Here is a 55,934-nt window from a genome sequence, read left to right as displayed (position 1 = left end):
GTAATAGCCGATCAATTTTGTGCCGTCGGCACTTTGATAGGGGATTTCCTGGGTCTTGATGGCGGCCTGGCCGAGACCGCTCAAGGTCAGCAAAAGGACAGCGAGGAACATGCGCATGGTTGAATCTCCTGTTCAAATTCATCGAACCGCTTGGGGTGAGATGATTCAGCTTAGGTTCAGATTGCGTTCAGGGGGAGTTCAGGGCGAGGTCGGTAACCTTGCCCTACCCAAAAAGCGAACAGCGCATGAGGAAACTCCCTATGACTGGCTTCAAGAAACTGCTCCTGGCTTTCACTGTGCTGGGCGCCAGTGCCGCCGCCCACGCGGCTGACGATCATTTGGCCAGTCGTGTTTTTGCACAGACCGGCGACAAGGACAAAAAGTCCCGGGTCTTGAGCCGCTCGACCGTCAATGCCGTGGTGAGTAACGACAGTGATTGGGGCGCGAGCCTGGCGCAGCAAAATGGCCAGTCCGGTTATCACGCCGGTTACACCAACGTGTCGGTCTCGCACAATGGCATTAAACTGCGCCAGGAAGACCTCGTGGGCCGCTCTGTTCTGTCCCTTGCGACGGACATCAGCACACAGTCATGAAACAAGTCATCGAGGCTCGGTTATCTCCCTCAGGAGAGGTTGATTTGCCCTGGAGAGCGTTATGAAACTGCTGGTCGTCGAAGATGAGGCGCTGTTGCGCCATCACCTGCAAACCCGCCTGACGGAAAGCGGCCATGTCGTCGAAAGCGTGGCCAATGCCGAAGAAGCCTTGTATCAAGCCGGGCAGTTCAATTTCGATCTGGCGGTGATCGACCTTGGTCTGCCGGGCATGGGCGGGCTCGATCTGATTCGTCAGTTGCGTTCCGGCGGCAAGGCGTTCCCGATCCTGATTCTCACCGCCCGGGGCAACTGGCAGGACAAGGTCGAGGGCCTTGCCGCCGGAGCCGATGACTATGTGGTCAAGCCGTTCCAGTTCGAAGAGCTCGACGCAAGGCTCAATGCCTTGTTGCGCCGCTCCAGCGGTTTTACCCAATCGACCATCGTCGCCGGCCCTTTGAAGCTTGATCTCAATCGCAAGCAGGCGTCCCTCGATGAGCAACCGCTGGCGTTGACCGCTTACGAGTACCGCATCCTCGAATACCTGATGCGCCATCATCAGCAAGTGGTGGCCAAGGACCGGTTGATGGAGCAGCTTTACCCGGATGACGATGAGCGAGATCCGAATGTGATCGAGGTGCTGGTCGGCCGACTGCGCCGCAAGCTCGAAGGGCCGGCGGGCTTCAAGCCGATCGATACCGTGCGTGGCCTCGGCTACCTGTTCAGTGAGCGCTGCACTTGATTCGTTCTCTTCGCGTTCGCTTGATGCTCGCCGCAACATTGCTGGCGGTGTTGTTCATGCTGGCGTTGCTGCCGGCGATGCAAGGCGCGTTCAGTCTCGCCTTGCAGGACTCCATCGAACAGCGCCTGGCGTCTGATGTCACGACGCTGATCTCTGCCGCCCGAGTCGAGAGCAACCGTTTGCAGATGCCGGCGCAATTGCCCGACGAGCGTTTCAACCTCACTGACAGCCGTTTGCTCGGTTACATCTATGACCGCGAAGGACGGCTGGTCTGGCGGTCGAAGGCCACGCAGGAAGAACACATTAACTACAAACCGCGCTACGACGGGCGCGGCAACGAATTCGCGAGAATCAGCGAGGCCAACGGCGAGGAGTTTTTCGTCTATGACGTCGAGGTCAAACTGCTGGGGGGCAAGAGTGCGGCGTTCAGTATCGTTGCCCTGCAGCCGGTTCGCGAATACGAAGTCACCCTCGCAGGTCTGCGGGAAAATCTCTATCTAGGCTTCGGGGCAGCGTTGCTGGTATTGCTGGCCTTGCTCTGGTTCGGCCTGACCTGGGGGCTGAAAGCCTTGCGCCGGTTGAGTCAGGAGCTGGACCAGATCGAAGGCGGCACCCGCGAAAGTCTGAGCGAAGAGCATCCCCGGGAACTGTTGCGTCTGACCGGTTCGCTCAATCGCTTGCTGCACAGCGAGCGCGAACAGCGCAGCCGTTACCGTGATTCCCTGGATGATCTGGCACACAGCCTGAAAACGCCGCTGGCGGTGTTGCAAGGCGTCAGCGAAGACATGGCGCAACGCCCGGAAGATCGCGATCAGGCATGGGTGCTGCAAACCCAGATCGAACGCATGAGCCAGCAGATCAGCTATCAATTGCAGCGCGCCAGCCTGCGCAAAAGCGGTCTGGTGCGGCATCAGGTGCGCCTGCGACCTGTGCTGCAAAGCCTGTGCGACACGCTGGACAAGGTTTACCGCGACAAACGCGTGCGGGTCACCTTCGATCTGCCGGACGAGTGTTTCGTGCCGATCGAGCAGGGTGCCTTGCTGGAAATGCTCGGTAACTTGCTGGAGAACGCCTACCGCCTGTGCCTGGGCGAGGTGCGCATCAGCCTGCGGGAAAACCTCGGTGGCATCGAATTGTGCGTCGAGGACGACGGCCCTGGCGTGCCTATGGATCAGCGCGCGCGGATTCTCGAGCGTGGCGAACGGCTGGATCGGCAGCACCCGGGCCAGGGTATTGGCCTGGCGGTGGTCAAGGACATCATCGAGAGCTACAGCGCCCGATTGACCCTGGGCGATTCACCCTTGGGCGGCGCGGCGTTCCGGATACATTTTCCGTTGGTTTGACCGGGAGATTGATACTGCACTTTCGGGCCCCATCGCGGGCAAGCCCACAGGTTTTGTGAACGCCACAGATCACTGTGGGACCGGGTTTGCCCGCGAAGAGGCTGCTGAGCACACCGAAAAAGTCGAGTCTGAAACTCAGTTTTCCTGCGCCCGATAAGCCCCCGGCGTCACCCCAGTCCACTTCTTGAACGCCCGGTGAAACGCCGAAGGCTCGGAAAACCCCAGTTGCTCCGCAATCTGTTGCAATGACAGGTCCGCGCGGCTCAAGTGATAAATCGCGATATCCCGGCGCAACTGATCTTTCAACTCCTGAAAACTGGTGCCTTCCTCACGCAGGTGTCGACGCAGCGTTTGCGCACTGATGTGCAGGTGCGCGGCAACGGCGTCGAGGTCCGGCCAGCGGGCACTGTCGCGGCTGAGCAAGCGGCGCAACTGGCTGCTCAGGCTGTTGCCGTCGTCCGGGCGTGACAGCAGATCGGCCGGCGAGTGTTCGAGGAAATGCTTGAGGGTGCGTTCGTCCTGCAGCAGCGGCATGTTCAGGTAGCGGCTATGGAACAACAGGCTGCTCTGGGGCGCGGAAAACGTCAAAGGACAAGAGAACAACAAGTCGTACTCGGCGCCGTGTTCCGGTCGCGGGTAACTGAATGCGGCCTGTTCCAGGCGAATACGCTGGCCGATCAGCCAACTGCCGAAACGATGCCAGATCACCAGCAGGCTCTCGCTGAGAAAATGGTCCGGGTCCCAGAGCTGCGAATCGTCCAGGCTCAGGCGGATCATCTCGTCTTCGCGCGTCAGGGTCAGGCGCGGGGCGTCGGGGAATAGACTATAAAATAATAAACCGCGGTTCAGCGCCTTCTCCAGATTACGGCAGTGGATCACCGCATGGCACATCATGGCGAAGCTGCCCGGCTTGCTGGGGCCGCGTCCAAAGCCCAGGTACTCGTCGTCCAGTGCCAGCCACAGTCCCTGAATCAGTCGGGTGAACTGCTCCGGTGCAATGCGCGCCCGCGGCTCGTCGAGCAATTCGGGGCTGATCCCCAACTGTTGCAACAGGCTCGAATAGTCCAGGCCACGGCGTTGCGCGCCACCGAGGACGGCGCGGGCGAAGTGACTGGCGATGGTGCGTTCGCGCATAGCGGCTAAATCCGTCCATTGAGCGGCGGATGGTAGCTGCGGTGCCAAACGATGGACAAGGCGGATATCCGCCAAATTGCAGGACGTGATCTGTTTGGAGGGCGGAAATCCGCCAGTGCGCTCAACGGTTCAACGATACGGCGCGACCTGCAACCCCTGATATCAAAAGGCTTGTGGATGTTTTACCGCAGGTGGCACGGGCTTTGCGATACAAGCGACAGATGCCTGCCGTCGCGCAGCTCGAAAAAACAAATCCCTCCAGTGCAGGAGGGTTCGCAATTGAGGTGTCGCCGGCCATCGATGGATGTTGGCAGCGCGTACTCTTGAGGAACTTTGCAATGACGACTCGTCAGCCACTGTATAAATCCCTGTATTTCCAGGTGATCGTTGCAATTGTCATCGGTATTTTGCTCGGTCACTACTATCCACAGCTCGGTGTGGCCGTAAAGCCGCTGGGTGACGGGTTCATCAAACTGATCAAGATGATCATCGCCCCGATCATCTTCTGCACCGTCGTCAGTGGTATCGCTGGCATGCAGGACATGAAATCGGTCGGCAAGACCGGTGGTTACGCGCTGCTGTACTTCGAAATCGTTTCGACCATCGCTTTGCTGGTCGGCCTGGTGGTCGTCAATATCGTGCAGCCCGGCAACGGCATGCACATCGACGTCAGCACTCTGGATGCTTCCAAGGTCGCTACGTATATTGCGGCCGGTGCTGATCAAAGCGTCGTTGGCTTCCTCCTCAACGTGATCCCGTCCACCATCGTCGGCGCATTCGCCACGGGCGACATCCTGCAAGTCTTGATGTTCTCGGTGATCTTCGGTTTCGCCCTGCATCGCCTGGGCGCCTACGGCCGGCCGATCCTGGACTTCATCGATCGCTTCGCCCACGTCATGTTCAACATCATCAACATGATCATGAAGCTCGCGCCAATCGGTGCCTTCGGTGCCATGGCGTTCACCATCGGTGCCTATGGTGTCGGCTCGCTGGTGCAACTGGGCCAGTTGATGGCGTGCTTCTACATCACTTGCCTGCTGTTCATCCTGATCGTGCTGGGTGGTATTGCTCGCATGCACGGTTTCAGCGTTCTGAAAATGATCCGCTACATCCGTGAAGAACTGCTGATCGTACTGGGTACTTCCTCTTCGGAATCGGTACTGCCACGCATGCTGATCAAGATGGAGCGTCTGGGCGCGCAGAAATCCGTGGTAGGCCTGGTGATCCCGACCGGTTACTCGTTCAACCTCGACGGTACGGCGATCTACCTGACCATGGCGGCCGTGTTCATTGCCCAGGCCACTGACACCCCCATGGACCTCACGCACCAGATCACCCTGCTGGTGGTATTGCTGCTGTCCTCCAAAGGTGCCGCCGGTGTGACCGGTTCGGGCTTCATCGTACTGGCAGCCACGCTGTCCGCTGTCGGCCACTTGCCGGTTGCCGGCCTGGCGCTGATCCTCGGCATCGACCGCTTCATGTCCGAAGCCCGTGCCCTGACCAACCTGATTGGTAACGCCGTGGCGACCATCGTGGTGGCCAAGTGGGTCAAGGAACTGGACACCGACGTACTGCAATCCGAGCTGGCTTCTGGCGGTCGCGGCATTGCCGACGAGCCTAAAGACGACGTTCTGGGCCACGCCGACGAGGTCGCCCCGGCTAACGCCAAATAAACCTGCTGCAATGAAAAACCCGCTTCGGCGGGTTTTTTTCTGCCTGCGACCTGAGCGCAACGGTCAGCGTCACTGGCACATAAGGTTATTGCCCCTGAGCGTCCGGCTGCCTAGTCTGGGAGCATCATTCAGGGAGAACATCCATGCTCGGTCCACTGGCATCACTCAAGGTTCTGGATTTCTCGACATTGCTGCCGGGGCCGTTCGCCTCGTTGTTACTGGCGGATATGGGCGCGCACGTGCTGCGCATCGAATCGCCGAGCCGCATGGACCTGCTGCGCGTGCTGCCACCCCATGACCAGGGCGTGTCAGCCAGCCACGCCTATCTCAATCGCAATAAACGCAGCCTGGCGCTGGACCTCAAGCAGCCTGAGGCGCTGGAGGTCATCAAGCAGCTTCTTGAGGACTACGACATTGTGCTGGAGCAGTTTCGCCCCGGTGTCATGGAACGTTTGGGGCTGGGCTATGAAGCCCTGAAGGCCATCAATCCCAAACTCATTTATGTGTCGATCACCGGTTACGGCCAGACCGGCCCTTACCGGGAACGTGCCGGCCATGACATCAATTACCTGGCGCTGGCCGGGCTGGCCAGCTACACCGGCCGTGCCGACAGCGGGCCGCTGCCCTTGGGGCCGCAAGTGGCGGATGTCGCCGGCGGTTCGTTGCACGGGGTAATCGGATTGCTCGCCGCAGTGATCGCCCGCCAGCAAACCGGGCAGGGGCAACACCTGGATGTGAGCATGACCGACTGCGCCTTCAGCCTTAATGCCATGGCGGGCGCCGGGTACCTGGCCTGCGGTGTCGAGCCGGGCCGGGAAGACCAGATGCTCAATGGCGGTAGCTTTTACGACTATTACCGTTCGCGGGATGGCCGCTGGTTGTCGGTGGGCAGCCTCGAACCGGCGTTCATGAAGCAGTTATGTGTAGCGCTTGGGCTGGAGGAGCTGGCGAACCTCGGCCTGTCCCCGCAACCGTCGCAGCAGAGGAAACTCAAGGACGCGCTGACAGTGGAGTTCGAGAAACATGACTTCGCCGAGTTGTGTGCATTGTTTGCGGAACTGGATGCGTGCGTGGAGCCGGTTTTGAGCGTCGGGGAAGCGCTGCGTCATCCGCAGTTGCAGGCACGGGATTTGGTCACGCAAGTGCCGAGGGGCGATGGTTCGAGCCAGGCGCAGATGGCGTGTCCGTTGAAGTTTTCAGAAGGATTGCCGGCGCCCCGGCACATTGGCGCGGCGTTGGGCGAGCATACGGATCAGGTGTTGGGGGAGTTGGGATTTAGTGTTGAGCGGATTGAAGAGCTGCGGCGGGCCAAGGTGATTCTCTAGTGCCTGTGCCGGCCTCATCGCCAGCAGGGCTGGCTCCCACACTGGATGTGCGTCGCACCGTAAATCCCCTGTAGGAGCCAGCCCTGCTGGCGATGAGGACGGTACAGCCAGCAGAAAGATCCGCCTATTCGACCCGCATTTCCCCACTGAACACCAAGGTGTTGCGACACCGCCGACACAAATACCGCCGCCCCTGGCGCACCAGGCCATGGCGCTGCGCCGAGAACGGGAAATCGCTGTCGGCGCACGGGCACTTGTAGATGTAGCGGGTGACGCTGCGGCGCTTGACGTCGTAGGTGTGGCAGCGATTTGGCGGCAGTTCGTATACGCCGCGCATGATCAATTGCCACTCTTCGCCATGGGGCTGAATGCGGTCGCCGAACAGTTGATGAGCGATCAGGTGGGCAACTTCGTGGGCCACTGTCTGCTTGAGGAAGTCCTCGGTGTTTTCCCGGTACAACTGCAGGTTGAAACGCAGCAGGTTCTCGTGCAAATGCGCGACACCGGCTTTTTGCCCGCGCAGCTTGAGGCTCACCACGGGGCGTTTGAAAGGTCGTTTGAAAAAGGATTCGGCTTGTTGGAAACAGTCTTCGACGCGGGTATTGAGTTGCTCGGGCATGCTTGATGGATCTCCAGAGACGTTGAGTATGCCGCAACCCTCGGGCCTTGCGAATCGTTTGAGCGCCGAATGGTCGTTGCGTTTCTTCTGGCAGGAGGCATCAAAAGGCCGCCTTGCGGCGGCCTGTGTCGGCAGATCTGATTTTTGGAGAGTGTGTTGCTAATTCGTATAGACCGGCCCCACGCCAAGTCCCCAGACAATGACAGTGAACGCCATGATAGCCACCAGCACGACCAGGCCTACGGCGAGCACCGAACTGGAAAACAGAAAGCCCTCGTCAGTTGGAATGTTCATGAACGTCGGTAGCCCGACATACAACAGATAGACCGTGTAGCAGATCGCCGCAGTGCCGACGATCATCCCCAGCCACATATGCGGGTACAGCGCCGCCAAGCCGCCGATGAACAGCGGCGTCGCGGTGTAGGTCGCGAAGGCTACGCAGCGTGCCAGGCTGGGATTGGCGTCATAGGTGCGGGCCATCCAGTGAATGAACGCGCCCATGACCGCGACGCCACCGAGCATCGCCAGGTACGACATGATCGTCATCCAGAGCGCACTTTCCATCGTCAACATCACTGGCGGCCGGTTACCGATCACCCAGCCGACCTGCGTGGTGCCGATAAACGCCGACACAGCAGGGATGGCCGCCAGAATCAGGGTGTGGGTCAGGTACATGTGGCTGATGCTTTCCTCCTGGTCGCCACGGATTTCTTTCCATTCTTGGTCAGGGTGGGTGAAGAGCCCCACTACGTGATGGATCATGCCAGTCACTCCTCTTTTATACCGTCGCCCCCCAGTGGAGCGCCTACGGGCCAATACGGCCAAGTAAGTAAAAGGTCTGGAATACGAATGCGACCTTATGTCGCAGTATAGGAAGGAGTTAACCGCACAAGGAGAGGGGGCTTAGAGCAAATTGCGCTGTAAAGCCTGCGCTTAATCGCAGTTGCATCTGTAGAACGGCAGGCGATCCGTCAGGACGCTTCGCCCGGGATAGGTTTTTGCGTAAAATGCCCGCCTTTCGTCACACCTCACGGATTTCGCGTCATGGGCACTCTTACGGTCAACCAGAACAAACTGCAAAAGCGCCTTCGCCGCCAGGCCGGTGAGGCTGTTGCCGATTTCAACATGATTGAAGACGGCGACAAGGTCATGGTCTGCCTGTCCGGCGGCAAGGACAGCTACACCATGCTCGATGTGCTGATGCACTTGCAGAAGGTCGCGCCGATCAAGTTCGAGATCGTGGCCGTGAACATGGACCAGAAACAACCGGGTTTCCCTGAGCACGTGCTGCCGGCTTACCTCAAAGAGCTGGGAATCGAGTATCACATCGTCGAAAAAGACACTTACTCGGTGGTCAAGGAACTGATTCCCGAAGGGAAAACCACTTGCTCGCTGTGCTCGCGCCTGCGTCGCGGCACGCTGTACACGTTCGCTGACGAGATCGGCGCGACCAAAATGGCCTTGGGTCATCACCGCGACGACATCGTCGAGACGTTCTTCCTCAACATGTTCTTCAACGGTTCGCTCAAGGCCATGCCACCCAAGTTGCGCGCCGATGACGGACGCAACGTGGTGATCCGCCCGTTGGCCTACTGCAACGAAAAGGACATCCAGGCTTATTCGGACTTCAAGCAGTTCCCGATCATCCCGTGCAACCTCTGCGGTTCCCAGGAAAACCTGCAACGTCAGGTGGTCAAGGAAATGCTCCAGGACTGGGAGCGCAAGACCCCAGGCCGTACCGAGAGCATTTTCCGCAGCTTGCAGAACGTGATCCCGTCGCAACTGGCGGACCGCAACCTGTTCGACTTCACCAGCCTCAAGATCGACGAAACGGCGGCTTCGCGCTTCGTCAACGTGGTTAACCTTTAATCACCTTGATGTGGGAGCCAGCCTGCTGGCGATAGCGGTGGGTCAGGCAAATCATTGTCGGCTGACACTCCCTCATCGCCAGCAGGCTGGCTCCCACATGGGTTTATTCATCTAATCCTCAGGAGAGGGCATGCGCGACTACAAGTGGCTGAATGAATTCTGCCTGAACCGTTTTGGTTCGGCGGCTGAACTGCAAGCCCATCTGCCCGTTCCCAAGACCCCGGCGCAATTGCGCAAGATCAGCGATGACCGCTACCTCTCGACCATGGCATTGCGCGTATTCCGTGCCGGGCTCAAGCACAGCCTGGTGGACGCCAAGTGGCCGGCCTTCGAAGAAGTGTTCTTCAAGTTCGACCCGGAAAAAGTCGTGCTGATGAGCGCCGAGCATCTGGAACGCCTGATGCAGGACGCGCGGATTATCCGCCACCTGGGCAAATTGAAGAGTGTGCCGCGCAATGCGCAGTTCGTGCTGGACGTGGCCATTGAGAAGGGCAGCTTCGGTGCGATGATCGCCGATTGGCCGGTGACTGATATCGTCGGCTTGTGGACGATGCTGAAAAAGCGCGGCCATCAATTGGGCGGCCTGTCTGCGCCGCGTTTCCTGCGCATGGTCGGCAAGGATACCTTTGTGCCGAGTTACGATGTGGTCGCGGCGTTGAACGCACAGAACATCATCGACAAGGTGCCAACCAGCCTGCGCGACCTGGCGCTGGTGCAGGATGTGTTCAACCAATGGCATGAAGAAAGCGGCGGACGGCCGATGAGTCAGATTTCGATGATGCTGGCCTACACCGTCAATCATTGAGACCGAGTCGGTCGAGCGCGACCCCGGCCTATCGCTGGCAAGCCAGCTCCCACAGTGATTGGAGTTGTCCACACATTTTGTGTTCAAACCCAATACCTGTGGGAGTTGCTCACAGAATTTGTGTTCAAACCCAATACCTGTGGGAGTTGCTCACAGAATTTGTGTTCAAACCCAATACCTGTGGGAGTTGCCCACAGAATTTGTGTTCAAACCCAATACCTGTGGGAGTTGCTCACAGAATTTGTGTTCAAACCCAATACCTGTGGGAGTTGCTCACAGAATTTGTGTTCAAGCCCAATACCTGTGGGAGCTGGCTTGCCAGCGATGAGGCCCGATCAGGCGACGGATATCTCGCCTTCGCCAGCCAACTTGCGGTTCAACTGATACCGCCACCGCACATACAACAGCGCTGAACAGAACACCGCCAGGCTCGCGGCCATCTCCAGCACGCCGAACATCTGCCGGTTCGGGTCATACGCGGCCAACGCGCCTTTGATGAAATACAGGTTCACCACAAAGCACATCCATGAATGCCCGCGGGCGTTGCCGACAATCATCCCCGGCGCGAGCAACAGCAACGGCACCAGCTCGATCAGCAGAATCACCCATGGCCGTGCACCGTGCAGATCGGCAACCATCAAGTAGTAAACGCAGAGCAATCCCACCAGACCAAAAAAGCACAGCAGACTGATGACGCGCATCGCCTTGACGCGCGGTTCGAGCCATTCGATGGCGGGCAGGACCTTCGGCTTCTTGGCCACCTTCAACCCTCCAGTTTCTGCGCAGTCTTGGCCAGGCGCATGCCCAGTGCACGGCACAGCGCCACTTCATGAGCGTCCAGACCGCTTTTGCCATCGGCTCCGGCGTGATGACTGGCGCCGTACGGCGTGCCGCCACCCTGGGTTTCCAGCAACGCCGATTCGCTGTAGGGCAGGCCGGTGATCAACATGCCATGGTGCAGCAATGGCAGCATCATCGACAGCAGGGTGGTTTCCTGGCCACCGTGCAGGCTCGCCGTGGACGTGAACACGCCGGCCGGTTTGCCCACCAGCGCGCCGGTCAGCCACAGGTTGCTGGTGCCGTCGAGGAAGTACTTGAGCGGCGCCGCCATGTTGCCGAAACGAGTCGGACTGCCCAGTGCCAGGCCAGCGCAGTTTTTAAGGTCGTCGAGGCTGGCATAGAGCGCGCCTTCGTCGGGAATGTCCGGCGCCACGGCTTCGCATTCCGTGGAAATCGCCGGCACTGTGCGCAACCGCGCTTCTAGGCCAGCCTGCTCGACACCGCGGGCAATTTGCCGGGCCATTTCATTGGTCGAACCGCTGCGGCTGTAGTACAGCACCAGAATGTACGGCGCACTCATGGCAACAGTTCCAGAATCTGCTCCGGTGGACGACCGATGACGGCTTTATCGCCGACTTCGAGAATCGGACGTTCCATCAGTTTCGGGTGGGCGGCGATGGCTGCGATCAATTGCGCTTCGCTCAGGCTGCCGTCCGCGAGGCCGAGGGTCTTGTATTCGTCCTCGCCGGTGCGCAGCAGTTGCCGGGCACTAATGCCGAGTTTGCCCAGCAGACCCTGGATTTGCGCGGCGTCGAGCGGGGTTTCCAGATAGCGCACCACGGTCGGCGTCAGGCCACGGGCTTCGAGCAGTTCGAGCGCACCGCGGGATTTCGAGCAGCGCGGGTTGTGATAAAGCGTCAGATCGGTCATGAGCGGGTCGCATCTTGCGTAAGGTGGCGGCTATTCTAACTGTGCAGCGCGTAATCCAGAACCTTGGGAGGCGATGGGTCGCAGGCGCATTCAATTTTTGACAAGGAACACGACATGACAAGGCGACTGGCAGCAGCATTGACGATCATTGGGGCGTTGCTGTTGGGGGGCTGCGGAAACGACTACGGGATTGACCAGAATGGACAGAAAGTCGCCGCCGAGCGTCTGGATGGCAAATGGCTGGTGCTCAATTACTGGGCTGAATGGTGCGGGCCGTGCCGTACCGAGATCCCGGAGCTGAACGCCTTGGCCGATCAGCTCCAGAGCAAGAAGATCGGTGTGTTCGGGGTCAACTTCGATAATGTGCAGGGCGAAGAGTTGAAAAGCGCCAGTGAGAAGCTTGGAATCAAATTTACCGTGCTGGCCCAGGACCCTTCAGAAGTGTTCGAACTGCCACGCAGTGAGGCATTACCGGTGACCTATATCATCGATAACAAAGGCAAGGTGCGTGAGCAATTGATGGGAGAGCAGACAGCGGCGGGGGTGATGGCGAAGCTGGAGGCGTTGCAGGCGCAGAATTGAATCGAGGGATGATGATCGTTCCCCCGCTCTGCGTGGGAACGCCGCCTGTGACGCGGAGCGTCACTTGATCATTCCCACGCAGAGCGCGGGAATGATCAAGGGAGGAGGGGGCATCAACCTTCCTCAAGCCACCAGCGCAGCGGCTTGCCTTCGGCCGGCCAGAAACGCATCTGATCGATTGACGATACGTCCCAGCGTTGCACGTTTTCCAGCGCCTGAAGGAAGCGTTTTTCCTGCTCCATCAGCGCCGGCGCGCAGAGTTTGCGGGTGCTGCCGATTTTGCCGAAGCTCAGCTTGTTGCCTTCCAGGGTGTATGGCGCGAACCAGTGGTTGCAGCCACCATTGCCGTAGGCGCGACCATCTTCGCCGAGCGTGATGGTCAGGTGGCTGTAGTCCATCAACGGACGTTCGCCGATCCACTCCAGAATGTAGCTGCGGTTTTGTTGCAATTGCACCGGATCGGCAGCACAGCCCATCAGGCTTGCACCGACCAGCGCGGCCAGGGCGAGGTGTTTCATCACGCAGGCTCCTGGCACTTCGGGCACAGGTGCTTTTCGCCAACGGTGGTCCAGCCCAGCTCGGCAATCCGCGCAGTGGCGGCTGGCTTTTCGGCCTTGTTGCCCAACTTGGCGTCGACCGCGAACTCGAAGCTCAGCTCTTTTGCACAGCTGTCGCAGTTCACCTGCCAGGTGTGGATCGCCAGTTCGCCGAACACCGGGCCACTGGCTACCGCAACCCATTGCCCGGGTGGATTGATCAAGTGGCGAACCGTTTCGACGGTCAGGCGCATGGACAAGTCCTTGGCGCCCTTGAGGGTCACTACCAACACGTCGTTATTGCGAATCGAGCCGCCGTTGCCGGTGACTTGATAGCGCCCCGGCACCAGGGCGCGGCATTCGGTGAGGGTGTGTTGCGGGTTCATCAGGCTGTAGCGGAAATCGTGTTCGACCATGGGTCCTCCAAATATGCGCGATATGCTAGCACGGGCATTCGCGTTGCATGGTGCGGGCACATGACCTTCGATCAGGTTCAGTCACCTGTGACCAGGTTTTGCGCAGTGCCGGCGTTCCAGGTCGCAATGTTGTCGAGGGTGGTCGCGGCAATCGCGCCAAGGGCTTCGCGGGTCAGGAACGCCTGATGCGCGGTAATGATGACGTTAGGGAACGTCAGCAATCGCGCCAGAACATCGTCCTGCAACGGCAGGTCGGAACGATCCTCGAAGAACAGCTGCGCTTCCTCTTCATACACATCCAGCCCCAGATAACCCAATTGCCCGCTCTTGAGGGCGTCGATCAGCGCCGGGGTGTCCACCAGGCCACCGCGACCGGTATTGATCAACATCGCCCCCGGTTGCATGTGCGCCAAAGACTCGCGGTTGATCAGATGCTTGCTCTGTTCATTGAGCGGGCAGTGCAGGCTGATGATCTGCGATTCGGCCAGCAGTTGCGGCAAGCCCAGGTATCGGGCACCGAGTGCTTCGACCTGGGGATTGGGGTACGGGTCGTAAGCCAGCAACCGGCAGCCGAAACCGTTCATGATTTTTGCGAATGTAGCGCCGATCTGCCCGGTACCGACCACGCCGACGGTCTTGCCCACCAGGTCGAAACCGGTCAGCCCGTGCAGGCTGAAGTCGCCTTCGCGGGTACGGTTGTAGGCTCGGTGCAAACGACGGTTGAGCGCCAGGATCAGCGCCACTGCATGCTCGGCCACCGCATGGGGCGAGTAGGCCGGGACGCGCACCACCGCCAGCCCGAGGCGTTTCGCCGCTGCAAGGTCGACATGGTTGTAACCGGCCGAACGCAGGGCAATCAGGCGTGTGCCGCCCGCCGCGAGGCGTTCGAGCACCTGTGCACTGAGATCATCATTGATGAAGGCACAGACGACCTCGTGATGTTCGGCCAGCGCCACTGTATCAACGCTCAGCCGCGCCGCCTGAAAGTGCAGCTCGATACCGGGCGGCAGATCCGCGGCGAGAAAACTCTCGCGGTCGTAGTTCTGGCTGCTGAATAAAATCGTGCGCATGTGTTCTCCCTGAAGACTCAGCGTTTTCAAGATCAAAAGATCGTCGCCTGCGGCAGCTCCTACATTAGTCCTTCCCGCTACCAGCGTCTTTGCGCCAGGTCAGGCATTGATGCGCGCCTGGGCGGCCAGGCGATTGATTGCCCGGTCGAGTTCTTCGAGGGCGCTGTAGGCTTTCGGGTCCTGTTGCTTGAGCAGGGTTTCGCTGCGTTGGCAGGCGGCGCGCAGTTGCGGCACGCCGCAGTAACGGGTTGCGCCGTGCAGGCGATGGACACGTTCGATCAGCGCGTTGTGATCGCGGCTTTCCTGGGCCTGGCGGATCGCTTCACGGTCGGCTTCCAGCGACGCCAGCAACATCGCCAGCATGTCTGCCGCCAGATCGGCCTTGCCCGCGGCCAGACGCAAGCCTTCTTCGTGATCGAGCACTTGCAACTCAAAGGCACCGTTGTGGCTGTCGCTGGCGCGCTCCGGGCTATGGTTGCGCAGCGCCAGGCCACTCCATTTCAGCACCACCTGCGCCAGTTGCCGCTCACTGATCGGTTTGGTCAGGTAGTCGTCCATGCCGCTTTGCAACAAGGCGCGTTTTTCATTGGCCATGGCATGGGCGGTGAGCGCCACGATCGGCAGCGGTGTGCAATGCCGCTCGCTCTCCCACTGGCGGATCGCCTCGGTACTTTGCCGTCCGTCCATTCCCGGCATCTGCACGTCCATCAGCACCAGGTCGAAGGTCTCGTTTTGCACCGCTTTGACGGCTGCGTAGCCGCTTTCCACGGCGAGCACCTTGGCGCCCATGTCTTCGAGCAACGTCTGCACCAGCAGCAGATTGGCCGGGTTGTCGTCAACGCACAGCACTTTAGGCGCGCGACTGGAAACCGGTTCGCCGGGTTCGCTGCGAATCTGGCGCGGGTTGACCAGGTCGGACAGTGCGCGTCGTAACTTGCGGGTGCAGGCCGGTTTGGCCTGGAGCTGGCTGTGAGGGTTGGGCACCGAGAGGTGGAACAGCGTCTGCTCCGTGGTCGGGCAGAGCACCAGCACTTTGCAACCAAGGTGTTCGAGGTCCCAGATGTATTGATTAAGGCGCTCGGGCGGCATGTCATTGCTGGTGACGCCCAGCACCGCCAGGTCGATGGCCTGATCGGTCTGATGGACGCCAGTCACGCCATTGGTCAAGCTTTCCAGCGTGTTGAACGGCGTGACCGCGAGACCGCAATCTTCCAGTTGATGCTGCAGCGCCTGACGGGCCAGGTCATGGTTTTCCAGCACCGCCACACGACGACCCGACAGCGGCGGGCCGGGCAGGTCTTCGGCATCGTCGCGGGTTTTGGGCAGGCTCAGGCTGATCCAGAACTCCGAACCTTCGCCCGGTGTACTGTCTACACCGATCTCGCCGCCCATTTGTTCGATCAGTCGCTTGGAAATCACCAGCCCCAGCCCCGTGCCGCCCGGTTGCCGGGACAGTGAGTTATCGGCCTGACTGAAAGCCTGGAACAGCGCGCGTACGTCCTGGCTCGACAGGCCGATGCCAGTGTCCTGAATACTGATGCGCAGTTGCACACTGTCATCGTGTTCTTCTTCGAGCATGGCCCGGGCGACGATGGTGCCTTCGCGGGTGAACTTGATGGCGTTGCTGACCAGGTTGGTGAGGATCTGCTTGAGCCGCAGCGGGTCGCCGACCAGCGACAAAGGCGTGTCGCGATACACCAGGCTCACCAGCTCAAGTTGTTTGGCGTGGGCAGCGGGGGCAAGGATGGTCAGGGTGTCCTGCAGCAGATCGCGCAAGTTGAACGGAATATGGTCGAGCACCAGTTTGCCGGCCTCGATTTTCGAAAAGTCGAGGATCTCGTTGATGATCCCCAACAGGCTGTCGGCGGACTTTTCGATGGTGCCCAGATAATCGAGCTGGCGCGGGGTCAACTCGCTTTTCTGCAGCAAATGGGTAAAACCGAGAATACCGTTGAGCGGCGTGCGGATTTCGTGGCTCATGTTGGCCAGGAATTCGGATTTGATCCGGCTCGCCTCCAGTGCCTCCTTGCGCGCCAGGTCGAGTTCGATGTTCTGGATCTCGATGGTTTCGAGGTTCTGGCGAACATCTTCGGTGGCCTGGTCGATGCTGTGCTGCAATTCTTCCTGGGCATTTTGCAGGGTGCCAGCCATGCGGTTGATGCCCGATGCCAGTTCGTCCAGTTCATGACTGCCAAGGGGTGGCAGCCGGGTTTCCAGATGACCGTCCTTGAGTTGGGCTACGGCCTGCTTGATCTGGGTCAGCGGCCGGTTGATGGTGCGGCCCATGCGCAAGGCAAGCAACGCCGCGCCACCCAGGCCGGCGGCGATCATCATCAGGCTGGCGAACAGGCTGCGGTAACCGCGCAGCAACATGCCATTGTGCGACAGTTCGAGCTCGACCCAGCCCAACAGGCGATCGGCCTCATCGGGTATCACATCGCCTGCCAGATTACGATGCTTGCCGAACACCGGCAGCAGATAACGCGTCGCATCGCTGCCACTGCGCCGCAACATTTGCGAACCATCGCCCAGCGGCGCCTGGTTGAGCATGGTCGGTCCCGCATGGGCCAGTAACGTGCGGTCAGGTGCGAGGAAAGTTACGGCACGCACGTCCGGCTGCTCGAGGGATTGCGTAGCGATGCGTTCGAGCAGCTCGTTGTTTTTATGGCCCATGGCCGGCGCTACCAGCGGCGCCAGTTGCTCGGCGATCATTTCGCCACGTTGCATGAGTTGGGTTTGCAAGTCCGATTGCTGCATCCAGGTGAAATAACCACCCAGGACCAGCGCCATGAGGCTGGTCGGCAATAGAGTCAGCAACAGCACGCGGCCTTTGATTCCCAGTTTCTTGAGCACGCATCTCTCCTGCATCCAGCTATCGATAGTCCTGCACTCGCGTGTGGCATGCACCACCTGCGCAGTGTAGCGATTTGCTGGCGGGCAATCTTCGTAAAATTGATGTCGTCGTTCGTCGGCCAGTTCGGGCCTTTTCAACGGTTGCGCAAAGTGTCGGGTTGCCTCAGGCGAAGCAATCTTCAATAATTATCAACTGAGAATTATTTGCAGATACTCATGACTCCCATCGCCTCTGGTCATCCGCGCATCCTTTCCATCGAAGACGATCTCGTGCTCGGTGCTTATGTCCATGAGCATCTGGGCCGCAGCGGCTTTCAGGTGACCTGGTGCCAGAACGGCCAGGAAGGCCTCGCCGCTGCCCGCGAGCAAGCCTTCGACGTGGTGTTGATGGACATTCTGTTGCCCGGACTGGACGGGTTGTCAGTGCTGACGCAATTGCGCCAGAGTCACTCCACCCCGGTGTTGCTGATGTCGGCGCTGGGGGCCGAAGCGGATCGCATCAGTGGCTTTAGCCTGGGGGCTGATGATTACCTGACCAAGCCGTTCAGCATGGTCGAGTTGCGGGTACGCATCGAAGCGATCCTGCGCCGCGTCGCCCTCGACCGTCGGCCGACGCCGGCAGCGATTGCGCCGCCGCGGGACAGCTTGCATTTCGACGATGAACAGTCCGAGGTTTTTTACGGCGAGCGAGCCGCCGGCCTGACCCGCAGCGAATACCGCTTGCTGGAAACCCTGAATCGCAATGACGATGAAGTGTTGAGCAAAGCCTTCCTTTATCAACATGTCCTGCAACGCGGTTACTCTGCCCATGACCGCAGTCTGGACATGCACATCAGCCAGATCCGCCGCAAGCTCAAGGCCATCGGCTATACCGAACGCGAAGTGCGGACGGTCTGGGGCAAGGGCTACATTCTGAGCGCCAGTGATGAAATGTAATGTGCCGGGCCGGCACTCGCTATTCTGGAAGCTTGCCTGTTTGCTGGTCGCATTCTGTTTGCTGATGATCTGGTTGAGCTGGTCCTGGGGTCGTTATATGGAACAGCGCAATCAGTTCCTCTCCGATGATGCCCGCAGAACCCTGACGCACTACGCCGCCGAAGCCGAACAAGCCTGGCAGTTGCGCCAGAACGCCGGCATCGATGACTGGTTGCAGGCGATGCATCAGCGGGAAAAAGGCTGGGTCGGTGTCATCGGCGGTGATTTGCAGTCTTTGAGCAACCAGTCACTTTCGGACAAGGAAATCGAGCGCCTGACCTTCCTGCGCGGATTGGATTGGCCGATCCACAAAAAAGGCCGGCCGTGGATGCGGGTACCGTTCCCTGGCGACCCGTCCACCGGGAGCCTGGTAATCGAGTTGCCCGAACGCTTTCTGCCGGGACAATATCGGGTGTTCTGGCGGGTGATCACCAACGGTGTGATTCCGGGCTTGTTCACATTGCTGTTATGCGTCGGGCTGTATCGCCTGTTGGTGGTACCACTCAATCACTTGCGTGCTCAGGCCAATGCCTGGCGGGCCGACCAATTGAGTGTGCGGCTGTCGAGCCGCACGACCAATCGTACCGATGAGCTGGGTGAACTGGGCAGAGCGTTCGATCATATGTCCGAACGTCTGCAAAGCACGGTTGCGTTGCAACAGCAATTGCTGCGCGACCTGTCCCACGAATTGCGCACACCACTGAGTCGCCTGCGGGTAGCCAGTGAAAGCGAGCAGGGCCTGGAGTCGTTACGCGAACGTATTGGTCGTGAAGTCGACGGCATGCAGCGATTGGTGGAAGACACGCTGCAACTGGCCTGGCTCGACACCGAACGCACCCGATTGCCTGATGAAGCGATCCAGGTCCAGGCATTGTGGGAAATGCTCACCGAAAACGCCTGCTATGAAAGCTGCTGGCCGAACGGGCAGTTGCTGTGTTCGGTGGACGCTTCCTGCTGGGTTCGCGGCCATCTCGATACGTTGGCCCAAGCGCTGGAAAACATGTTGCGCAATGCTATTCGTCATTCACCCAAGGGCGGCATCGTCCTCCTTGGTGGCCGGCGTGACGGCGAGTACTGGCATCTGTGGCTGGAGGACCAGGGTGGCGGCGTGGCGCAAGCAGATCTGGAACGGATCTTCCTGCCTTTCACCCGCCTCGATGGCTCGCGGCCCGGGGACGGCGGGTTTGGTCTGGGCCTTAGCATCGCGAGGAATGCGGTGCAGCGACAGGGCGGGCAGCTGTGGGCCGAGAATACGGGTAGCGGGTTGCGGATGAACATGCGGCTGATCGCGGATGAAAGCCAAGTCAGTGATAGCGCTTGCGCCAGCAAGACTGCGCCTGCACTGGCGTCCCTTCAAACCCAGTAAGTGCGAGCTGCAAGGTCAGCCAAGCCCTCAACATCTGCTCACGCCGGAGCGTTCCGGCATTGTTGAACGACATTTCCGAAAGGGTATCAGCGGCATTTTCATACTTCCTTGACCGATTAAGCTCTGGCCTTCAATCAACCTCAAGGAACAGAACATGACTGCACCGGACGTAACCAGCGGCACATCAGATGATCGTTTCAGCGAAGTGCTCGCGCTGATCCACGGTGCCAGACAGCAGGCCATTCGAGCGGTCAATACGCAACTGATCGAGTTGTACTGGCAGGTCGGTGCTCATATCAGTCGCAAGCTGGAACGGGCCGAGTGGGGCGATTCCGTGGTCGGTCAATTGGCTGAGCATCTGGCAAGGACGCAACCGGGGTTGCGCGGGTTTACCCGGTCCAATCTGTTTCGCATGCGCCAATTCTATGAGATTTACCACGCTGAAGAGAAAGTCGCGCCACTGGTGCGACAATTATCCTGGTCGCATAACGTGATGATCTTTGGCCAAAGCAAACGCCCTGAAGAACGCGAGTTCTACCTGCGCATGGCGATTCAGGAGAAGTGGTCGAAGCGGGAACTGGAGCGCCAGTTCAAGGCAGCATTATTTGAGCGCAGTGTTACTCAGCCGGCAAAAATCTCAACAGCACTGAAACAAACCCACCCCTCGGCGCTGGAGATTTTCCGTGACGCCTACATGCTCGAATTTCTCGACCTGCCCGGCGCCCATGCCGAGACCGATTTGCATCAGGGGCTGCTGGCGCGTCTCAAGGAGTTCCTGATCGAACTGGGCCGTGATTTCTGTTTTGTCGGCTCCCAATACCCGCTGCAAGTTGGCGGGCGGGATTTCGCCCTGGACCTCTTGTTCTTCCACCGGGGACTTAACTGCCTGGTAGCCATTGAACTCAAGGTCGGTCGTTTTGAGCCGGAGTATCTGGGCAAGCTGAACTTCTACCTGGAAGCACTGGACCGCGACGAACGAAAGCCTCATGAGAACCCTGCCATTGGAGTCCTGCTTTGTGCCAGCAAGGAAGACGAGGTGGTTGAATATGCGCTCAACCGCAGCCTGTCGCCTGCGCTTATCGCTGAGTATCAGGTACAACTGCCGGACAAACTGCTGTTGCAAGCCAAGCTGCACGAGTTCTACGCATTGAATGTCGGGCAAGCGGATGAGGACTGAGCCAGGGCTTATTCCTGTTAGCCATAAGCACCACACTTTGCGTGATATGGCCTTCGAACGTTTGCCGGTATGATAGGCGCCCCCGCAGTCTGGATTGCGAATACGCCATGACCTTGCAGTACCCAACCATCGCCGATTGCGTCGGCAACACTCCGCTGGTTCGTTTGCAGCGCCTGCCTGGCGCCACCAGCAACACCCTTTTGCTCAAGCTTGAAGGGAATAACCCGGCGGGTTCGGTCAAGGACCGTCCGGCGCTGTCGATGATCACCCGCGCCGAATTGCGTGGGCAGATCCATGCCGGCGATACGCTGATCGAAGCGACTTCGGGTAACACCGGTATTGCGTTGGCCATGGCCGCCGCGATCAAGGGTTACAAGATGATCCTGATCATGCCGGACAACTCCAGCGCTGAACGCAAGGCTGCCATGACCGCTTATGGCGCCGAGTTGATTCTGGTCAGCCAGGAAGAAGGCATGGAAGGTGCCCGCGACCTCGCCCAGCGCATGGAGGCCGAAGGCCGTGGCAAAGTGCTGGATCAGTTCGCCAATGGCGACAACCCTGAGGCGCATTACACCACCACTGGCCCGGAAATCTGGCGTCAGACCCAGGGCACCATCACCCATTTCGTCAGCTCCATGGGCACCACCGGCACCATCATGGGGGTTTCGCGGTACCTGAAAGAACAGAGCGACGCCGTGCAGATCATCGGCCTGCAACCGATGGAAGGCTCGGCGATTCCGGGTATCCGTCGCTGGCCCCAGGAATACCTGCCGAAGATCTATCAGGCCGATCGCGTGGACCGGATCGTCGACATGGCGCAAAGCGAAGCCGAAGACGTGACCCGTCGACTGGCCCGTGAAGAAGGCATCTTCTGCGGCGTGTCCTCGGGCGGCGCAGTGGCAGCGATGCTGCGTCTGTCCAAAGAAGTTGAAAACGCGGTGATCGTCGCGATCATCTGCGACCGTGGCGACCGTTACCTGTCGACCGGCATTTTCGACGCGCCCAACTGATGGCCAAACATGAAAGAGGCCTGCGCTTCCAGCCCACCGGCGGCAGCAAGGCCCCGCAAGTCCCGACCGGCAAAAAACAGCGCCTGACCATCGAGCGCCTGGCCAATGACGGTCGCGGTATCGCGTTTTTCGAAGGGCGTACCTGGTTCGTCATCGGCGCATTGGCCGGTGAAGAGATCGAAGCGCGTGTACTTGGCGCCCACGGCAAAGTGGTCGAGGCGCGCGCCGAACGGGTGTTCAAGGCCAGCGAACTGCGCCGCCCGGCACCGTGCGCCCATGCCGGCCGTTGCGGCGGTTGCAGCGTGCAGCATCTGCCACATGATGAACAGCTCGCCCTGAAACAGCGCATGCTCGCCGAGCAGTTGTCCAAGGTCGCCGGCGTCGAGCCCGAAGAGTGGGCTGTCCCGTTGAGCGGTCCAGAGTTCGGCTACCGTCGCCGCGCCCGCGTAGCCGTGCGATGGGACATGAAGGCCAAGATGCTCGAAGTCGGTTTCCGCGCCGCCGGCAGCCAGGACATTGTCGGCATCAATGAATGTCCGGTGCTGGTACAACCCTTGCAGCCGATCATGACCGGCTTGCCGCCGATGTTGCGCCGCTTGAGCAAACCTCAGGCACTCGGGCATGTGGAGTTGTTCAGCGGCTCATCACTGGCGGTTTTGCTGCGACACATGGCGCCATTGTCCGAAGGCGACCTGACCATTCTCAAGGATTTCTGTGCGCTCCATGAAGCCCAGTTGTGGCTGCATGGCGACGGCGAGCCGCAACCGGTCGAGGCCGGTCAGTCGCTGGGCTATCGTCTTGAGCAGTGGGATCTGGAGTTGGCTTATCGTCCAGGGGATTTCATTCAGGTCAACGCCGGCGTCAACGAAGCGATGGTTGCCCAGGCGCTGGACTGGCTGAAACCTGCGACGGATGAGCGGGTTCTCGATCTGTTCTGCGGTCTCGGCAATTTTGCCTTGCCGCTGGCCAAGGCCACTCGCGAAGTGGTGGCGGTGGAGGGCGTGCAGACGATGGTTGATCGGGCGGCGGCAAACGCGGCTAGCAATAATCTGCATAACGCGAAGTTTTTTCAGGCCGATTTATCCCAGCCGTTGACCGATGCCGAATGGGCGCGGGAAGGCTTTTGTGCGGTACTCTTGGACCCACCGCGTGACGGTGCTTTCGAGGTTGTGCGCAAGCTCAGGACGCTGGGTGCCGAACGGTTGGTATATGTGTCGTGCAATCCGGCAACTCTGGCGCGCGACACGGTCGAATTGATCAAGCAGGGCTACCGGTTAAAACGTGCCGGGATTCTCGATATGTTTCCTCAGACGGCACATGTCGAGGCCATGGCGTTATTTGAAGCGAGCTAGGATGCTCGTCTGGTCCGACTGGCCCGCCCGTGCAACCGCGCATCAGCCCGACGTGGGCGCACGGGCAACGAAGGTCAGCGATTTGACGCATTGAATCTGCGTCGTAGGGAAGGTAAGCAAGATGGTACAGGTGAGAGCACACCAGCCGATCAACACCGACGGCAGTATCAATCTCGAGGCTTGGCTCGATCATGCGGTCAGTGTCGATCTGGCGCTGGATCGCGAAGCCTTGAAAGAGGCTTGCGAGTTCGCTCGCGAGTCTGAGCAGCAGGCCAATGCGGCCAAGAATTTATGGTCGGAAGGCAACTCGAGTTTCCGTACCGGCCTTGAAATCGCCGAAATTCTCGCCGACCTCAAACTCGATCAGGATTCGCTGGTCGCTGCGGTCCTGTACCGAGGCGTGCGCGAAGGTCAGATCCCGTTGCCGGCGGTCAGCCAGCGCTTTGGCCCGGTGGTCGCCAAACTCATCGACGGCGTGCAGCGCATGGCGGCTATCAGCGACAGTCTGAGCCCGCGTAAATCCATGGTGATGGGCACTCAGGGCCAGGTCGAAAACCTGCGCAAGATGCTGGTGGCGATGGTCGACGACGTGCGTGTCGCCTTGATCAAGCTGGCCGAGCGCACCTGCGCGATTCGTGCGGTGAAAACCGCCGACGACGAAAAGCGCAACCGCGTGGCCCGTGAAGTCTTCGACATCTACGCGCCGCTCGCCCATCGTCTGGGGATCGGTCATATCAAATGGGAGTTGGAGGACTTGTCCTTCCGCTACCTTGAGCCCGATCAGTACAAACAGATCGCCAAATTGCTGCATGAACGGCGACTCGATCGCGAGCGTTTCATCAGCGAGGTGATGAGCCAGCTGAAAAACGAATTGCAGGCCACCGGCGTCGATGCAGACATCAGCGGCCGGGCCAAACACATCTACTCGATCTGGCGCAAAATGCAGCGCAAAGGTCTGGAGTTCAGCCAGATCTACGACGTTCGCGCCGTGCGTGTGCTGGTGCCGGAAATGCGCGATTGCTACACCGCGCTCGGCATCGTCCACACCCTGTGGCGGCACATTCCCAAAGAGTTTGACGACTACATCGCCAACCCCAAGGAAAACGGCTACCGCTCGCTGCACACTGCTGTGATCGGTCCGGAGGGCAAGGTGCTGGAAGTGCAGATCCGCACCCACGCCATGCACGAAGAAGCCGAGCTGGGGGTTTGCGCACACTGGAAGTACAAGGGCACCGACGTCAAATCCGGTTCCAATCACTACGAAGAGAAAATTTCCTGGTTGCGGCAGGTGCTCGAATGGCACGAGGAACTCGGTGACATCGGTGGCCTGGCGGAACAGTTGCGGGTCGATATCGAGCCTGACCGGGTCTATATCTTCACCCCGGACGGTCACGCCATCGACCTGCCGAAGGGCGCGACGCCACTGGACTTTGCCTACCGCGTGCACACCGAAATCGGTCACAACTGCCGTGGCGCCAAGATCAACGGGCGCATCGTGCCGCTCAACTACAGCCTGCAAACGGGTGAGCAGGTCGAGATCATCACCAGCAAGCATGGCACCCCGAGTCGTGACTGGCTCAACCCGAACCTGGGTTACGTCACCACCTCGCGGGCGCGGGCGAAGATCGTTCACTGGTTCAAGCTGCAGGCCCGCGACCAGAACGTCGCGGCCGGTAAAACCCTGCTTGAGCGCGAGCTCAATCGCCTCGGTCTGCCGGCGGTGGACTTCGACAAGCTGGCCGAGAAGGCCAACATGAAAACCGCCGAAGACCTGTTTGCCGCGCTTGGTGCCGGTGATTTGCGCCTGGCGCAGTTGGTCAACCTGGCGCAGCAATTGGTCGAGCCGGAACGCGGCAACGAACAGTTGGAACTCATCCCGCGCAAGGCGACCGGTTACAAGCCGGGCAAGCGCGGCGACATTCAGATCCAGGGCGTCGGCAACCTGATGACCCAGATGGCCGGCTGCTGCCAGCCGCTGCCAGGGGACGCAATCGTCGGTTACATCACCCAGGGCCGTGGCGTCAGCATTCACCGCCAGGACTGCGCATCGGTGTTGCAATTGGGCGGACGCGAGCCAGAGCGGATCATCCAGGTCAGCTGGGGGCCGGTGCCGGTACTCACGTATCCCGTCGATATTGTCATTCGGGCCTACGACCGTTCCGGTTTGCTGCGTGACGTTTCGCAGGTATTGCTCAATGAGCGGATCAACGTGCTGGCGGTCAACACCCGTTCGAACAAGGAGGACAACACGGCGCTGATGTCCCTGACCATCGAGATTCCGGGGCTGGATGCATTGGGGCGGTTGCTGGGGCGGATTTCCCAATTGCCGAACATCATCGAAACCCGGCGTAACCGTACGCCGTGAAGAACGACGCCGATCAACTGTGGGAGCTGGCTTGCCAGCGATGGCATCACCTCGATTTTCCTCAGAGATCGAGTTGTCCGCATCGCCGGCAGGTCAGCTCCCACAGGTCTTGTTGAGACTGACCCGATGTATTCACTTGAAGACTTGCTTCATCTGATGAACCGCCTGCGCGACCCGCAGTACGGTTGCCCGTGGGACATCAAGCAAACCTACGCCACCATCGTTGCGCATACCCTTGAGGAAGCCTACGAAGTCGCCGACGCCATCGAGCGTGGTGACTTCGATCATTTACAGGGCGAACTCGGCGACTTGCTGTTCCAGGTGGTTTATTACAGCCAACTGGCCCGGGAGGAAGGGCGCTTCGAGTTCGACGGTGTGGTCGACAGCATCACCCGCAAACTGATCCGCCGGCATCCCCACGTGTTCCCTACAGGTGATCTCTATGCGCCGCTGGATGTGCCTCGGTTGACCGAAGAGCAAGTCAAGCAACGCTGGGAAGAGATCAAGGCCGAAGAGCGCGCGGAGAAATCTGCGGCACCGCTGCAGCTGTCGTTGCTCGATGACGTGCCCGCTGCATTGCCGGCGTTGTCACGCTCGGCAAAATTGCAGAAACGCGCAGCGCAGGTGGGTTTCGACTGGCCCGATGCTCTGCCGGTACTCGACAAGGTCCGCGAAGAACTCGACGAAGTCCTCGAAGCCATGTCGCAAAACGATCCCGAGGCGGTGGCTGGCGAGATCGGCGACCTGTTGTTTTCCGTGGTCAATCTTGCGCGTCATCTGAAGATTGACCCGGAAACCGCACTACGTGGCGCCAATGGCAAGTTCGAGCGACGTTTCCGTTTTATCGAACAGGCATTGCGCGACACCCACCGACCCATGGAAGATTGCACCCTCGAAGAGTTGGACGCCTTGTGGGGCGAAGCCAAACGTCAGGAAAAGAATTTGCCCAGCTGCGGTTGAGCAGTTGCCTAAGTGAGTAATAAGCACCATGAGCATTTCCCTTCGCGACCAGTTGCTCAAAGCAGGGCTGGTCAACCAGAAGCAGGCCAAGCAGGTCAGCAAAGACAAACAGAAGCAACAGCGTCTGGCCCACAAAGGCCAGGTCGAACTGGATGATTCCCAGCAGCGTGCAGCCCAGGAAGCCATGGCCGAGAAGGTCAAGCGCGATCAGGAGCTCAATCGCCAGCAGAAGGAAAAAGCCGAAGCCAAGGCCCGTGTCGCGCAGATCAAGCAATTGATCGAGGCCACGCGCCTGCCGAAGCTGACGACTGAGGATTACTACAACTTCGTTGATGACAAGAAGGTCAAGCGTCTGTCGGTCAATACGCTGATGCGCAACAAGCTCAGCAATGGTTCGCTGGCCATCGTGCATCATGCCGGTGGTTATGAAGTCATTCCCCGTGAAGCGGCGCTGAAGATCCAGGAGCGTGACCCTCAGCGCATTGTGCAGCTGAACGTGAAGACGGAAGAAGTCGCAGCCGAGGACGATCCGTACGCGGCTTACCAGATTCCTGATGATCTGATGTGGTAATCCATCTGTCTTGTTAGCGAACTTACATGTTTGCTGGCAATTCACTTGATTTTTATATTGAGCCCGAAACATCGTATCGATACGATCTTTCGGGTTTTCTTTTGCCAAAAATACTTTACTTGCAAGTGAAGTTGCACAGCGGAGAAAACCCAATGGAATGAATTTTATGACATAAGGATATGTTTGATGTTGATCAATATTGCTTCGTTGCGCCAACCTACTTTTAAATCACAATTTTCCAAACAAAGACCGTCCTACCTATCCATCAATGATTACCTGACGAGCGAACTCGATGCGCGGGTTGATCATGTGCGCTGGAAAATAAAGGTCGCAGCCAAGGCCGCTCGCGAGCGGCATGCGGGTGCCGCCTGTCTGTTCTTTACCCTGCCCGAGTTCTTCTGGAACATACCCTGGCACGTCGTGCAGAGTGAGGAGGAACTTCACGAACTGAACTCCGCTTACCTTGAAAAGCTATCGGCTGCTGTCATGACGTTGATGGAGGATCTCCCGGTTAAGCATTATGGGAAAATCGTTTTGCTGGGAGGAAGTTGCGCAAGCCTTATAAAAATTGAGCAGAGCGACTCCAATCATTACGAGGCCATCAATTATCTGCTGGTCATCTCCAACAAAGAGTATGAGGTGGATAAACCGCTTATTTCGATGTGGCCAAAACGTTATGTGTCAGGTATCGATTTTGGCCGGCATGTCGGGACATCGGCGGGGTATTGGTACTTTAATCTTTTCGGTGACTTTGTTGTAAAGGTCAAGGCGCTCAGCAGTGTGCAAGCCGAACACAGTTACTTCGACAGTTATGAAGGAAGATTTTTGAACAATCTTGTTCCCGGCTGTCCGTTCGGCGTCAATCTGTGCCTTGATTATTCGCTGCTTAAAGAGGGCGAGCGAGACGAGGAGATTGAACTGAAAAATTCGAAGATCGATTTTCTGATTGCTTGTGGCATGGGCTTGGACTACAGCAAACGACATCTGCCATCGATACAGTACTCCGTCAGGAACGACGGTTTCGACGATGGGGAATGCGAGGTGGTCAGACATGACGCGGGAAAGATCGTCGGGGTTGTCCCTTCAGTGGTGATCGATTGCGATGTTCATCTGGCTTCTTTGCGCATTACGTAACGTGTCAGATTGCGCTGCAGCTCACTGTGTAGGAAGGGCGAGCTGCAGCGAGGGCACGTTTCGTGTTCAGCCAGTCATGAGTTCGCGTTCATGTTCCAGCATTTCCAACTCGGCCTTGTAATTCTGGGCGTCGGTCTCGCTATGGAACATCCCCACCAGCAATTCCTGTTGATGTACATCCCAGATCCGGATACCGGCGGCTACGCCTTCATGGGACATTTTTGAATCGTCGCGTTCAGTTACTTTTACAGTCATCTGCTAGCTCCAATCTCTGTTATCTGCAGCAAGGCATGTGCAGGACTCTGTTATATGATTTGGTAGCTTGCTAAGTAAACGACTGGCTTTGGAAAGGGTTTGTTGCAGAATTGGAAACAGTCCTGCAGCCCACGGAAACCGCGACATTCAGTCGCAGGGCGTTTGGTTGCATGACAAAAGCTTCATCTTCCATCGACACATTTCATCCTGTGGGAGCTGGCTTGCCAGCGATAGGGATGTGTCAGCCGATGCTGATGTTTGCTGTGCCGACGTCATCGCTGGCAAGCCAGCTCCCACAGGTAATATGTCAGCCTGGTTAATTCAAAAGGCAAAAAAAAACGCCCCGAACCAGTCGGGGCGTTTTCATGTGTGGCTCAGCGAGGAATTACTTGCCTTCCCAGCGCTTCAGTACCAGCGTGGCGTTGGTGCCACCGAAACCGAAACTGTTGCTCATCACAGTGTTGATGGTGGCGTTCTCGCGGGTCTTGGTCAGCACCGGCAGGTCGGCCACTTCAGGGTCCAGCTCGTCGATGTTGGCGGAGCCAGCAATGAAATTGCCTTCCATCATCAGCATGCAGTAGATCGCTTCGTGAACGCCGGCGGCGCCCAGGGAGTGGCCCGACAGGCTCTTGGTGGAGCTGATGGCCGGAGCCTTGTCACCGAACACTTCACGCACACCTTTCATTTCCGCGACGTCGCCGACCGGAGTCGAGGTGCCGTGGGTGTTCAGGTAGTCGATCGGGGTGTCGACGGTGGACAGTGCCTGCTGCATGCAGCGAATCGCACCTTCGCCGCTTGGGGCGACCATGTCATAGCCGTCGGAAGTCGCGCCGTAGCCAACGATTTCCGCGTAGATCTTCGCGCCGCGAGCCAGAGCGTGTTCCAGCTCTTCGACCACGACCATGCCGCCACCGCCGGCGATGACGAAACCGTCACGGTCGGCGTCGTAGGCGCGGGAGGCTTTTTCAGGGGTGTCGTTGCGCTTGCTGGACAGGGCGCCCATGGCGTCGAACAGGAACGATTGGCTCCAGTGCTCTTCTTCACCGCCGCCGGCGAAAACGATGTCCTGCTTGCCCATCTGGATCTGTTCCATGGCGGTGCCGATGCAGTGCGCACTGGTGGCGCAGGCAGAAGCGATGGAATAGTTCAGGCCCTTGATCTTGAACGGAGTGGCCAGGCAAGCGGAAACGGTGCTGCTCATGGTCCGCGTTACGCGGTACGGGCCGACGCGCTTGACGCCTTTCTCGCGCAGGATGTCCAGCGCTTCCATCTGGTTCAGCGTGGAGGCACCACCGGAACCGGCGATCAGGCCGGTACGCGGGTTGGACACTTGCTCTTCGGTCAGGCCGGAGTCAGTAATGGCGTCTTTCATGGCCAGGTAGGCATAAGCTGCCGCGTGGCCGACGAAACGATAGATCTTGCGATCGATCAGTTCTTCGAGATTGAGGTCAATGGAGCCGGAAACCTGGCTACGCAGACCCATTTCAGCATATTCCGGGTTGAACCGGATGCCAGGGCGGCTTGCACGCAGGTTAGCGGAGACGGTCTCTTTGTCATTGCCCAGGCACGAAACAATGCCCAGACCAGTGATAACGACGCGGCGCATGCGAATAACCCTTAGAAGTTGTCAGTGGAGGTGAACACGCCGACCCGGAGGCCTTCGGCGGTGTAGATTTCGCGACCGTCGACAGTGACCGAACCGTCGGCGATGGCCAGGTTCAGCTTGCCCTTGAGGACGCGTTTGATATGGATGTTATAGGTGACTTTCTTGGCGGTCGGCAGGACCTGGCCGAAGAATTTCACTTCGCCCGAACCCAGCGCACGACCGCGGCCCGGCAGGCCTTGCCAGCCGAGGAAGAAGCCGACCAGTTGCCACATGGCATCGAGGCCCAGGCAGCCCGGCATCACCGGATCACCTTCGAAGTGGCAAGCGAAGAACCACAGGTCCGGATTGATATCCAGCTCGGCGACCAATTCACCTTTGCCGTACTTGCCACCCTCTTCGCTGATCAGCGTGATGCGATCAACCATCAGCATGTTCGGGGCGGGCAGTTGCGCGTTACCTGGGCCGAACAGCTCACCGCGACTGCAGCGCAGCAGATCTTCCCGGGTAAAGGCGTTTTGTTTGGTCATGCGAGCTCCTCAATAGTCCCATGCGGCAGGTGGGGCAAATCTTCCCGACCGTCCGAAGCATTCATGCCTCGAACCGGCAGCCTACTCATAGACTATTGCGTTGTGGTGAAAGTCACAGCACCAAGGACATGAATGTACACTTGTGCACTGAAATTTTTATTCAAGCCCCTTTATGGGCCTGTTCGGGTGTCTAAGACTGCCGCACTTTCGCCTTTGACGCCAGTCACAGATGGTCGAAAGGCCTGTACTACCGCACCCAGCGCTGCAGAATTTGCTGTAGATCATTACGTTTGAATGGCTTGGCCAGGTAATCGTTCATCCCCGCTGACAAGCAGGCTTCGCGGTCGCCCTGCAAGGCATTAGCCGTCAAGGCGATTATCGGCAAGTCGGTGCAGCCGGGTAACTGGCGAATCTGTCGGGTGGCTTCATAACCGTCGATGATCGGCAGGCGACAGTCCATCAGGATCGCTTCGAAAATCAGACTTTCGGCACTGCGCACCGCCTGCGCGCCATCGGCAGCGACGCTGACAGTAAAGCCCAGACTGCGCAACATTGCTTCGATGACGGTTTGATTGACCGGGTTGTCTTCTACCAGCAGGACATTGCGGCCCTCACCGTCGCCATCGCCCGCAGGCATGCGTGAGGTCAGCGCCGGTAATGATTGTTGACAGAGTGCCAGCGGGATCTCGAGGGTGAACACCGAACCACGACCTTCTTCGCTCTGGGCACGCAAAGTCCCGCCCATGCGCTCCGCAAGCGTGCGGGCAATCGGCAGACCCAGGCCGGTCCCGCCGTAGCGTCTGGAAATTGAGCTGTCGGCCTGTTGGAATGCGTTGAACATCAATTCCAGACTGTCGGCCGGAATGCCGATTCCGCTATCGCGCACGCTGCAGGTAAACCACAGCAATTCATGATCCAGTGATTGCCACTGCGGTTCGATGGTTACGCGGCCCTGCTCGGTAAACTTCAACGCGTTGCCGACCAGGTTCACCAGAATCTGCCGGATCCGCGTCGGATCGCCTCGTACCTGCAATGCGCGCATGTCCTGAGGAATCTGCAACTGCAGCTCGAGCCCGCGTTGCGCAGCGCTGTGCTGGAAGGATTGGGCGCAGGCGCTGATCAGGTCGGCCAGGTTGAACGGGATATGCTCCAGCTCCAGTTCCGAGCGTTCGATACGCGAGAAATCGAGAATGTCGTTGATGACCTTGAGCAAATGTTCGGTGGACTCCGAGGCCAGTGCCGCGTACTCGACCTGTTCCTCGGTCATCTCGGTGGTTTCCAGCAATTGCAGCATGCCCAGCACACCATTCATCGGCGTACGCAATTCGTGGCTCATCATGGCCAGGAAGTCGGACTTGGCGTTGTTGGCCTTTTCCGCTTCTTCGCGGGTCTGGATCAATTGCTCCATGGCTTGCTGCTGTTCGCGGCTGGCCTGTTCGAGACCGCTGGCGAGATTGTTGATGTGTTGCGACAACGCGCCCAGTTCAGTGTCGTCGACGATCGGCAGCGGAGTCTTGTAGTCGCCTTCCTGAATCGCCTTGACTGCGTTGCCGATATCACGGATCGGTTGCGACAGGCTTGCGGCCAGGCGTCGGGCCAGCAGGAAAGTAAACAGCAGGGCGAACAGTGCCAGAATGGCGGCCTTGAGCAGGATTTCCTGCTGGCGCTGACTGAACGCATCATTGGACAGGCCGACGATCACCCGACCCAGATAGTCCTCGACAGGAGCGGTGGTGGCGACCTTGCTGTTCTGGAAAAAATCGTTGTGCAGCGGCACCCGTTGCAATCGCACGGGCGCCTGGAATACTTCGACCTGATGCGGTCGATTGTGGCTAGCCGACGGCTGCTCGACGTACACCAGGATCCGGTTGGCGCTGTCCTGGACCTCCAGAAAACGCACGTTGGGCGTGGCGAGTGTGGCTTTGAGCAGACTTTCCAGCACTTCGTTGTTGCCGGAAATCACCCCGTATTCCGTGGCCGGAGCGAGCTGGTTGGCGATGAGTTGGCCGGTGTGGTTGAGCTCCTGACGCAGGTCCTGGATCCGCACGAACGTGAAGAAACTGATCAACAGCAAGGTCAACAACAGGGCAGGGCCGAGGCTGATGATCTGGGTGCGGGTATTGATGTCCCAACGGCGACGGAAGGTCATGGGCGGCGTTCTCCTTCGGCCAGCAGGGTTGCAACAGAAGATTCATTGATCTGCTCAATACCTAGTGAACGAGCCACCTGCGGGTTACTTGAGACTTTGAAACGGTGCGGGTAATACGTGCGCGGCCAAGTGGCGGGTGGCTGGTCGAGCAATTGATCAAGCATCGCCAGCCAATCGTTTTGATCGCTGTAACTGCTGGCCAGGCTTCCAGCCTTGACGAATCCGGCGTTGGGGCCGATCAGCGCCAATTGTCGGGCATAGCTGCTGAGCAACAGGTTTTTCGCGGTTTTCGAGTTGTACAGATCAGGGTCATCGAGGCCGAGCAATACGTCGCTTTTGTTGAGCAGCGTTTGCAGGGGGCGACTGTCCTGGGTGTTGTCCCAGCGCTCGCTGACCACCTCAAGCCCCAGTGGCCGGGCGGCCTGGCGCAGTTCTTTCAAGAGGAACTCGCTGTGACTGTCATACAGCACGCCAATGCGTTTCACTTGGGGCAACAGGATTTGAATCAGGCGCATCTGGCGGTCCGCAGGTGGATCGCTCCAGAGCAGACTCAGCTGTGCAGGCACCGCGTCACCCAAGTGTTGCCGGGCTTGCAGACGGCTGATACGCAACACCAGGGTCGGCGGGCCTTGGCTGTCCTGCAGGCGCCAGTCGAGGCTCGGCAAATCGAGCAGGATCAAACGGATGTCCACCGGCAGTTTGCCCGGTGCCGGCAAAGTGGCCAACGGCTGGAAACGCACGTTATCGGCAGGTCGCAACTCGCGCAGGGCCTGAACGAAGGATTGCACCCCGGAGCTGTCTTCTGCCCCGGTCAACAGAATGTCCGCGGCGTTGGCCGAAAGGCTGCCGAGCCAGCCACTGACCACCAGGCACAGCATGGCCAGCAGATGGCCCAGGCCTGGCGTCTGGCGGGGCGGACAATAAGCCATCTTAAAGTGCCAGCTCCGCGCTGAAGTACATCACTTGGCGCTCGTCATAATTATTGTCAATGAAGGTGGTCGGTTGATGATCGAGGCGGTGCTGGAGCACGCCAGCCAATTCCAGGCTGGCTTTGCCCAGACGGATACGTTTGGCGATGCGCGTGTCGATCCGTTCGAAGCGGTAGCCGTTCAAGGCGTCGTCACCGTAGTAGAAAAGCGCGCTGTTCCAGCCTTTGCCCCAGTCGCGCATCCAGCCGGCGGAACCGCTATTGCGAGCCGTCTGTTGTGCGTCCTGGGGATTGCTCGCGTCGACATCGACGTAGGCGTAGGTAAAGCGCAAACGGTCAGCGTCGTCGACACGCCAGTCGAGCTGGGTTTCCGCTCCGGAAAATCGTGCGGTGTTGGCGTTACTGGCGATGAACTGATTGTTGCGCAGCGGTTCGCTGATCATGCCGGTGATTTCGTCATGGAACAGCTTTACGTCAAGAGCGAGCCTCTGTCCGGCGAAGTATCCGTTATAACCCAGTTCGCGAGAGCGCATATGTTCCTGGTCGAGATTGCCGGGGCCGCGGGTCTTGACGAAGTAACGGGCGCTGGACTGGCCATAGGCCGTCGGTTGCAGGTTGGTGACGCGGTAACTCCAGTTGACGCTGTTTTCGAACATGTCCGGCGAACGGATGGCTTCGGAGTACACCGCCCGCAAGCCATGGCGCGGGTTGATCAGGTAATTGACCGCCACCCGCGGCGTCAGTGAGTTGCCGATCAACTGCGTATCTTCGAACATCGCGCCGCCTTGCAGCAGCCAGTGTTCGCTGGCGCGCCACTCGAGTTGGCCGAATGCCCGCCACGTGGTGTCATCAAGGGTGCCATTGAAGTAAGTCTCGGAATCTGCCCGGTCGTAACGATAGTTCAAGCCACTGACCAGTCGCAGACTATCGGACAGACTCAGGGTGTCCTGCAGTTCAAGATCGTAGCGGGTCTCCCGGGTGCTTTGATCGATGTCGCCGCAAACGGTCTGCCGGGCACCATTTCGCCATTGATCGAGCGCCTGGTTGGCCAATGCTTGCTCGGTGGCCTCGCCGGGAGGGGCGCCGGGGCCGGTAAAACGTTCGATATTGCGTGCCAGGCGTTCGGTGTAGTTTGGGTTGAGCTGCCAGAGTTCGGTCAGTTGCGGACTGAACGAGATCTCGGCATCACACGCGCGCCAGGTTTGCTGGCGATCCCAATGCTGGGCTGAGCCCTGGACATACAGACTGTGGTCGGGATTGATATCGAGGTTCCAACGCAACGAGCCGGCGTAATCCTTGGCGGTGACGTCAGAATTGTCGCCGGCACGGGTAATCCCCGAAAACACTGGACGGTAGGTATACGGCCGCTGATTACTGCCTTCTTTGGCGTTCAATTGCCAATCGATGCTTTGGCGTTCGTCGAGCGCTTGGCTGACAGCCAGATTGAAGCGATTCAAACGGCGGCTGTCTCGATAATCGGCGCCGTTGCGGTCGGTGTCGAAGCCGTCGTCCTGCTGGCCGGACAACGACAGGCGTAGATCTCCGTCATTCCAACCCACGCCCTGGCTGGCGTAAAAATCGTTGATGCCGCGTTGGCCACGAGTGACTTTCATCCGCGTGCCATGGCTGTCGGCCGGGTTGCGTGTGATGATATTGACCACCGCCATCAGCGCATTGGCGCCATAGCTGACGGTGTTCGGGCCGCGGAAAACTTCGATGCGCTCGATATCCTCCATGGCCACCGGAATGTCGCTCCAGTCCACCGTAGCCAGGCCGGCGCGGTACACCGAGCGACCGTCGATCAATACCTGCATGCGCCGCGCTTCGCTGGCGCTGGTGCCGTGATAATTCACCGTCGCCTGGTTGCCGCTGATGTTGCCAACCATCATTCCGGGCACCAATCGCAGCACTTCACTGATGTCCCGGGCACCCGTGGCATTGATCAGCGCACTGTCGATCACGGTCATGCTTCCCGGAACGGCCGCTGGCGACTGTTTAAGGCGCGTGGCCGTCAGCACCTGCGGCAACGGTTCGCTATCGAGGAACAAGTCGTCTGCCAGCAATGGCGAGCTGAAGACCAGCGCCAGCACCAACGGCGAGCGAGGTGAAGGAGAACCCAGTGACACAACACATCCTTGTCAGCAATTGATGGCGCGCATGTTAACCGAGGCCGATGACTTTTCCAGTCACGATGTCAGCATTTTCCTGGGGTTTTATCCTGCAACTTTCAACTTGCGCCGGTAATTGACACAGGGGCTGGCCGACACTGGGGCGCTCCGTATAATGCCGACATCGCCACTGGTATGGATTAACGGATTACATATGACTGAACAGCGCCCGATTGCGGTCCTGGGAGGCGGAAGTTTTGGTACCGCCGTGGCAAACCTGCTGGCCGAAAACGGTCACCAGGTCCTGCAGTGGATGCGTGACCCTGAACAGGCCGAAGCCATTCGGGTCAATCGTGAGAACCCGCGTTATCTCAAGGGCATCAAGATTCTGCCCGGCGTGACGCCGGTCACCGATCTGCAAGCCACCCTTGAAGCCTGCGATCTGAGTTTCGTTGCGCTGCCATCCGGCGCGTTGCGCTCGGTGCTGGCGCCGCACGCCGAGCGTCTGCGCCGCAAGATGCTGGTGAGCCTGACCAAAGGCATCGAGGCTCATACGTTCAAATTGATGAGCCAGATTCTCGAAGAGATTGCCCCGCAAGCACGCATCGGCGTGTTATCCGGGCCGAACCTGGCCCGCGAAATCGCCGAACATGCGCTGACCGCCACGGTGGTTGCCAGTGAAGACGAGGAACTCTGCGAGCGGGTTCAGGCCGTGCTGCATGGCCGCACCTTCCGTGTGTACGCCAGTGCGGATCGATTCGGCGTGGAACTGGGCGGCGCGTTGAAAAACGTCTACGCAATCATTGCCGGCATGGCCGTGGCACTGGAGATGGGCGAAAACACCAAGAGCATGCTGATCACCCGGGCGTTGGCGGAAATGACCCGCTTTGCGGTCAATCAGGGCGCCAACCCGATGACTTTCCTCGGCCTGGCGGGCGTGGGCGATTTGATCGTGACCTGCTCCTCGCCGAAAAGCCGCAACTATCAGGTCGGTTTTGCCCTCGGTCAGGGCTTGAGCCTGGAAGAGGCGGTCAATCGCCTGGGTGAAGTGGCCGAAGGCGTGAACACCCTCAAGGTGCTCAAGGCCAAGTCCCAGGAGGTGGGCGTTTATATGCCGCTGGTCGCCGGGCTGCATGCGATTTTGTTCGAAGGGCGCACGCTGGAACAGGTGATCGCGCTGTTGATGCGTGGTGAACCGAAAACCGATGTCGACTTTATTTCCACCAGCGGTTTCAACTGAGCCCACCCCTTAACCGGAACGGAGTGAGACATGAACGATCAGAAAGTAGAAGCCAAGTACGAATCCATCCTGCTGCGGGTGTTGTGGATGGTGGTTTTTGTGCTGGTCTGGCAAGTGGCGCAATTCATCCTGGGTGCCGTGGTGCTGGTGCAGTTGATCTATCGTTTGATTTACGGCGCCCCGAGCGCCAGTTTGATGAACTTCGGCGACAGTCTGAGCCAGTTCCTGGCTCAGATCGGTCGGTTCGGCAGTTTTCACAGCGACCAGAAGCCTTGGCCGTTCGCCGATTGGCCGACGCCGCGTACGCCGGAAGGTGAAGCGCCGCACGTCGTGGCGCCAGCGCCGCATCCGGCCCGAGATGAGGAACCCAAGCTATGAAACTCTGGGTATTGCGTCATGGTGAAGCCGTACCACACGGCTCCCGCCCCCACGATTCGGAGCGGGAACTGACGGACCACGGTCGTGAAGAAGTATTGCGCAGTGCGGCACTGCTGATCGGCCAGCCGCTGACCGCGATCTACGCCAGCCCCTACCTGCGCGCACAGCAAACAGCGCAGTTGGTGCGCGAAGCGTTGGGTTTCGAACCGGAAATTCGCACTGTCGATTGGCTGACACCGGACACTGATCCGGACAAAGTGGCCGAGCAGATGGTTGCGGTGAGTGACGTACTGCTGGTCAGTCACAACCCGTTGGTGGGCAATTTGCTGAGCTATTTGCAACACGGTGCCGGACACCCCCCGGAGCGGATCAGCACTGCCGGGCTGGCGGAACTCGAAGGCAGTGAACTGCTGGTCGGCTCGATGAGGCTCAACAGCGTCAAGCACCCATAGCCGTCTTTGATTTTTCTTATGCAGGAGCGAGGCTTGCCCGCGAAGCTTTTGGCAATTCAGAGGCTCCCTTCGCGGGCAAGCCTCGCTTCTACAGGCAGAGAGGGCTTGAAAAAAATCGTACAAAATAGCTAACCAAGCACTTGCTTGGTTGACTACGCTTGCTCCAGAACAAAAAAACAGGAGCGAGTCGCATGTCTGCTGCTTTTCGTTTGCCGCTGGACGTTTTCTACGAGCGTGAAGCCCGTCATCCACGCCAGCGCTTTTTGGTGCAGCCCGTTGGCGGTGGGCAAGTCGAGACCCTGACCTGGGCCGACGTCGGCCATCAGGCCCGCTGTGCAGCACATTGGTTGCGAGCGCGGGAGTTGCCACAAGGCAGCCATGTCGCCCTGATCTCGAAAAACTGCGCCCACTGGATCATTGCCGACCTGGCGATCTGGATGGCTGGCCATGTCTCGGTGCCGCTGTACCCGAACCTGACGGCCGAATCCGTGGCCCAGGTGCTGGAGCATTCTGAAGCGGTCCTGGCCTTTATTGGCAAACTCGACGACTGGCCCGGTATGTCCCGAGGGGTGAGCCCGGACTTGGTGACGATCAGCCTGCCGCTGCATCCGCCTGGCACCTTCGATTTCAGCTGGGCCGATCTGCAACGCAGCTCACCGATCCAGGACGATCCCAAGCCTGCCGCCGATCAACTCGCGACGATCATCTACACCTCCGGCACCACCGGCATGCCGAAGGGCGTGATGCACAGTTTCGGTAACCTTGGGTTTGCGACCACACGTGGCACGTCGTTATTCGGCCTCAACGAGTCGGACCGACTGTTGTCCTATTTGCCGTTGTGCCATGTGGCGGAACGGATGTTCGTCGAACTGGCCTCGATCTATACCGGGCAAACCGTTTTTTTTGCCGAGAGCCTCGATACTTTTCTCACCGACCTGAAACGTGCGCGACCGACGGCGCTGTTTGGCGTACCGCGGATCTGGACCAAATTCCAGATGGGCGTGTACAGCAAGATCCCGGCAAAACGCCTCGATTTTTTGCTCGGCTTGCCGTTTATCGGCAAGCGGGTAGGGCACAAGGTGCTCGCCGGGTTGGGGCTTGATGCGTTGCGCGTGGCCTTGTCCGGTGCCGCGCCGGTGCCACTGACCTTGTTGCTGTGGTACCGCAAATTGGGCCTGGACGTGCTGGAGGTTTACGGCATGACCGAAAGCTGTGGTTACTCGCACATATGCCTGCCGGGCCAGAACAAACCCGGCTGGATCGGCAAGCCATGCCCCGAGGTGGAAGTGCGCATCGAGGAATCGGGCGAGGTGCTGGTGCGCAGCGGCGCGACCATGCTCGGCTATTTCAAGGAACCGCAGAAAACCGCTGAAACCATCACCGAGGAGGGTTTCCTGCGGACCGGCGACAAAGGCGAAGAGGACGCCGAAGGCAACTTGCGCCTGACTGGGCGTTTGAAGGAAATCTTCAAGACCAGCAAGGGTAAATACGTGGCACCGGCACCGATTGAAAATCGCCTGGCGGTGCATTCGCGCATCGAACAGGTTTGCGTGGTCGGCGATGGCTTGAGTGCGCCGTTGGGGCTATGCGTACTCTCGGCCGTCGGGCAACAGGAGGCGCGCGCGGGGTTGCATTCAAGCCTGGAAAAACTGCTCGAGGAGGTCAATGCCGCACTCGACAAGCACGAACGTCTGCGGCGTCTGGTGGTGGTCAAGGACAGCTGGGCCGTGGAAAACGGCTTCCTCACGCCGACCTTGAAGATCAAGCGCAACGTCATCGAAGCGGCTTACGGTGGGCAATTCGAAGAATGGAGCGAGCGCAGCGAAGCGGTGCTGTGGCAGGATTGAGTCACGAACAAAACCAACAAGGAATCCAGCGATGAGTTTGTGGCGCACCACCCCCAACATCGAACAGTTGAATGCAATCCAGAAGAACACTATTGGCGAAGTGTTGGACATCCGCTTCGAAGCCTTTGATGAAGAGTCGCTGACCGCGAGCATGGTCATCGACCACCGCACCCACCAGCCTTATGGCTTGCTGCACGGCGGCGCTTCGGTGGTGCTGGCTGAAACCGTCGGCTCCATGGCCAGTTACCTGTGCATCGACGCCAGCAAGTTTTACTGCGTGGGCCTGGAAATCAACGCCAACCATTTGCGCGGCCTGCGAAGCGGGCGAGTGACGGCGGTGGCCAAGCCGATTCACATCGGGCGCACGACCCATGTCTGGGACATCCGCCTGACCAGTGATGAGGGCAAGGCCAGTTGCGTGTCGCGCTTGACCATGGCGGTGGTGCCGTTGGGCGAGAATCCGCCGGCACGTTGAGAGCAGTCCATAGCTTTGACCGGACTGTCATCATTCCTGTCAGTTACGGTCATTGCTGTAGTACGTGGTCTTACGGACAATCAACACCTGTTTTCGCTCATGGATTTGCCGGTATGTCGCAACAGATATTTTTCGCCCACGCCAACGGGTTTCCTTCGGGTACCTACGGCAAACTGTTCGCGGCGCTGGCGCCCGAGTATCAGGTGACGCATCTGGAGCAGCACGCCCATGACCCGCGGTTTCCGGCGGACGACAACTGGTACAACCTGGTGGATGAGTTGATTCATCACCTGGAGCAGCAGCCGGAACCGGTTTGGGGTGTCGGCCATTCCTTTGGTGGCGTACTGCACCAGCACGCGGCGTTGCGCTGTCCCCATCTCTATCGCGGCGTGGTGATGCTCGATTCCCCTGTGCTGACCCGTACCGATCAATGGGTGATCCGCGCGGCCAAGCGTTTGGGGTTCATCGATCGCCTGACCCCGGCGGGTCGTACCTTGGGGCGGCGGGAAGAATTCGCCGATCTCGACAGTGCCCGCCGCTATTTCGCAGGCAAAACCCTGTTTCGCAGTTTCGATCCGGAATGTTTCGACGCCTACCTGCAACACGGTTTGCACAAAGTGGGTGACAAACTGCGCCTGCGCTTCGATCCGGCCACGGAAATCAGTATCTACCGTGGCGTACCCCACACCAGCCCCGGCCGCACGCGACAATTGAAAGTGCCTCTGGCGGTGGTGCGCGGGCGCAGCAGCCGGGTGGTGATGCGCCACCACGCCAGTTCGGTCGGGCGCATGCCTTTGGGAGAGTCCCTGACCATGCCTGGTGGCCACATGTTTCCCCTCGAACGTCCGCAAGACACCGCCCTGTTGCTGAAAAACCTGTTCAGCAAATGGGAAGGACGCCGCCCACAGGATTGCGCATGAGTCACGTCGTTGAAGAAGTCCGCCTGAGCCTGCCGCACATCGAGCTGGCGGCGCATCTGTTCGGCCCGGAAGACGGATTGCCGGTGATTGCCTTGCACGGCTGGCTCGACAACGCCAACAGCTTCGCCCGACTGGCGCCGAAGCTTAAAGGTCTGCGCATCATTGCACTGGACATGGCAGGGCACGGCCATTCCGGGCATCGCCCGCCGGGCGCGGGGTACGCCATGTGGGACTATGCCCACGATGTGCTGCAAGTCGCCGAACAAATGGGCCTCAAGCGCTTTGCCCTGTTGGGCCACTCGATGGGGGCGATCGCGTCCTTGATCATCGCCGGGTCTTTGCCGGAGCGCGTCACTCATCTGGCCTTGATCGATGGCGTCATTCCGCCTACCGACAAGGGCGAAAATGCGGCCGAACGCATGGGCATGGCCCTGCAAGCGCAGCTGGATTTGCAAGAAAAACGCAAACCGGTCTACGACACCCTCGATCGAGCCGTCGAGGCTCGAATGAAAGGGTTGGTGGCGGTCAGTCGCGAAGCCGCCGAACTGCTGGCGCAACGTGGCTTGATGCCGGTGCCGGGCGGTTACACCTGGCGCACCGATAACCGCCTCACGCTGCCATCGCCGCTGCGTCTTACGACCGAACAGGCAATGGCATTCGTCAAGCGGGTGAGTTGTCCGGCAAAACTGGTGGTGGCCGCCGACGGCATGCTCGCCAAACATCCAGAATTGCTGGAGCGTCTACCCTTTAGCCGTGAACAGCTGCCTGGTGGCCACCATTTGCACTTGAACGACGAGTCCGGTGCCGACCTTGTCGCAGACTGTTTCAATCGGTTCTTCGCCATTCCTTGACTTGCACCAGGCAACTGTCGAGGCTGGGCGGGTTGAAATGGGAGACAACCATGATAGATCTGTACACCGCTGCGACCCCGAATGGCCACAAGGTCTCTATCGTGCTCGAGGAACTCGGCCTGCCCTATAAGGTGCATGCCCTGAGTTTCGACAAAAAGGAACAGAAGTCCGCGGACTTCCTCAAGATCAACCCCAATGGGCGTATTCCGGCGATCGTCGATCGCGCCAACGGCGATTTTGCCGTGTTTGAATCCGGTGCCATCCTGATTTACCTCGCTGAAATGACCGGCAAGCTTTTGCCAGCCGACCCCAAGGGGCGTTCGGTGGTATTGCAGTGGCTGATGTTCCAGATGGGCGGCATCGGCCCGATGCAGGGCCAGGCCAACGTGTTTTTCCGTTATTTCCCGGAAAAGCTGCAGGGTGCAATCGATCGCTATCAGCACGAAACCCGTCGCCTCTACGAAGTCCTCGACACGCGCCTGCAAGCCGTCGAGTTCCTTGCCGGCGACTACAGCATCGCCGATATCGCGACGTTCCCCTGGGTACGTGGCTACGAGTGGTCCGGTGTCTCGGTGGAAGGTTTGACGGCGTTGCAACGCTGGATGGCAACCATGGAGGCGCGTCCTGCGGTGCAACGTGGCTTGCTGGTGCCACAGCGCGCCGATGAAGCGAGTGTCATCAAGGGTGCCCAGGCCATGCTGATCCGATGAGTCTATCGATGCGTTCCCTCAGTCTGTTGGCACTGTGCAGTTTCAGTCCCGTGTTGTTGGCCGCTGATGTGCCTGGCAGTCAGGATTTGCCGATCGTGCCGCGCATGGCCGATGCGCAGATCGTCGACTATCGCGTTCCGGTCGACATCGAGCGAATTTACCCACTGGGTTCGATCCGCAAGATCAGCGGCCAGCTGCGCTTCGATGGCCAGGTCAGCGCCCGTGGCAATGCCACGTCAGTGACCTACGAGCTGCCACCGGAGCATTCATCCACCGAAGCATTCACGGCCGCCCGCGAAGCCTTGCAGAAACAGGACGCCCAGTTGCTGTTCTGGTGCCAGGCCCGTGATTGCGGTGAAAGCAGCCTGTGGGCCAACGAAGTCTTCGGCAACGCCAAGCTCTATGGCGCCGACAATGAGCAGGCGTACCTGCTGTTGCGCCTGGCTGCTCCGAAAGACAACACACTGGTGGCGCTCTACAGCATCACCCGCGGCAATCGCAAAGCCTACCTGCACGTCGAGCAGTTCGATGCCGCTGCGCCGCTGGGCGATTTGCTGCCGACCTCGGCGACCTTGCTGCGTGAACTCAAAAGCACCGGCGAACTCGACTTTCCCAAACTCACGGATGCACCGGATGACACCTGGCTGCGTTTGATCTCCCGTGGTCTGAACCTGGACACGACGTTGCGGGTCAGTGTTTCCGGGCCTGCTGCCGAAGCCTGGCGGCAGGCGCTGATCGCTCAGGGCGTGCGTGCGGCACGGCTGGAAACCGGCAGCGTCGAAGGCTCTGGCCTGCACATCCAGCTATTGCGCTAGGCTTTAACCCGGCGAACGCGCGTAACGCGTTCGCCAACTCTTTCGAACTGATTTTTTGAGACTTTAGATGATCAATAATGATCGGCTGTTGGTGCAGATCCTGCTCCTGGTGCTGTTTGGCGCGAGCTTCTGGGTGATGGCACCGTTCTGGTCAGCGTTGTTCTGGGGGGCGGTGCTGGCGTTTGCCAGTTGGCCACTGATGCGCTTACTGACCCGTTGGCTAAATGGTCGCGAATCCCTGGCGGCGGCGCTGTTGACCGTGGGCTGGATGGTGCTGGTGGCAGCGCCTCTGGTCTGGCTGGGCTTCAACCTGGCGGACCATGTGCGCGACGCCACGGCGTTCATCAAGGATGTGCAGGTCGATGGTCTGCCGCAAGCGCCGGACTGGCTGGGCAGCATTCCGCTGGTGGGTGAGCGACTGCTGGGAATCTGGAACAGTGTCGATCAGCAGGGCGCGGCCATGATGGTGTCGCTCAAACCCTACTTCGGTCAGGTCGGTAACTGGCTGCTGGCGCGCAGTGCGCAGATTGGTGGCGGCATTCTCGAACTGACTTTGAGCATTGTTTTCGTGTTCTTTTTCTATCGCGACGGTCCGCGGCTGGCGGCGTTTGTCCATGGCTTGCTGGAGCGCCTGATCGGTAAACGGGCCGGGTACTACATCGAATTGGTGGCGGGCACGGTGCAGCGGGTAGTGAACGGCGTGATCGGTACGGCAGCGGCCCAGGCCGTCCTGGCGCTGGTCGGCTTCCTGATTGCCGGTGTGCCGGGGGCTTTGGTGCTCGGCATCGTAACGTTCATGCTTAGCCTGATTCCCATGGGGCCACCGCTGGTGTGGATTCCAGCCACCGCCTGGCTGGTATGGAGAGGTGACTACGGGATGGCAATATTCCTCGGCATCTGGGGCACCTTCATCATCAGTGGCGTGGACAACGTGCTCAAACCGTACCTGATCAGCCGCGGCGGAAACCTGCCGCTGGTGATTGTGTTGCTGGGCGTGTTTGGCGGGTTGATTGCGTTTGGCTTCATCGGGCTGTTCATCGGTCCGACGTTGCTGGCAGTGGCGTACAGCTTGTTGAACGACTGGAGCAAAAGCCATTCGCGGGTGGGAGATCGTCGTTGATTGCACAAGGCAGGCTGCAAGGTCGGTAAAACAGACTCGCGTTGGTCCGGCGCACGGATGATGGGGACCGTCGGGCCAACGCCAGGCTGTAAAGCGCGACTCGGGCTTCCCTGCCCGAGGCGTGTAGCGGGGTGAATCAGAACTTCGCTTCAGCATCCAGTTGCAGGGTGTTGATGTCGGAGTCTTTGAGCGTGGCGTTGGTGTAGTCAGAGTTGGCCATGAAGTACGTCGCGCCGAGGTTGAAGTTCTTGTCCAGCTCGTAGCTCACTTTCAACTTGCTGCCGCGCGAACCGGTGAAGCCGTTGGCGAAGTCGGAGTCAGTGAACGCGCCAACCACAGCGTTACGCTGCACGTCGCGGTAGTTGTAGTCGATGGCGAAACCGTAGACCTTGGTCTTCAAACCGGCCAGCCAGGCGGTATCCTGATCGTTGCTGGCATCGTCGTTGTTGACGTACTGGCCGTACAGCGAGAGCGGCATTGGCAGGCCGCCGATGTCGAGCTGACCGAAACCTTCGAACAGCTTGAATTGTTCGTTCGGGCTGTTGCCGTTGATGGCCAATGCGGCCGGGATCGAGGTGCCGCCGGGGATGATGTCGTCGTCGTTGTCGTAGCCGTAGACGCTGCCACCCAGGGTCAGCTTAAGGTTGTCAGTGATGCCGAAGCGTGCACCCAACTGGCCCGCGTACAGGCGCAGGTCGTGTTTGAACTGCACGCCGTCGCCGTCGACGTTGTCCTTGAGGGTGTAGTGACCGGCGCTACCGAACAGCTCGGTACTGCCGCTCAGCGGGTACTTGTACGACACCGACAGGCCTTCCGGGCTGATGTCGCTATCCCAAATCACGTCGCCCATGCTGACCCATTGTTGTGGCATCTTGCCGCCCACCAGGTGCAGGTTCTTGATCGCGTCGGGGTGGTAGTCGACGTAACCCTGATCCAGCCAGATCTGCTTCTTGTCGAAGTAGTTGTCCAGGCTCTGGTTGGTAGAACGCGCATCGTCGTTGTTGCCGGTGGCGATTCGGATACCGGTGTCGACTTGCGGGTTGATTTCGGTATAGGCACCCAGGCGGGCACGAATGCGCTGACGATCCTGGTCTTTGTTGTTCGACACGCCATCGTTGTGCACGTTTTCCTGGCGGAAACGCACATCGCCCTTGAACTGGGTCTTGGCAGCCCACGCCAGTTTCTGGTCGAAGGTGCTCAGTTCGTTGGTTTTCTTCGCGGTCGCTGCGATCTGCTCGTTAGTCTCCTGTTGAGCCTGGCGGGCGATTTGCTGTTCTTTCTGATCCCGGGCCAGCTCGGCTTGCAGTTCACTGTACTGCGCGTTGGTAATCGAACCGTTTGCCTTGAGCATGTCGAGCAGTTTGGCGTCGACTGCGGCGCTGGCCGGAACACTCATGGCCAGCAACAGACCGCCACACAGGGCTGCCGCAGTTTTCGTGGAAGCAAGACGCATATCAATCTCCGAAGATGAGAGTGGATGGCTGAGCCATCCAGGGCACAACCGACCATTGATGGACGGAAAACAGTGGCCGGGTTAGAACCCGACGCTCTAAAAACAGGCGCCAGTATCGCGATGGTTTATTACAAGGAAGTGGCAATGTGATGGCATGTCGATGACGATGCCGAGTCGTCGCGAACTCTTGATTTAGAGCGCTGTCGTCGAATTGATCGTGTGCAACGGATGGCGATGGGCGATACTCGCAAAGCTTCATGCCATCGATGAGAGAGATGTGTAATGCCGTTGCAGCGCCTGCAAAGTCTGTCTGAAATCACTGCGCAAACATGGGATGCGTTGGTACCCGAGACACAACCATTTTTGTCTCACGCGTTCCTGAGCGCATTGGAGGACAGCGGCAGCGTCGGACCTCACTCCGGTTGGCAACCCGAGCATTTGTTGCACACCGAAGGTGATCGACTGATCGCCGCATTGCCCAGTTACCGCAAATGGCATTCCTACGGCGAGTACGTGTTCGATCACGCCTGGGCCGATGCCTGCGAACGCGCGGGCATCGATTACTACCCCAAGCTTTTGACCGCAGTGCCTTTCAGTCCAGTCAGCGGGCCGCGTTTGTTGGCGGCCACAGTGGAGGACGGTTCCGAATTGCTGAAAAGCCTGCCGGGTTATCTGGAGATCGAACAACTCTTGAGCGCCCACATCAATTTCACAGACCCGTTCACTGACGCCGCGCTGGCCGAGCAGCCGGGCTGGCTGCAACGTGTCGGCTGCCAGTATCACTGGCAAAACCGCGGCTACCGGGACTTCCAGGATTTTCTCGATGTACTGAGTTCACGCAAGCGCAAACAGATGCGTAAAGAGCGGGAACAGGTGGCGGGGCAGGGTTTCGATTTCGAGTGGCTCGAAGGTCGTGAGTTGAGTCAGGTGCAGTGGGATTTTGTCTACGCCTGCTACGCCAACACCTACGCAGTGCGTCGGCAACGGCCCTACCTGACGCGAGCGTTTTTCAGCCTGTTGGCCGAACGCATGCCGCAATCGATCCGCGTCGTTTTTGCCAAACAAGGTTCACGGCCGGTAGCCATGGCTTTCAGCCTGGTGGGGGGCGACAGTTTTTACGGCCGTTATTGGGGATGCCTGGCAGAGTTCGATCGCCTGCATTTCGAGACCTGTTTCTATCAGGGCATGGACTACGCAATCGCCAACGGCTTTCAACGCTTCGATGCGGGTGCTCAAGGCGAGCACAAATTGATTCGCGGGTTCGAACCGGTGATTACCCATTCCTGGCATTACCTGCGCCATCCAGGCCTGAAAGCGGCGGTTAAAGACTTTCTGCAACAGGAGCGGCTGGGGGTGTTGGCGTATGCCGAAGAAGCGCGGACAGCCTTGCCTTACCGGCAGGCGTAATTGGCAAGGAGTCTTTGTGGGAGCTGGCTTGCCAGCGATAGCGGAATATCAGTCAACATCAATGTTGAATGTGAATCCGTCATCGCGGGCAAGTCGAATCGTCGCACCGTCGCTCCCACAGGGGTCATGGTGATCTGAAGTTAATCGATCCCGACAAACCCACCCGTCTGATGCTGCCACAGCCGCGCATACAACCCACCCAATGCCAGCAATTCGGCATGGCTGCCGGTTTCGGCAATCTTGCCGTTTTCCAGCACCACCAGGCGGTCCATGCGGGCAATGGTCGAGAGCCGGTGCGCGATGGCAATGACGGTTTTGCCCTGCATCAGGGTCTCGAGGCTTTCCTGGATTGCCGCTTCGACTTCCGAGTCCAGTGCCGATGTGGCTTCGTCCATGATCAGAATCGGCGCGTCCTTGAGCAGCACGCGAGCGATGGCGATGCGCTGACGCTGGCCACCGGAGAGTTTCACACCGCGTTCACCGACGTGGGCATCGAAACCGACACGGCCTTCAGCGTCCGAAAGCATTGGGATAAAACCATCGGCCCGTGCCTTGTGCACAGCTTCCCAGAGTTCGCTATCGGTGGCGTCGGGTTTTCCGTAAAGCAGATTGTCGCGGATCGAACGGTGCAGTAACGACGTGTCCTGGGTGATCATGCCGATGCGTTCACGCAGGCTTTCCTGACTGACATCGGCGATGTTCTGGCCATCGATGAGAATCTTCCCGCCTTCCACGTCATAGAGACGCAGCAGCAGGTTGACCAGCGTTGATTTGCCGGCACCGGACGGACCGATCAGGCCGATCTTCTCGCCGGGTTTGATCGTCAGGTTGAGCCCGCCGATGATCCCGCTCTGTTTGCCGTAGTGGAAATCCACGTCTTCGAAACGCACTTCGCCACGGGCCACGGCCAGGGGTTTGGCCTGGTCTCGGTCGGTGACGCTGACCGGTTGCGAGATGCTCTGCAGGCCGTCCTGAACCATGCCGATGTTTTCGAAGATGCCGGTGACCACCCACATGATCCAGCCGGACATGTTGACGATGCGGATCACCAGCCCGGTGGCCAGGGCGATGGCGCCCACGCTGATCAGCGACTGCGTCCAAAGCCACAGGGCCAGGCCGGTGGTGCCGACGATCAACAGGCCGTTCATGCTGGTGATCACCACGTCCATACTGGTGACGACGCGGCCGGCCAGTTGGGCCTTTTCGGTTTGTTCCTTGATCGCTTCGCGAGCGTATTGCTGTTCGAAGTTGGTATGGGCAAACAGCTTCAGGGTGGTGATGTTGGTGTAGCCGTCGACGATCCGCCCCATCAGTTTGGAGCGCGCATCGGAGGACACCACCGAGCGTTCCTTGACTCGCGGTACGAAGTAATACAGTGCACTGATGAACGCCACGATCCACGTCAGCAGCGGGATCATCAGGCACCAGTCGGCTTCGGCAAACAGCACCAGCGAGCTGATCGCGTAGATCAGCACATGCCACAGGGCGTCCACCGCTTGTACCGCTGAATCGCGCAAGGAGTTGCCGGTTTGCATGATGCGCTGGGCGATACGGCCGGCGAAGTCATTCTGGAAAAAATTCAGGCTCTGCTTGAGCACATAGCTGTGGTTTTGCCAGCGAATCAGGCTGGTCATGCTCGGGCTCAAGGTCTGGTGCACCAGCAGATCATGCAGGCCGACGAAAATCGGCCGCAGGACGAGCGCCACCACCACCATCCAGGCCAGTTCAAGGCCGTGTACCTTGAAAAAGTCAGCGTTGGGTGTGCCTTGGGCCAGGTCGATGATGCGGCTCAGATAGCTGAACAGCGCGACTTCGATCAGCGCGCCGAACAGGCCGACGATCAACAGGGCGACGAAACTTGGCCAGACCTGTTTGAGGTAATAGGTATAGAAGGGCAGGACGCGATCCGGCGGAGCGGCCGAAGGGGCGTCGCGGAAGATGTCGATCAGTTTTTCAAAACGGCGATAAAGCATCGGTGTTTACCCGTTAACGGGCTCTCCTTTGAACGGATTGAGCGTTGCCGACAGAGCCGGCAACCGCTCGGACATCCTTGTCCAGCTTGGTTTCAGTCGATGCGCTTGGCCGACTTGATGAACACCGGATCTGCCGGTACGTCTTTCATGCCGCTGCGAACGGTGGTAGGCGAGTTGACGATGATGTCGACCACATCCATGCCTTTGACGACTTTGCCGAACACCGCGTAGCCGTCGCCCTGGTCGAGGAAGTCGTTGTCCTTGACGTTGATGAAGAACTGGCTGGTGGCAGAGTCCGGCACCGAGGTACGGGCCATGGACAAGGTGCCACGCACGTTGACCAGGCCGTTGTTGTGCTCGTTCTTGATCGGCGCCTTGGTTTCTTTTTGTTGCATTTGCTGGGTGAAACCGCCGCCCTGGACCATGAAGCCCGGAATCACACGGTGGAAAATCGTGTTGTTGTAGAAGCCGCTGTCAACGTACTCAAGAAAGTTCTTGGTACTGATCGGAGCCTTGACCGGGTCCAGTTCGATTTCGATCTGGCCGTTGGTGGTTTCCAGCAGAACATGCGGCGCCTTGGCAGGCGTTGCGGCCATAAGGTTGGCGGCAAACAGAACGGAACCAGCGGCGAGGACGATTTTTTTCAGCATGGGTCAGAGATCCTGATTGGTGGTGTCGACTGCGGTGAGAAATTCGAGCAGTGTCTGGTTGAAGCGTTCGGGTTGATCCATCGGAGTGGCATGACGCGAATCGGCGATCACTGCCAGCCGCGCATCAGGCAACAGTTTTACGTAGTTTTCCTTCAACGCGACCGGAGTGTAGTCACGGTCGGCGCTGATGATGAGGGTTGGACAGGACACCTTCGACAAGCGTTCCTGAACACCCCAACCGACAATGGCATCGAAGCTGGCGAGATAAGCATGTTTGTCGTTTTTTGCCCAGCGCTCAGCCATCTTTTGTCGTAAATCTGCCTGCTCGGGTTTGGGGAACAGCTTGCCGCCCAAGGCCTTGCCGATGGTGCGCAGACTGAGCACGCGCATCAGGCTCCAGCGTTTGAACCATTGCCAATAGTCGTCACGGCTGCGTAATTTGACCTCCGGCGCGCTGTTGACGATGCACAGGCTTTTAAGCAGTTGTGGCTGATCGACCCCGAGTTGAAAGCCGATCATGCCCCCCATGGAAAGTCCGACATAATGTGTCGGACCCAGCTTCAGATGCTCCATCAGCGCGATCAGGTCGGCGCTGAAGCCGGCAATGCTGTAACGCTCGCGGGGTTTGTCGGAGCGACCGTGGCCGCGTACATCCGGGACGATCACCCGATAGCGTGCAGCCAGCGCGGGTATCTGTTTTTCCCAGTCCAGCGTGCTGGAACCCAGCCCGTGGACCAGCAGCAACGGCGTGCCGTGACCATATTCCTCATAGTGCAGGTTGCATCCTTCATGTTCGAAATAGGCCATGCATACACTCCGTGTCAGGCTTGTTCGGGGGCGGCGAACGGTGCGTCCAGTGGTGCAGTGTCGAAGGTGCGCAGCAATTCGACGAGAATCTGTGTGGCTGGCCCGAGGGGTTTGTCTTTGTTCGAATACAGATAGAAGCTCGGGTTACGGCTGCCGCCCTGATCCAAAGGTAGCAGCTTGAGCGTGCCTTCCTTGAGTTCTCGTTCGATCATGTGCCTGGGCAACCAGGCGAACCCCAGGCCGCTGCCGACGAATGTCGCGGCGGTGGCCAGGCTGCCGACCGTCCAGCGCTGTTCGGCGCCGAGCCAGCCGACGTCCCGTGGTTGCTGGCGACCGGAGTCCCGGATGACCACTTGCATGTGGCTTTCCAGATCCTGGAAGCTCAGTTCGCGGTTAAGGCGATGCAGGGAATGTTCCGGGTGGGCGACCGCGACGAATTCGACGTCGCTTAATTCCGCACCCAGGTAGCCCGGAATGCTGAACCCGGTGATCGCCAGGTCGGCGACGCCTTCGAGCAGGACTTCCTCCACACCTGATAGCACCTCTTCGCGCAATCGCACCCGGCAACCTCGGCTTTGCGGCATGAAGGCGGTCAACGCGCGGACGAGGCGAGCGCTCGGATAGGCGGCGTCGACCACCAGGCGCACTTCGGCTTCCCAGCCTTGCTCCATATGGTGAGCCAGGTCTTCGAGCTGACTGGCCTGTTTCACCAGTTGCCGGGACCGTCGCAACAGCACGCCGCCGGCTTCGGTCAGCACTGCTTTGCGCCCGTCGATGCGCAGCAATGGCACGCCAAGCTGATCCTGCATCCGCGCTACGGTGTAGCTGACGGAGGATTGCGAGCGATGCAGCGCTTCGGCGGCCTGGGCGAAACCACCGTGGTCGACCACGGCTTGAAGTGTTCGCCATTGATCAAGGGTCACGCGGGGCGCTTTCATGATGTGCTCCTCTTGTCCTAAGCTGGGCAGTTCTTATTGGAGACTGCTCAATGAAAAAAATGTGTTGTCTGGTATCAGGTTGCGTACTGCTGAGCCTGTTGCCGCTGACTGCGTCTGCTTACCCGATCGATGTGAAAAAAGACCTCAATGGCCTGAAGATCGATTACGAAACCTTCGACACCGATAGCGATATCGGCTCCATTCGGGTGGCCAACTATGGCGATGTCGATGCCAGCTGCAAGGCGGTTTTCAGCAACGGCCCGGAAGCTCCACGCACCCGAAAGATCGATGTACCGGCTGGCAAACACAAAAACGTCACCGCCAAGTTCAGCCGCAACATCATCAAACTGCGCATCGAGCTGAGCTGCACCCCGAAATGACACCGAACGGAGCAAACCTGACGGGCATGCTCCGCTTATAAACGAATTTATTGATGGGTTATAGCAATTATTTGCGCTTTTTCATCGATATGACTCTGTTTAACCTTCACTCCATCGACTTACAGCATTCTCAGATGGAGCCTACATCCCATGTCCCGCGTTCTGATCATCGAAAGCAGTGCCCGTCAGCAAGACTCGGTTTCCCGTCAACTGACCCAGACGTTCATCAAACAATGGCAAGCCGCTCATCCGCAGGATCAGATCACGGTTCGTGACCTTGCCGTCAACCCGGTACCGCATCTGGACATCAACCTGCTGGGTGGCTGGATGAAGCCCGCTGAACAACGCAGCGACATCGAACAGGTTTCGCTGGAGCGGTCTAACCAGCTGACAGACGAATTGCTGGCCGCAGACGTACTGGTGATGGCCGCGCCGATGTACAACTTTGCAATTCCCAGCACCCTCAAAGCCTGGCTGGACCATGTGCTGCGCGCCGGCGTCACCTTCAAATACACAGAAACCGGGCCTCAAGGTCTGCTCAGCGGCAAGCGCGCTTATGTGCTGACGGCGCGCGGCGGTATCTATGCCGGCAGCACGGCGGATCACCAGGAACCGTACCTGCGTCAGGTCATGGGCTTCATCGGTATCCACGATGTGACATTCATCCATGCCGAAGGCATGAACCTGGGTGGCGACTTCCAGGAGAAAGGCCTGAACCAGGCCAATGCCAAGCTATCGCAAGTGGCCTGACCTGTTAATCGCCAGATAATCGCTCGATGGTCTAGTGACCTGGCGCAACCCTTCAAGCCTGTACGCGCATCGAACCTCCCTTTGCACTTATTGCTCCTGAGTGCCGTAGCCCGATTGAACGCTTTAGCGAGATCGGGCTTTTTTTTGCCTGCGATTTGATGGGGTGGCATAAAAGCCCGCTTCCACAGGTTTTTGTATTGTTTGACTGGTCGCGATCATTGGCAAAACCCGCTATCGTCGCCGCCATTCGAAACGAGGCGAGCATGGGCTATCTACTTTTTGTCACGCTGATCCAGGCGTTTTCCTTCAGTTTGATCGGTGAGTACCTGGCCGGTCATGTCGACAGTTACTTCGCGGTGCTCGTGCGCGTGCTGCTGGCGGGGCTGGTGTTCATTCCGTTGACGCGCTGGCGTTCGGTGGAACCGGCGTTCATGCGCGGCATGCTGCTGATCGGCGCGTTGCAGTTTGGTGTGACCTACGTCTGCCTGTATCTGAGCTTTCGCGTGCTGACGGTGCCGGAAGTGTTGCTGTTCACCATCCTCACGCCCTTGCACGTGACCCTGATCGAAGATGCCCTGAACCGTCGCTTCAATCCGTGGGCCTTGATCGCGGCCCTGGTGGCGGTCGCGGGCGCCGCGGTGATTCGCTTCGACCGGATCAATCCCGACTTCTTCATGGGGTTCCTGCTGCTGCAGCTGGCCAACTTCACCTATGCCGCCGGGCAGGTGCTCTATAAGCATCTGGTCGCACGACACCCGAGTGATCTGCCGCATTATCGGCGCTTCGGCTACTTCTACCTCGGGGCACTGGCCGTGGCGTTGCCGGCGTTCCTGCTGTTCGGCAAACAGAATTTCCTACCCGAAGCACCGTTGCAATGGGCTGTGTTGTTGTTCCTCGGCCTGGTCTCGACCGCATTGGGGCTGTACTGGTGGAACAAGGGCGCTTGCCTGGTCAATGGCGGGACGCTGGCAGTGATGAACAACCTGCATGTGCCGGTGGGGTTGCTGATCAATCTGCTGATCTGGAATCAGCATGAGCAGCTGGGGCGGTTGTTGCTCGGTGGCTCTGTGATTTTGATGGCGGTCTGGATCAGCCGGTTGGGCGTCAGGCGAGAAGTGTTGCCGTTGCGGAGTCGGACATGAAGGGCTTGATCGCCGCCATTGAGCAGATCTACAAGCGCGCAGGTTTGGCGTTGACGGATGAAGCGCGGCGCGAGGAGGAAAGTGCCGAGTATGGCGCCTTCCGTTTCGGCCTCGATGGCCAGGCGATCGTCTTCCGGGTGGCGAAAACCACGCCGACCAAGATTGGCCAGTTCGTCACGTTGTGGAAACGGCCAACGCCGACCAGCGAGATTGCACCACTCGATCGCGACGATGGTATCGCCTTTGTGGTGGTGAGCGTTGGCGATGAAACCCATGACGGCCAGTTTGTGTTTGACCGGGAGATATTGGCTGCCAAAGGTGTCATGTCGATTGCCGGCGAAGGCGGTAAGCGAGCGATTCGCGTGTATCCGCCGTGGTCCCGGCCCGTCGCCCGGCAAGCTATCAAGACGCAGCAGTGGCAGCTGAAGTATTTCCTCGCTATTGACCCGAGCGGAAATGCCGACCCCGTGGATGTGCGGCGACTCTTCAAAACCTAGCCACTTGACCTGTTGAACCCCTTACATACGGTTTTTTTCCGGCTCGGGAATGTGGCTTGAACCCAGCAGGGCCGGCAACAACCCGGCCCGCAAGTCGCCGCCACTGGGCTGCTGATAAAGGCTCAAGCCAAACTCCGGCAGCACCGCCAGCAAGTAGTCGAAGATATCCCCCTGGATCCGCTCGTAATCGGCCCACGCCGTGGTTCGGGTAAAGCAATAGATTTCCAGCGGAATGCCCTGTGCCGTGGTCTGCATCTGCCGGACCATGCAGGTCATGTTCGGCTGGATCTGCGCGTGGCTTTTCAGATAGGCCAGTGCATAGGCGCGGAACGTGCCGATGTTGGTCATGCGTCGGCGGTTGGCCGACATGGCGGCGAGGTTGCCTTGGGCTTCATTCCACGCTTTGAGTTCGGCCTGCTTGCGGGACATGTAGTCGGTCAGCAGATGCACCTGCGCCAGTTTCTGCTCTTCTTCATCACGCAAAAAACGCACACCGCTGGCGTCGATGAACAGACTGCGCTTGATCCGGCGGCCGCCAGAAGCCTGCATGCCGCGCCAGTTCTTGAACGATTCGGACATCAGGCGCCAGGTCGGGATCGAGACGATGGTCTTGTCGAAGTTCTGCACCTTGACCGTATGCAGCGTAATGTCCACCACATCGCCATCGGCGCCGACCTGTGGCATCTCGATCCAGTCACCCACCCGCAGCATGTCATTGCTGGTGAGCTGCACACTGGCGACGAATGACAGCAGCGTGTCCTTGTAGACCAACAGGATCACCGCCGACATGGCACCCAAGCCTGACAGCAGCAACAGCGGTGAGCGATCGATCAGCGTAGCGACGATGATGATCGCGCCAAATACGTACAAGACCATTTTCGTCAGTTGCACATAACCCTTGATCGAGCGGGTGCGGGCGTGTTCGGTGCGGGCGTAGATGTCCAGCAAGGCATTGAGCAGCGCGCTGATCGCCAGGATCAGGAACAGCACGGTGAATGCCAGCGCCACATTGCCGAGGAAAATCATCGCGGTTTTACTCAGTTCCGGCACCAGGTGCAGGCCGAACTGGACTACCAACGACGGCGTCATCTGCGCCAGGCGTTGAAACACCTTGTTGTGACGAAAGTCGTTGATCCAGTGCAACGCAGGCTGGCGGCCAAGCATTCGGCTGGCATGCAGGATCAGGTAGCGCGCCACTCGTCCGAGCAGCAGCGCTATGACCAGCAGCATTGCCAGTGCCAGGCCGGCATGCACGACGGGATGTTGATCGAGTGCACCCCAAAGGTCTTGGGCGTTGAGCCAGAGCTGTTTGATATCCATGGGTAAAAACGATTCTTCTGTGAGACGCGACGGGCGATTAGAGCATTTAAGACGCTTTG

55 protein-coding genes (1 of these 55 running past the window's edge) are annotated in these 55,934 nt (G+C 59.1%); 32 read left to right on the top strand and 23 right to left on the bottom strand.

The window, feature by feature from the left end; all coding sequences use genetic code 11:
* Window positions 1–117, bottom strand: the 5' portion of a protein-coding gene (locus ASD60_RS06185; RefSeq protein WP_056853144.1) for a dienelactone hydrolase family protein. The gene continues 675 nt to the left of window position 1, outside the view; the window shows 117 of its 792 coding nt (coding positions 1–117); it begins with the start codon at window positions 115–117; the stop codon falls past the left edge of the window.
* Between the two features lie 143 nt (window positions 118–260).
* On the opposite strand from ASD60_RS06185, the gene ASD60_RS06180 reads away from it, so the two are divergent.
* From ASD60_RS06180 to ASD60_RS06170, 3 genes are all read left to right on the top strand, one after another.
* Complete coding sequence (locus ASD60_RS06180) at window positions 261–593, top strand: hypothetical protein (protein ID WP_056853143.1); 333 nt, start codon at window positions 261–263, stop codon at window positions 591–593.
* 61 nt (window positions 594–654) lie between these two features.
* Window positions 655–1,332, top strand: a complete 678-nt coding sequence (locus tag ASD60_RS06175; protein WP_056853142.1) for a response regulator transcription factor — start codon at window positions 655–657, stop codon at window positions 1,330–1,332.
* On the top strand, window positions 1,329–2,675 hold the full coding sequence (locus ASD60_RS06170; RefSeq protein WP_056853141.1) for an ATP-binding protein: 1,347 nt from the start codon (window positions 1,329–1,331) through the stop codon (window positions 2,673–2,675). Before ASD60_RS06175 ends, ASD60_RS06170 begins: the two co-directional genes overlap by 4 nt.
* A 135-nt stretch (window positions 2,676–2,810) precedes the next feature.
* On the opposite strand, the gene ASD60_RS06165 is transcribed toward ASD60_RS06170, so the two are convergent.
* Complete coding sequence (locus ASD60_RS06165; RefSeq protein WP_056853140.1) at window positions 2,811–3,809, bottom strand: AraC family transcriptional regulator; 999 nt, start codon at window positions 3,807–3,809, stop codon at window positions 2,811–2,813.
* Between the two features lie 338 nt (window positions 3,810–4,147).
* Between ASD60_RS06165 and ASD60_RS06160 the strand changes: the two genes are divergently transcribed.
* Entirely contained in the window at window positions 4,148–5,482 is a 1,335-nt protein-coding gene (locus ASD60_RS06160) for a dicarboxylate/amino acid:cation symporter (RefSeq protein ID WP_056853139.1), read from the top strand.
* Between the two features lie 143 nt (window positions 5,483–5,625).
* Window positions 5,626–6,807: a CaiB/BaiF CoA transferase family protein gene (locus ASD60_RS06155; RefSeq protein WP_056853138.1), complete on the top strand. Its 1,182-nt coding sequence runs from the start codon at window positions 5,626–5,628 to the stop codon at window positions 6,805–6,807.
* 124 nt (window positions 6,808–6,931) lie between these two features.
* Here the strand turns inward: ASD60_RS06155 and ASD60_RS06150 are convergent, their stop codons facing one another.
* The gene (locus ASD60_RS06150; RefSeq protein ID WP_056853137.1) at window positions 6,932–7,426 is read right to left on the bottom strand and encodes a SprT family zinc-dependent metalloprotease; all 495 of its coding nucleotides are present in this window, start codon (window positions 7,424–7,426) and stop codon (window positions 6,932–6,934) included.
* Between the two features lie 159 nt (window positions 7,427–7,585).
* Window positions 7,586–8,188, bottom strand: coding sequence for a Yip1 family protein (locus ASD60_RS06145; protein ID WP_056853136.1), 603 nt, complete (start codon window positions 8,186–8,188; stop codon window positions 7,586–7,588).
* A 282-nt stretch (window positions 8,189–8,470) separates the two neighbouring features.
* Here ASD60_RS06145 and ttcA point away from each other — a divergent pair, with 282 nt between their 5' ends.
* Together ttcA and ASD60_RS06135 are read left to right on the top strand one after the other, a co-directional pair.
* Window positions 8,471–9,295, top strand: a complete 825-nt coding sequence (ttcA, locus tag ASD60_RS06140) for a tRNA 2-thiocytidine(32) synthetase TtcA (protein ID WP_056853135.1) — start codon at window positions 8,471–8,473, stop codon at window positions 9,293–9,295.
* Window positions 9,296–9,425: 130 nt separating this feature from the next.
* Window positions 9,426–10,100, top strand: coding sequence for a DNA-3-methyladenine glycosylase I (locus tag ASD60_RS06135; RefSeq protein WP_056853134.1), 675 nt, complete (start codon window positions 9,426–9,428; stop codon window positions 10,098–10,100).
* Window positions 10,101–10,435: 335 nt separating this feature from the next.
* Here ASD60_RS06135 and ASD60_RS06130 read toward each other — a convergent pair whose 3' ends face one another.
* From ASD60_RS06130 to arsC, 3 genes are read right to left on the bottom strand one after another with little or no spacing between them, the layout of a single operon-like run.
* Entirely contained in the window at window positions 10,436–10,861 is a 426-nt protein-coding gene (locus ASD60_RS06130; RefSeq protein WP_056853133.1) for a DUF2069 domain-containing protein, read from the bottom strand.
* 2 nt (window positions 10,862–10,863) lie between these two features.
* Entirely contained in the window at window positions 10,864–11,460 is a 597-nt protein-coding gene (gene wrbA, locus ASD60_RS06125; protein WP_008054817.1) for an NAD(P)H:quinone oxidoreductase, read from the bottom strand.
* Entirely contained in the window at window positions 11,457–11,810 is a 354-nt protein-coding gene (gene arsC / locus ASD60_RS06120; RefSeq protein WP_056853132.1) for an arsenate reductase (glutaredoxin), read from the bottom strand. The genes wrbA and arsC overlap by 4 nt, the downstream gene beginning before the upstream one ends.
* 114 nt (window positions 11,811–11,924) lie before the next feature.
* Here arsC and ASD60_RS06115 point away from each other — a divergent pair, with 114 nt between their 5' ends.
* Window positions 11,925–12,392 carry a TlpA disulfide reductase family protein gene (locus ASD60_RS06115; RefSeq protein ID WP_056853131.1) on the top strand — a complete coding sequence of 156 codons (468 nt, stop codon included), beginning with the start codon at window positions 11,925–11,927 and terminating at the stop codon, window positions 12,390–12,392.
* Window positions 12,393–12,505: 113 nt separating this feature from the next.
* Here the strand turns inward: ASD60_RS06115 and ASD60_RS06110 are convergent, their stop codons facing one another.
* From ASD60_RS06110 to ASD60_RS06095, 4 genes are all read right to left on the bottom strand, one after another.
* Entirely contained in the window at window positions 12,506–12,910 is a 405-nt protein-coding gene (locus tag ASD60_RS06110) for an META domain-containing protein (protein ID WP_056853130.1), read from the bottom strand.
* Window positions 12,910–13,344: a hypothetical protein gene (locus ASD60_RS06105; RefSeq protein WP_007988765.1), complete on the bottom strand. Its 435-nt coding sequence runs from the start codon at window positions 13,342–13,344 to the stop codon at window positions 12,910–12,912. The genes ASD60_RS06110 and ASD60_RS06105 overlap by 1 nt, the downstream gene beginning before the upstream one ends.
* Before the next feature lie 77 nt (window positions 13,345–13,421).
* On the bottom strand, window positions 13,422–14,414 hold the full coding sequence (locus ASD60_RS06100; protein WP_056853129.1) for a 2-hydroxyacid dehydrogenase: 993 nt from the start codon (window positions 14,412–14,414) through the stop codon (window positions 13,422–13,424).
* 99 nt (window positions 14,415–14,513) lie between these two features.
* The gene (locus ASD60_RS06095; protein ID WP_056853128.1) at window positions 14,514–17,267 is read right to left on the bottom strand and encodes a response regulator; all 2,754 of its coding nucleotides are present in this window, start codon (window positions 17,265–17,267) and stop codon (window positions 14,514–14,516) included.
* 216 nt (window positions 17,268–17,483) lie between these two features.
* Between ASD60_RS06095 and ASD60_RS06090 the strand changes: the two genes are divergently transcribed.
* From ASD60_RS06090 to ASD60_RS06050, 9 genes are all read left to right on the top strand, one after another.
* Window positions 17,484–18,203, top strand: coding sequence for a response regulator transcription factor (locus ASD60_RS06090; protein WP_056853127.1), 720 nt, complete (start codon window positions 17,484–17,486; stop codon window positions 18,201–18,203).
* Entirely contained in the window at window positions 18,193–19,608 is a 1,416-nt protein-coding gene (locus ASD60_RS06085) for a sensor histidine kinase (protein ID WP_056853126.1), read from the top strand. The genes ASD60_RS06090 and ASD60_RS06085 overlap by 11 nt, the downstream gene beginning before the upstream one ends.
* Before the next feature lie 154 nt (window positions 19,609–19,762).
* Window positions 19,763–20,785, top strand: coding sequence for a PDDEXK nuclease domain-containing protein (locus tag ASD60_RS06080; RefSeq protein ID WP_056853125.1), 1,023 nt, complete (start codon window positions 19,763–19,765; stop codon window positions 20,783–20,785).
* 107 nt (window positions 20,786–20,892) lie between these two features.
* Entirely contained in the window at window positions 20,893–21,795 is a 903-nt protein-coding gene (gene cysM, locus ASD60_RS06075; RefSeq protein ID WP_056853124.1) for a cysteine synthase CysM, read from the top strand.
* Window positions 21,795–23,147, top strand: coding sequence for a 23S rRNA (uracil(1939)-C(5))-methyltransferase RlmD (gene rlmD, locus ASD60_RS06070; RefSeq protein ID WP_056853123.1), 1,353 nt, complete (start codon window positions 21,795–21,797; stop codon window positions 23,145–23,147). The genes cysM and rlmD overlap by 1 nt, the downstream gene beginning before the upstream one ends.
* A gap of 121 nt (window positions 23,148–23,268) precedes the next feature.
* Window positions 23,269–25,512 (top strand): GTP diphosphokinase, encoded by a 2,244-nt coding sequence (gene relA / locus ASD60_RS06065; protein WP_056853122.1) that lies wholly within the window; start codon window positions 23,269–23,271, stop codon window positions 25,510–25,512.
* Between the two features lie 126 nt (window positions 25,513–25,638).
* Entirely contained in the window at window positions 25,639–26,472 is an 834-nt protein-coding gene (mazG, locus tag ASD60_RS06060) for a nucleoside triphosphate pyrophosphohydrolase (RefSeq protein WP_056853121.1), read from the top strand.
* 28 nt (window positions 26,473–26,500) lie between these two features.
* Complete coding sequence (locus ASD60_RS06055; protein ID WP_056853120.1) at window positions 26,501–27,043, top strand: DUF2058 domain-containing protein; 543 nt, start codon at window positions 26,501–26,503, stop codon at window positions 27,041–27,043.
* 186 nt (window positions 27,044–27,229) lie between these two features.
* The gene (locus ASD60_RS06050; RefSeq protein ID WP_056853119.1) at window positions 27,230–28,177 is read left to right on the top strand and encodes a hypothetical protein; all 948 of its coding nucleotides are present in this window, start codon (window positions 27,230–27,232) and stop codon (window positions 28,175–28,177) included.
* A 66-nt stretch (window positions 28,178–28,243) separates the two neighbouring features.
* Here ASD60_RS06050 and ASD60_RS06045 read toward each other — a convergent pair whose 3' ends face one another.
* The 6 genes from ASD60_RS06045 to ASD60_RS06020 all read right to left on the bottom strand — a co-directional run bounded on the left by ASD60_RS06045 (window position 28,244) and on the right by ASD60_RS06020 (window position 35,768).
* Entirely contained in the window at window positions 28,244–28,432 is a 189-nt protein-coding gene (locus ASD60_RS06045) for a hypothetical protein (RefSeq protein WP_056853118.1), read from the bottom strand.
* A gap of 385 nt (window positions 28,433–28,817) precedes the next feature.
* Complete coding sequence (gene fabB / locus ASD60_RS06040) at window positions 28,818–30,038, bottom strand: beta-ketoacyl-ACP synthase I (protein WP_007974551.1); 1,221 nt, start codon at window positions 30,036–30,038, stop codon at window positions 28,818–28,820.
* An 11-nt stretch (window positions 30,039–30,049) separates the two neighbouring features.
* Window positions 30,050–30,565, bottom strand: coding sequence for a 3-hydroxyacyl-[acyl-carrier-protein] dehydratase FabA (fabA, locus tag ASD60_RS06035; protein WP_003227150.1), 516 nt, complete (start codon window positions 30,563–30,565; stop codon window positions 30,050–30,052).
* A 247-nt stretch (window positions 30,566–30,812) separates the two neighbouring features.
* Window positions 30,813–32,714, bottom strand: coding sequence for an ATP-binding protein (locus ASD60_RS06030; protein WP_056853117.1), 1,902 nt, complete (start codon window positions 32,712–32,714; stop codon window positions 30,813–30,815).
* Window positions 32,711–33,643 carry an ABC transporter substrate-binding protein gene (locus tag ASD60_RS06025; protein WP_056853116.1) on the bottom strand — a complete coding sequence of 311 codons (933 nt, stop codon included), beginning with the start codon at window positions 33,641–33,643 and terminating at the stop codon, window positions 32,711–32,713. The genes ASD60_RS06030 and ASD60_RS06025 overlap by 4 nt, the downstream gene beginning before the upstream one ends.
* Window position 33,644: 1 nt before the next feature.
* Window positions 33,645–35,768 carry a TonB-dependent receptor plug domain-containing protein gene (locus ASD60_RS06020; RefSeq protein ID WP_056853115.1) on the bottom strand — a complete coding sequence of 708 codons (2,124 nt, stop codon included), beginning with the start codon at window positions 35,766–35,768 and terminating at the stop codon, window positions 33,645–33,647.
* Window positions 35,769–35,964: 196 nt separating this feature from the next.
* On the opposite strand from ASD60_RS06020, the gene ASD60_RS06015 reads away from it, so the two are divergent.
* The 10 genes from ASD60_RS06015 to ASD60_RS05970 all read left to right on the top strand — a co-directional run bounded on the left by ASD60_RS06015 (window position 35,965) and on the right by ASD60_RS05970 (window position 44,558).
* The gene (locus ASD60_RS06015; protein ID WP_056853114.1) at window positions 35,965–36,990 is read left to right on the top strand and encodes an NAD(P)H-dependent glycerol-3-phosphate dehydrogenase; all 1,026 of its coding nucleotides are present in this window, start codon (window positions 35,965–35,967) and stop codon (window positions 36,988–36,990) included.
* A gap of 30 nt (window positions 36,991–37,020) precedes the next feature.
* A complete protein-coding gene (locus ASD60_RS06010) occupies window positions 37,021–37,368 on the top strand; it encodes a DUF4389 domain-containing protein (RefSeq protein WP_056853113.1) in 348 nt (115 codons plus the stop codon).
* A complete protein-coding gene (gene sixA, locus ASD60_RS06005) occupies window positions 37,365–37,820 on the top strand; it encodes a phosphohistidine phosphatase SixA (RefSeq protein ID WP_056853112.1) in 456 nt (151 codons plus the stop codon). Before ASD60_RS06010 ends, sixA begins: the two co-directional genes overlap by 4 nt.
* 191 nt (window positions 37,821–38,011) lie before the next feature.
* The gene (locus tag ASD60_RS06000; protein ID WP_056853111.1) at window positions 38,012–39,667 is read left to right on the top strand and encodes an AMP-binding protein; all 1,656 of its coding nucleotides are present in this window, start codon (window positions 38,012–38,014) and stop codon (window positions 39,665–39,667) included.
* A 31-nt stretch (window positions 39,668–39,698) separates the two neighbouring features.
* Window positions 39,699–40,142: a hotdog fold thioesterase gene (locus tag ASD60_RS05995; RefSeq protein WP_056853110.1), complete on the top strand. Its 444-nt coding sequence runs from the start codon at window positions 39,699–39,701 to the stop codon at window positions 40,140–40,142.
* 113 nt (window positions 40,143–40,255) lie between these two features.
* Window positions 40,256–41,062 (top strand): alpha/beta fold hydrolase, encoded by an 807-nt coding sequence (locus ASD60_RS05990; protein WP_056853109.1) that lies wholly within the window; start codon window positions 40,256–40,258, stop codon window positions 41,060–41,062.
* Window positions 41,059–41,913 carry an alpha/beta hydrolase gene (locus ASD60_RS05985; protein WP_056853108.1) on the top strand — a complete coding sequence of 285 codons (855 nt, stop codon included), beginning with the start codon at window positions 41,059–41,061 and terminating at the stop codon, window positions 41,911–41,913. The genes ASD60_RS05990 and ASD60_RS05985 overlap by 4 nt, the downstream gene beginning before the upstream one ends.
* 50 nt (window positions 41,914–41,963) lie before the next feature.
* Window positions 41,964–42,623, top strand: coding sequence for a glutathione S-transferase family protein (locus tag ASD60_RS05980; RefSeq protein ID WP_056853107.1), 660 nt, complete (start codon window positions 41,964–41,966; stop codon window positions 42,621–42,623).
* Between the two features lie 8 nt (window positions 42,624–42,631).
* Window positions 42,632–43,438 (top strand): DUF4892 domain-containing protein, encoded by an 807-nt coding sequence (locus ASD60_RS05975; protein ID WP_056853106.1) that lies wholly within the window; start codon window positions 42,632–42,634, stop codon window positions 43,436–43,438.
* 67 nt (window positions 43,439–43,505) lie between these two features.
* Entirely contained in the window at window positions 43,506–44,558 is a 1,053-nt protein-coding gene (locus ASD60_RS05970; RefSeq protein WP_056853105.1) for an AI-2E family transporter, read from the top strand.
* Between the two features lie 136 nt (window positions 44,559–44,694).
* Here the strand turns inward: ASD60_RS05970 and ASD60_RS05965 are convergent, their stop codons facing one another.
* Window positions 44,695–46,011: a putative porin gene (locus ASD60_RS05965; protein WP_056853104.1), complete on the bottom strand. Its 1,317-nt coding sequence runs from the start codon at window positions 46,009–46,011 to the stop codon at window positions 44,695–44,697.
* A gap of 282 nt (window positions 46,012–46,293) precedes the next feature.
* On the opposite strand from ASD60_RS05965, the gene ASD60_RS05960 reads away from it, so the two are divergent.
* Window positions 46,294–47,418: a GNAT family N-acetyltransferase gene (locus ASD60_RS05960; protein ID WP_056853103.1), complete on the top strand. Its 1,125-nt coding sequence runs from the start codon at window positions 46,294–46,296 to the stop codon at window positions 47,416–47,418.
* 140 nt (window positions 47,419–47,558) lie between these two features.
* Here the strand turns inward: ASD60_RS05960 and ASD60_RS05955 are convergent, their stop codons facing one another.
* From ASD60_RS05955 to ASD60_RS05940, 4 genes are all read right to left on the bottom strand, one after another.
* On the bottom strand, window positions 47,559–49,391 hold the full coding sequence (locus tag ASD60_RS05955) for an ABC transporter ATP-binding protein (protein WP_056853102.1): 1,833 nt from the start codon (window positions 49,389–49,391) through the stop codon (window positions 47,559–47,561).
* 92 nt (window positions 49,392–49,483) lie between these two features.
* Window positions 49,484–50,041, bottom strand: a complete 558-nt coding sequence (locus tag ASD60_RS05950; RefSeq protein WP_056853101.1) for a peptidylprolyl isomerase — start codon at window positions 50,039–50,041, stop codon at window positions 49,484–49,486.
* 3 nt (window positions 50,042–50,044) lie between these two features.
* On the bottom strand, window positions 50,045–50,848 hold the full coding sequence (locus ASD60_RS05945; RefSeq protein WP_056853100.1) for an alpha/beta fold hydrolase: 804 nt from the start codon (window positions 50,846–50,848) through the stop codon (window positions 50,045–50,047).
* Between the two features lie 14 nt (window positions 50,849–50,862).
* On the bottom strand, window positions 50,863–51,786 hold the full coding sequence (locus ASD60_RS05940; RefSeq protein WP_056853099.1) for a LysR family transcriptional regulator: 924 nt from the start codon (window positions 51,784–51,786) through the stop codon (window positions 50,863–50,865).
* 50 nt (window positions 51,787–51,836) lie between these two features.
* Here ASD60_RS05940 and ASD60_RS05935 point away from each other — a divergent pair, with 50 nt between their 5' ends.
* The 4 genes from ASD60_RS05935 (at window position 51,837) to ASD60_RS05920 (ending at window position 54,555) form a co-directional block, all read left to right on the top strand.
* Window positions 51,837–52,166: a hypothetical protein gene (locus ASD60_RS05935; protein ID WP_056853098.1), complete on the top strand. Its 330-nt coding sequence runs from the start codon at window positions 51,837–51,839 to the stop codon at window positions 52,164–52,166.
* A 150-nt stretch (window positions 52,167–52,316) separates the two neighbouring features.
* On the top strand, window positions 52,317–52,916 hold the full coding sequence (locus ASD60_RS05930) for an FMN-dependent NADH-azoreductase (RefSeq protein ID WP_056853097.1): 600 nt from the start codon (window positions 52,317–52,319) through the stop codon (window positions 52,914–52,916).
* A gap of 263 nt (window positions 52,917–53,179) precedes the next feature.
* Window positions 53,180–54,058 (top strand): carboxylate/amino acid/amine transporter, encoded by an 879-nt coding sequence (locus ASD60_RS05925; protein ID WP_056853096.1) that lies wholly within the window; start codon window positions 53,180–53,182, stop codon window positions 54,056–54,058.
* Window positions 54,055–54,555 (top strand): MepB family protein, encoded by a 501-nt coding sequence (locus ASD60_RS05920; RefSeq protein ID WP_056853095.1) that lies wholly within the window; start codon window positions 54,055–54,057, stop codon window positions 54,553–54,555. Before ASD60_RS05925 ends, ASD60_RS05920 begins: the two co-directional genes overlap by 4 nt.
* A 21-nt stretch (window positions 54,556–54,576) precedes the next feature.
* On the opposite strand, the gene ASD60_RS05915 is transcribed toward ASD60_RS05920, so the two are convergent.
* On the bottom strand, window positions 54,577–55,875 hold the full coding sequence (locus ASD60_RS05915) for a mechanosensitive ion channel family protein (protein ID WP_056853094.1): 1,299 nt from the start codon (window positions 55,873–55,875) through the stop codon (window positions 54,577–54,579).
* Between the last annotated feature and the right edge of the window lie 59 nt (window positions 55,876–55,934).

It is taken from the genome of Pseudomonas sp. Root562, assembly GCF_001427125.1.
Taxonomy (GTDB): Bacteria; Pseudomonadota; Gammaproteobacteria; order Pseudomonadales; family Pseudomonadaceae; genus Aquipseudomonas.
Note: the sequence above shows the minus strand (reverse complement) of the source record. Positions and strands in the feature narration are given on the sequence as shown.

Excerpts from the sequence above, each read along its gene's own strand:
- ASD60_RS06180 (WP_056853143.1), top strand. The coding sequence starts at position 261 with ATGACTGGCTTCAAGAAACTGCTCCTGGCTTTCACTGTGCTGGGCGCC.
- ASD60_RS06175 (WP_056853142.1), top strand. The coding sequence starts at position 655 with ATGAAACTGCTGGTCGTCGAAGATGAGGCGCTGTTGCGCCATCACCTG.
- ASD60_RS06165 (WP_056853140.1), bottom strand. The coding sequence starts at position 3,809 with ATGCGCGAACGCACCATCGCCAGTCACTTCGCCCGCGCCGTCCTCGGT.
- ASD60_RS06160 (WP_056853139.1), top strand. The coding sequence starts at position 4,148 with ATGACGACTCGTCAGCCACTGTATAAATCCCTGTATTTCCAGGTGATC.
- ASD60_RS06155 (WP_056853138.1), top strand. The coding sequence starts at position 5,626 with ATGCTCGGTCCACTGGCATCACTCAAGGTTCTGGATTTCTCGACATTG.
- ASD60_RS06150 (WP_056853137.1), bottom strand. The coding sequence starts at position 7,426 with ATGCCCGAGCAACTCAATACCCGCGTCGAAGACTGTTTCCAACAAGCC.
- ASD60_RS06145 (WP_056853136.1), bottom strand. The coding sequence starts at position 8,188 with ATGATCCATCACGTAGTGGGGCTCTTCACCCACCCTGACCAAGAATGG.
- ttcA (WP_056853135.1), top strand. The coding sequence starts at position 8,471 with ATGGGCACTCTTACGGTCAACCAGAACAAACTGCAAAAGCGCCTTCGC.
- ASD60_RS06135 (WP_056853134.1), top strand. The coding sequence starts at position 9,426 with ATGCGCGACTACAAGTGGCTGAATGAATTCTGCCTGAACCGTTTTGGT.
- wrbA (WP_008054817.1), bottom strand. The coding sequence starts at position 11,460 with ATGAGTGCGCCGTACATTCTGGTGCTGTACTACAGCCGCAGCGGTTCG.
- arsC (WP_056853132.1), bottom strand. The coding sequence starts at position 11,810 with ATGACCGATCTGACGCTTTATCACAACCCGCGCTGCTCGAAATCCCGC.
- ASD60_RS06115 (WP_056853131.1), top strand. The coding sequence starts at position 11,925 with ATGACAAGGCGACTGGCAGCAGCATTGACGATCATTGGGGCGTTGCTG.
- ASD60_RS06110 (WP_056853130.1), bottom strand. The coding sequence starts at position 12,910 with ATGAAACACCTCGCCCTGGCCGCGCTGGTCGGTGCAAGCCTGATGGGC.
- ASD60_RS06105 (WP_007988765.1), bottom strand. The coding sequence starts at position 13,344 with ATGGTCGAACACGATTTCCGCTACAGCCTGATGAACCCGCAACACACC.
- ASD60_RS06100 (WP_056853129.1), bottom strand. The coding sequence starts at position 14,414 with ATGCGCACGATTTTATTCAGCAGCCAGAACTACGACCGCGAGAGTTTT.
- ASD60_RS06090 (WP_056853127.1), top strand. The coding sequence starts at position 17,484 with ATGACTCCCATCGCCTCTGGTCATCCGCGCATCCTTTCCATCGAAGAC.
- ASD60_RS06085 (WP_056853126.1), top strand. The coding sequence starts at position 18,193 with ATGAAATGTAATGTGCCGGGCCGGCACTCGCTATTCTGGAAGCTTGCC.
- ASD60_RS06080 (WP_056853125.1), top strand. The coding sequence starts at position 19,763 with ATGACTGCACCGGACGTAACCAGCGGCACATCAGATGATCGTTTCAGC.
- cysM (WP_056853124.1), top strand. The coding sequence starts at position 20,893 with ATGACCTTGCAGTACCCAACCATCGCCGATTGCGTCGGCAACACTCCG.
- rlmD (WP_056853123.1), top strand. The coding sequence starts at position 21,795 with ATGGCCAAACATGAAAGAGGCCTGCGCTTCCAGCCCACCGGCGGCAGC.
- relA (WP_056853122.1), top strand. The coding sequence starts at position 23,269 with ATGGTACAGGTGAGAGCACACCAGCCGATCAACACCGACGGCAGTATC.
- mazG (WP_056853121.1), top strand. The coding sequence starts at position 25,639 with ATGTATTCACTTGAAGACTTGCTTCATCTGATGAACCGCCTGCGCGAC.
- ASD60_RS06055 (WP_056853120.1), top strand. The coding sequence starts at position 26,501 with ATGAGCATTTCCCTTCGCGACCAGTTGCTCAAAGCAGGGCTGGTCAAC.
- ASD60_RS06050 (WP_056853119.1), top strand. The coding sequence starts at position 27,230 with ATGTTGATCAATATTGCTTCGTTGCGCCAACCTACTTTTAAATCACAA.
- ASD60_RS06045 (WP_056853118.1), bottom strand. The coding sequence starts at position 28,432 with ATGACTGTAAAAGTAACTGAACGCGACGATTCAAAAATGTCCCATGAA.
- fabB (WP_007974551.1), bottom strand. The coding sequence starts at position 30,038 with ATGCGCCGCGTCGTTATCACTGGTCTGGGCATTGTTTCGTGCCTGGGC.
- fabA (WP_003227150.1), bottom strand. The coding sequence starts at position 30,565 with ATGACCAAACAAAACGCCTTTACCCGGGAAGATCTGCTGCGCTGCAGT.
- ASD60_RS06030 (WP_056853117.1), bottom strand. The coding sequence starts at position 32,714 with ATGACCTTCCGTCGCCGTTGGGACATCAATACCCGCACCCAGATCATC.
- ASD60_RS06025 (WP_056853116.1), bottom strand. The coding sequence starts at position 33,643 with ATGGCTTATTGTCCGCCCCGCCAGACGCCAGGCCTGGGCCATCTGCTG.
- ASD60_RS06015 (WP_056853114.1), top strand. The coding sequence starts at position 35,965 with ATGACTGAACAGCGCCCGATTGCGGTCCTGGGAGGCGGAAGTTTTGGT.
- ASD60_RS06010 (WP_056853113.1), top strand. The coding sequence starts at position 37,021 with ATGAACGATCAGAAAGTAGAAGCCAAGTACGAATCCATCCTGCTGCGG.
- sixA (WP_056853112.1), top strand. The coding sequence starts at position 37,365 with ATGAAACTCTGGGTATTGCGTCATGGTGAAGCCGTACCACACGGCTCC.
- ASD60_RS06000 (WP_056853111.1), top strand. The coding sequence starts at position 38,012 with ATGTCTGCTGCTTTTCGTTTGCCGCTGGACGTTTTCTACGAGCGTGAA.
- ASD60_RS05995 (WP_056853110.1), top strand. The coding sequence starts at position 39,699 with ATGAGTTTGTGGCGCACCACCCCCAACATCGAACAGTTGAATGCAATC.
- ASD60_RS05990 (WP_056853109.1), top strand. The coding sequence starts at position 40,256 with ATGTCGCAACAGATATTTTTCGCCCACGCCAACGGGTTTCCTTCGGGT.
- ASD60_RS05985 (WP_056853108.1), top strand. The coding sequence starts at position 41,059 with ATGAGTCACGTCGTTGAAGAAGTCCGCCTGAGCCTGCCGCACATCGAG.
- ASD60_RS05980 (WP_056853107.1), top strand. The coding sequence starts at position 41,964 with ATGATAGATCTGTACACCGCTGCGACCCCGAATGGCCACAAGGTCTCT.
- ASD60_RS05975 (WP_056853106.1), top strand. The coding sequence starts at position 42,632 with ATGCGTTCCCTCAGTCTGTTGGCACTGTGCAGTTTCAGTCCCGTGTTG.
- ASD60_RS05970 (WP_056853105.1), top strand. The coding sequence starts at position 43,506 with ATGATCAATAATGATCGGCTGTTGGTGCAGATCCTGCTCCTGGTGCTG.
- ASD60_RS05965 (WP_056853104.1), bottom strand. The coding sequence starts at position 46,011 with ATGCGTCTTGCTTCCACGAAAACTGCGGCAGCCCTGTGTGGCGGTCTG.
- ASD60_RS05960 (WP_056853103.1), top strand. The coding sequence starts at position 46,294 with ATGCCGTTGCAGCGCCTGCAAAGTCTGTCTGAAATCACTGCGCAAACA.
- ASD60_RS05955 (WP_056853102.1), bottom strand. The coding sequence starts at position 49,391 with ATGCTTTATCGCCGTTTTGAAAAACTGATCGACATCTTCCGCGACGCC.
- ASD60_RS05950 (WP_056853101.1), bottom strand. The coding sequence starts at position 50,041 with ATGCTGAAAAAAATCGTCCTCGCCGCTGGTTCCGTTCTGTTTGCCGCC.
- ASD60_RS05945 (WP_056853100.1), bottom strand. The coding sequence starts at position 50,848 with ATGGCCTATTTCGAACATGAAGGATGCAACCTGCACTATGAGGAATAT.
- ASD60_RS05940 (WP_056853099.1), bottom strand. The coding sequence starts at position 51,786 with ATGAAAGCGCCCCGCGTGACCCTTGATCAATGGCGAACACTTCAAGCC.
- ASD60_RS05935 (WP_056853098.1), top strand. The coding sequence starts at position 51,837 with ATGAAAAAAATGTGTTGTCTGGTATCAGGTTGCGTACTGCTGAGCCTG.
- ASD60_RS05930 (WP_056853097.1), top strand. The coding sequence starts at position 52,317 with ATGTCCCGCGTTCTGATCATCGAAAGCAGTGCCCGTCAGCAAGACTCG.
- ASD60_RS05925 (WP_056853096.1), top strand. The coding sequence starts at position 53,180 with ATGGGCTATCTACTTTTTGTCACGCTGATCCAGGCGTTTTCCTTCAGT.
- ASD60_RS05920 (WP_056853095.1), top strand. The coding sequence starts at position 54,055 with ATGAAGGGCTTGATCGCCGCCATTGAGCAGATCTACAAGCGCGCAGGT.
- ASD60_RS05915 (WP_056853094.1), bottom strand. The coding sequence starts at position 55,875 with ATGGATATCAAACAGCTCTGGCTCAACGCCCAAGACCTTTGGGGTGCA.